The sequence below is a fragment of the Kitasatospora sp. NPDC054768 genome (assembly GCF_053612025.1).
Window position 1 is genome coordinate 1 of record NZ_JBSHBN010000022.1, and the last position, 57,049, is coordinate 57,049.

Consider the following 57,049-nt stretch of genomic DNA (forward strand, 5'->3'; position numbering starts at 1 on the left):
TTTGTCGGGGGCGGCGTTTGTGTGTTATATGCGACTGGGTCGTAGCGGCGCGGCCGCCCCGGGGGGGGGTCCCCGGGGGGGCCCGCCGACGCCCCGGGCGGTCCGGCCGGCACGGGGGGTCCCGGCGGCCCGGGCGCGCCCGCCGAGGGCAGCCTGCTGGACATGCTCAAGGTCGCCATCGCTATCCTGGACACGGCGGGCCGGGTGGTGCTCTGGAGCCCGGCCGCCGAGGAACTGCTCGGCTGGCCGAACGAGCTGCTGGTCGGCCGCCGGATCGACGAGCTGATCCCCGACCGGGAGCAGGTCGCCCGGATCCGGCGCGCGATCCAGGACACCCTGCGGCACGGCCGCTGGGCCGGCCCCGCCGAGCTGCGCGACCGGGACGGCTCCCCGGTCGCCGTGGACGCCCGGATCTCCCTCCTGGTGGACGGCGACGGCACCCCGTTCCTCCAGGTCAACATGGCCGAGGCGGCCGCCGTCCAGGCCGTCGAGCGGGACCTCGCGGTGCGCGACGCGCTGTTCGAGCAGTCCCCGCTGGGCATCGCCATCATGGACACCGACCTGCGCTACACCGCCGTCAACCAGACCCTCGCCGAGATGAACGGCGTCGCCCTGGACGACCACGTCGGCCGCACCACCGGCGAGACCCTGCCGGAGCGGGCCGCCGACGAGATCACCGCCATCCAGCGCCAGGTGCTGGCCACCGGCGAGCCGGTCATCGACGTCACCCTGGCCTCCCCGGTCACCACTCGGGCCGGCTACCGCTCGATCTCCTACAGCCGGATGACCGACCGTTCCGGCCGGGTGCTCGGCATCTCCGGCACCGTGATGGACGTGACCGAGCGCTACCGGGCGGTCGCCAAGGTCGAGCACGCCCGGCGCCGGCTCTCGCTGCTCAACGAGTTCGGCTCCCGGGTCGGCGACCTGCTGGACGCCTCCCGGATCGCCCAGGAGCTGGCCGGCTCGGTCGTCCCCCGGCTGGCCGACCACTCGGCGGTGATCCTGCTCCAGGCCGTCGCGCACGGCGACGACCTGCCCCGGCACGGCCACGACCGGCGCACCTCGCTGCTCCAGCTCGGCACCGCCTCCGTCCAGGACGGCCCCGAGGTGGACGTGATGCTGCGCCGCGGCGCCCGGATCACCTTCGCCGAGGACTCCGTCTGCGGCCGGGTGCTGCGCACCGGCGTGCCCGAGCCGCTGTCCGGCGCCGACCAGCTGGACGAGGTGACCTACCCCGGCGACCCGAAGATGCAGGCCGCCCGGGACCTCGGCGTGCACTCGATGCTGGTCGTGCCGCTGCGCGCCCGGGGCATCGTGATCGGCCTGCTGCTGGTCAGCCGGTCCGGCTACCGCGAGGGCTTCGACCGGGACGACCTGGCCTTCACCGTGGAGCTGGCCGACCGGGCCGGCAGCTCGCTGGACAACGCCCGCCTCTACGCCCGCGAACGCACCGCCGCGCTCACCCTCCAGCGGACCCTGCTTCCGCAGCAGGTCCCGCAGCCCACCGGCGTCGAGGTCGCCTACCGGTACGTGCCCGGCAGCAGCGGCACCGAGGTCGGCGGCGACTGGTTCGACGTCATCCCGCTGCCCGGCGACCGCACCGCGCTGGTGGTCGGCGACGTGATGGGCCACGGCCTGCGGGCCGCCGCCACCATGGGACGGCTGCGCACCGCCGTCCGGGTGCTGGCCGCCCTCGACCTGCCGCCGGACGTCCTGCTGCGGCACGTCCACGAGCTGGCCGACGACCTCGCCCAGGGCCCGGACGAGGCGCTGCTGGCCACCTGCGTCTACGCGGTCTTCGACCCGACGACGGCCCGGCTCACCGTCGCCAAGGCCGGGCACATCCCGCCGGTGCTGGTGGTGCCGGGCGAGGCCGCCCCGGAGCCGACCCGCAACGGCGGCCCGCTGCGCGGCGGCGCCGGCCGCATCCTCGACCTGCCCTCCGGCGCCCCGCTCGGGGTGGGCGGAGTTCCGTTCGAATCGGTCGAACTGAAGATCCCCGAGGGCAGCCTGCTGGCGCTGTGCACCGACGGCCTGGTCGAGTCCCGGGACAAGGACCTGGACGTCGGCCTCGGCCGGCTGATCACGGTGCTCCAGGAGCCGCACGCCTCCATCCAGGCCGCCTGCGAGGCGGTGCTGGACACCATGGAGCAGGGCCGGGAGCCGGACGACGTCGCGCTGCTGCTGGCCCGGCTCGGCCACGGCCAGGCCGGCACCCCGACGGCGGGCTGGACCCTGCCCGCCGAGCCCACCGCCGTCTCCCGGGCACGCCGGCTGGTCCGCGCCACGCTCGCCGAGTGGGGCGTCGAGGAGCTCACCGACATCGCCGAGCTGCTGGTCAGCGAGCTGGTGACGAACGCCGTCCGGTACGCCAGCGCCCCCATCGGGGTGCGGCTGACGCTCGGCGAGACGCTGCTGGTCGAGATCTCCGATCCGCTGCCCGACCCGCCCCAGGAGCGGCACGCCGCCGAGGCCGACGAGGGCGGGCGCGGTCTGGAGCTGGTCCACCGGCTGGCCCTGCACTGGGGCGCCCGGGCCGAGGGGATCGGCAAGGTGGTCTGGTTCGAGCAGGCGCTGCCGGGTAATGAGCCGGACGGATCGTGAGCGGAGCGAACAGCGAGGAGGGGGTGCCGCATATGCCATCGGGCGCTCAGGGGGAGCGCGCGCTCCGGAAGGGGGCGCGGGCGTGGCATTGTGGTTGCGCGGGCGGTAGGACAAAAACCTTCGCCCGATCTGATGTTGTGATGTTGAGGGCGTGTGAACGTACCCCTCGATGATGAATACTCGGTCTTCTCGACATCCGGACGGTCGCGGGTTGGAGGGGTCGGTCCGTTGAACAGCACTCCGGCGCGGAGCGTGTCGCCGAGGAGCAGCGGTCATGCCGCTGTACCCGGGCAGGCCGGCTCCTCGCACCTGCCCGTACCGGACGGCGCGCCCGTCGGCCGCGGCCACCACCCCGTCGCCGAGGACCGGCCCTGGGGCGCGGGCGACCCCGGCTCGATCTACGACTACATCCGGGTCGCCACCTTCGCGATCGGCCCCGACGGGCGGATCAGCCAGTGGAGCGAGCGCGCCGCCGAGTTCTTCGGGGTCCCGGCCGCCGAGGCCGTCGGCGCCGACCCGATCTCCACCTTCGTCCCCCGCGAGCTCTGGCAGCGCGGCCGGGCCCGGCTGGAGCGCACCCTGGCGGGCGAGGAATGGGTCGGCACCACCCCGTACCGGGACGCCGACGGCGGCGAGGGCCTCGCCGAGCTCTACCTGATGCCCGACAGCTCCCTGCCCACGGCGGGCGCCACCTGCCTGGCCGTCGACCTCGGACGGCTGCGCCGGATCGAGACCGACCTGGCCGCCTCCGAGGCCGTCTTCGGGCAGACCCCCACCGGCTTCGTGCTGTTCGACGACCGGCTGCGGCTGCAGCGGGTCAACGACGCCTTCGCCTCCGGCATGGGCCTGGTCCCCACCGACCTGGAGGGCCTCACCCCGCACGACCTCTTCCCGCCGTCCGAGGCCGACCGGCTCTCCGCCGCCCTGCGCAAGGTGCTGGCCACCGGCGAGCCCGTCTTCGACCTGCGCTTCCACGGCGCCGTCCCGACCCGCGAGGGCAACCGGCTCTGGGCCGTCTCGCTGTACCGCCTGAACGGTTCCGCCGGGCAGACCATGGGCGTCGCCGGGCAGGTCTCCGACGTCACCAGCCGGCACGTCGCCGAGCGCGAGGCCGACGGCGTGCGCCGCAACCTGGCCCTGCTCAACGAGGCCAGCGCGCACATCGGCTCCACGCTCGACCTGGAGACCACCGCCAAGGAACTGCTGGACGTCGTCGTCCCGCCGTTCTGCGACCTCGCCACCGTCGACCTCTACACCGCGCTGCTCTCCGGCGAGACCGTGCCCAGCGCCGGCCGGCTCGGCGACACCGTGCTCACCGACGGCAGCGGCGAACTGCGCCGGGTCGCCGTCTCCAGCGTGGTCGGCGGCGCCTCCTCGGTGCTCGGCTCGGTGACCGGCCTGCCGATCGCCGAGGCCGGCGGCACCCTCTGTTACCCCCGCCGCTCCCCGCACGCCCGGGCGCTGCGCACCGGCCGCAGCGTCGTCCCCGAGCCCGGGCGCGACCCGCTGCTGCGCTCCACCCTGATCGTCCCGCTGGTCGCCCGCGACCAGGTGCTCGGCCTCGTCCAGCTCTCCCGGGCGATCGGCAGCGAGCCCTTCGACGCCCGCGACGTCGCGATCGCCGAGGAACTCGTCGCCCGCGCCGCCGTCTGCATCGACAACGCCCGGCTCTACCGGCGCGAGCACGAGCGGGCGCTGATCCTCCAGCGCAGCCTGCTGCCCCCGGGCAACCCGGCCGCCAGCGGCCTGGAGATCGCCTGCCGCTACCTGCCCAGCAACAACAACACCGAGGTCGGCGGCGACTGGTTCGACGTCATCCCGCTGCCCGGCAACCGCACCGCGCTGGTCATCGGCGACGTGATGGGCCGCGGCCTGCGCGCCGCCGTCGCCATGGGCCAACTGCGCACCGCCGTCCGCACCCTGGCCATGCTCGACCTGGAACCGGGCGAGGTGCTCACCGCCCTGGACGAGATCGCCCGCGGCCTCGGCGACGACTCGGTGCCGGTCGGCCCGCCCACCCCGTACGGCCGGCTCACCTCGACCGCCGACGAGGAGGCCCGCGAGGTCTACCTGGCGACCTGCGTCTACGCGGTCTTCGACGCCGTCAGCCGGCGCTGCTGGATCGCCAACGCCGGCCACCTGCCGCCCGTCCTGCTCAGCCCCGGCGAGGGCGCCCGGATGCTCGACGTGCCGCCCGGCCTGCCGCTCGGCGTCGGTGGCGAGCCCTTCGAGGAGGTCGCGATCGACCTCCCGGACGGCGCCGTCTTCGGCCTCTACACCGACGGCCTGGTGGAGAGCCGCAAGCACCCGCTGGACGAGGGCCTGCGGGCCTTCCGCTCCGCGCTCTCCCACGAGGGCAAGGGGCTGGAGGACCTCTGCGACCACGTGCTCGGGGAGCTCAACCCGCACCACGGCGAGGACGACATCGCCCTGCTGATGGCCAAGGTGCACGCCTTCCCCGACGACGCCGTCGGCAACTGGTTCCTGCCGCCCGAGCCCACCTCGGTGGCCAAGGCCCGGGAGCTGGCGTGCAGCTGGCTGCTCGCCCGGGGGCTGGACGAGCTGGTCGACACCACCGAGCTGCTGGTCAGCGAGCTGGTCACCAACGCGCTCAAGCACGGGCGGGGCGAGATCCGGTTGCGGCTGCTGCGTGAGCGCAGCCTGGTCTGCGAGGTCTGGGACGACGGCTACGCGCAGCCCCGGCAGCGGCGCGCGCAGGAGACCGACGAGGGCGGGCGCGGCCTGCAACTGGTCAGCCTGCTGGCCGAGCGCTGGGGCAGCCGGCGCACGCCCAAGGGCAAGATCGTCTGGTTCGAGCTGGCCCTCTAGCCGCCCGCAACGGTGGGCCGGACGGGTGCAGTCGCCCGGCGGCCCGCCGTGTCGGCGCGGCCCGGGCGCCCGCGGCGGCGTTCGATAGCCGCCATGCGCGTCCGCCAGCTCACCGCCGCAGCCGCCGCGCTGCTGCTCTCCGCCGCTCTCGGCGGCTGCTCCGACGACCCGGGCCCCCGTGCCCCCGCCCCCGTGCCCGCCCCGGCCGACCCCACCGCCACCACCGGGGACGTCGGGCCCGCCGATCGCACCGCCGTCCAGGACGGCGGCACGCTGCGCTGGGCGGTGGACGGCGTCCCGGCCACGCTGAACGTCTACCAGGGCGCGGCGACCGCCGACTCGGCGCTGATCGCCCACGCGCTGTACCCCTCGCTGTTCCGGCCCGACGAGCACGGCCGGCTCGTCCCCGACCCCGACTACCTGGCGGGCGTCGACTCCACCCCGCCCGGGGAGCAGCCGCAGGTGGTGACCTACCGGCTCAACCCGAGCGCCGTCTGGAGCGACGGCACCCCGATCTCGGCCGCCGACCTCGACGCCCAGCGGACCGCGCTGTCCGGCCCGGACCCGGCCCGCCGGAGCGGGAAGGCGGCCGGGTACGACGCCATCGACTCGGTCGCCCAGGGCGCCGACCCGCACGAGGTGCGGGTGACCTTCCGGCGGCCGTACGCGGAGTGGCCTGCACTGTTCGGCCCGCTCTACCCGGCCGCCGAGACGGCCGGTCCGGCCGCTGCTCCCCGGACGCCGGCCGACGGCGGCCGGCCGGACGCCGGCCCGTACACCCTCTCCCGGTACGACGCCGAGGGCGGGACGGTCACCGTGGTGCGCAGCCCGCTCTGGTGGGGCGATCCGCCGAAGGCCGACCGGATCGACTTCCTCGCCGTGCGGCCCGAGCAGCGGCTGGACGCGCTGGACCAGGAGCGCCTGGACATCGCCCCGCTCACCGCGGCGGTGGACCGGGCGGCGCCGGCCGCCCCTCCCGAGCCGTCCGCCTCTGCCTCTGCCTCTGCCTCTGCCTCCGCCTCCGCGTCAGCCTCCGCCGCGCCGCCGCCCGCGGCCGCGCCCGAGGCGGCGGCACTGGCGCTGCGGCGGGCCGAATCGCTGCCCGACGTCACCGTCCACCGGGCCGCCGCGGCCTCGCTCACCCAGCTCACCCTCAACGCGGCGCGCGGCCCGCTGACCGACCCGCTGGTGCGCCGCGCCCTCACCCGGGCCGTCGACCGGCGGCGGATCGCCGACGCCGCGCTCACCCCGCTCGGCCTGCCCGCCGCCCCGCTGGGCAGCCACCTGTTCGCGGGCGACCAGCAGGGCTACCGGGACAACAGCGACGCGGCCGGTCCGGCGGACCCGGGCCGGCTGCTGGACGAGGCGGGCTGGATGCGGCCCGCCGGCGGGGCCACCCGGGCCAAAGACGGCAAGCCGCTCGCCCTCTCGCTGCTCGTCCCGGCCGGTTCGGCGACCGCCGAGCGCACCGCCGACGCGCTCATCGCAGGCCTCGGGGAGTCCGGGATCGCGGTGCAGCGGGTGCCCGCGCCCGCCGAGTCCTTCGTCGGGGAGCACCTGGCGGCCGGGGACTACGACCTCGCGCTCCTCTCCTGGCCGGCCGGCCCCAGCCCGGCGGTCGAACAGCGTTCCGTCTACGCCAAGCCCCGGCCGGACCTGGACGGCGTGCCCGAGCCGGGCGGCAACTTCGGCCGCAGCGGCACCGAGGAGATCGACCGGCTGTTCGACCGGGCGGCCGCCGAACCGGACCCGGAGGCCCGGCTGGGCCTGCTCCAGGAGGCGGACGTACGGATCTGGCAGCTCGGCCACTCGGTCCCGCTCTACCAGCGGCCGGAGCTGGTCGGGGTCCGGACCGGGGTGGCCGGCGCGGGCGCGTACGGCTACGGGTGGCCGCGCTTCCAGGACGTGGGCCTGCTCCGCTAGAGCTCCCGGGCGAAGCGGCGCACGGCGTCAGTTACGGCCTCCGGAGCGTCGAGGTTCGCGAGGTGCCGGGCCCGGGGAACCAGCTGGACCCGGGCCCGCCCGCGCGGGTGGGCGGCGGCGAGGGCCCGCTCGCCGGAGCGGAAGGCGGGGTCCTTCTCCCCGTTCAGGATCAGCACCGGCGCCTCGATCCGGCGCAGGGCACCCGGCTCGAAGCGGCCCAGCTCCTCGACGCCCGCCGCGACCGCCGCGCAGGCGGCCGTCGGGCTCCACGGCTCGCCGCGCCTGGCCCCGTGCCCCGGCAGGTCGACGGCCACCACCGGGAACTCCTCCCGCAGCGCGGACAGCTGGGGGCTCCACTGCCCGGCACTGAACCGGGTGCCGCGCGTCAGGACGATCGGGACACTCACCGGGCCGCCTCGACCGGCTCCAGCATGCGTTCGACCTCGGCGATCCGGGCCAGTCCGGGGCACTCCCGGCGGGCCCGGGCGAGCGCCTCGCGGGCCTCCTCCGGACGCCCGTCGGCGATGAGGGCTGCGGCGAGGGAGCAGCAGGCCAGGGACCGGTGGAAGCGGGAGCCGACCGCGTTCGACAGACGGCGGGCCGCTCGGACGGCGGCCCGCGGATCGTTCTGGAACCGGGCGAGCTCGGCCGCCGGGAGGAAGTCGCGGGCGAGCGTCCGGTCGTGGACGCCCAGTCGGACGAGATACGGCTCCAGCAGTGCTCCGGCCCGCGCGGGGGAGTGCTCCCCGGCGTCGGCGCGGCCGACGAGGGCCATGGCGGCGATGAAGGCCACACTTGAGTCGGCGGGCGTGTGGCCCCGCTCGAAGGCCTCGTCGGTGAGCCGCTCGGCCTCCTCGTAGCGGCCCTCGGCCAGCGCGATCCCGGCAGCGGTGAGGACCATGGGTGTGCCCTTGCCCAGCTCGCGGCGCGCCTCGGAGATCCGGCCCCGGACCAGGAACCGCTCGGCCTCGACGGCGCTCGGCGACTCGGCGTCGACCGTCACGGAGCCCGGCCGGAAGGGCATGACGAACACGGCCCAGAGGGAGTTGACCGGGCTCGTCGCGGTGGTCACCGCGGTCATGGCGAGGGAGAACAGCAGCCCGAGGCCGATGCCCCGGGGCAGTTCCGTGGCGGAGGCCGCCAGCCAGGCTCCGAGCCCCGCGTGGACTCCGAACCGTGCGACCGAGGCGAGCCACAGCCGCAGCCGGGGCGCGCGGACCGGCAGCAGGCCCCAGGGGAACAGGAATCCGCTCGTCGGCCGCAGCCCCAGTTCGACGGGCACCCCGGCGACCGAGCCGCTCCACAGGGCCCGGCCCCTGCCGTACGAGGCGCAGTACAGCCGCCCGCCGCAGAGCCGGTGGGTGAGCAGGAACCAGAGGTCGGACAGCGGCTCCTGGCCCACCAGGAAGCCGATCGCGCAGCCGAGAGCGGTTGGGCCCGGCAGGCCGTGGAGGATCGCCAGGTACAGGAGCACGGCGCCGACGGCGCGGAACAGCCAGGGCAGCGAGGCCCGGAGGTGTTGGATCACGGACGGAAGAGTGTCGGAGGCGGGCCGCGGGGTGAAGGGCATGTGACCCACCTGTGATCTTGATCCCGTGCGACCTGCCCGTTTCTGCTCACCTGGGCGCTTCCCCGTACGATAGGAGGAAGCCGAGGCATGTCGATATGCCCGGCGGGTGGACCGGTAGTAGCAGGCGGAACGGGTGGCGGCGACCGAAGAGGTCGCAAGTGCGCGTCTCGCGGCCGGGCGCCGTAACCCACGATTCCGGGAGAATCCGCTAGGCATGCCCACGCGCAACGACATCCGTAACGTCGCCATCGTCGCCCACGTCGACCACGGCAAGACCACGCTGGTCGACGCCATGCTCAAGCAGGCCGGCGCCTTCGCCGCCCACCAGCACCTCGATGACCGGATGATGGACTCCAACGACCTGGAGCGCGAGAAGGGCATCACCATTCTCGCGAAGAACACCGCGGTCAAGTACCACCCCAAGGATGGTGGCGCGCCGATCACCATCAACATCATCGACACCCCGGGCCACGCCGACTTCGGTGGCGAGGTCGAGCGCGGTCTGTCGATGGTGGACGCGGTCGTCCTGCTGGTCGACGCCTCCGAAGGCCCGCTGCCGCAGACCCGCTTCGTGCTCCGCAAGGCGCTCACGGCCCGCCTGCCCGTCATCCTCTGCATCAACAAGACCGACCGTCCGGACTCCCGGATCGACGAGGTCATCAACGAGACCTACGACCTGTTCCTGGACCTGGACGCGGACGAGGACCAGATCGAGTTCCCGATCGTCTACGCCTGCGCCCGTGACGGTGTCGCCTCGCTGACCAAGCCGGAGAACGGCACCGTCCCGGCCGACAGCACCAGCCTGGAGCCGTTCTTCTCCACCCTGCTGGAGCACGTCCCGGCCCCCAGCTACGACGAGGCCGCGCCGCTCCAGGCCCACGTCACCAACCTGGACGCCGACAACTTCCTCGGCCGCATCGCGCTGCTCCGCGTCGAGCAGGGCGAGCTGCGCAAGGGCCAGACCGTGGCCTGGATCAAGCGTGACGGCTCGATCCAGAACGTCCGCATCTCCGAGCTGCTGATGACCGAGGCGCTCACCCGCAAGCCCGCCGAGGTGGCGGGCCCCGGTGACATCTGCGCCGTCGCCGGCATCGGCGAGATCATGATCGGCGAGACCCTGGCCGACCCGGAGAACCCGATCGCGCTGCCGCTGATCACGGTGGACGAGCCGGCCATCTCGATGACCATCGGCACCAACACCTCCCCGCTGGTGGGCCGTGGTGGCAGCGGCAAGGGCGCGGACGCCAAGGCCGCCGGCAAGGTGGACCGCAAGGTCACCGCCCGCCAGGTGAAGGACCGCCTGGACCGCGAGCTGATCGGTAACGTCTCGCTGCGCGTCCTGGACACCGAGCGTCCGGACGCCTGGGAGGTGCAGGGCCGCGGTGAGCTGGCGCTGGCCATCCTGATCGAGACCATGCGTCGCGAGGGCTTCGAGCTGACCGTCGGCAAGCCGCAGGTGGTCACCAAGGAGGTCAACGGCAAGACCCACGAGCCGGTCGAGCGCCTCACGGTGGACGTGCCCGAGGAGCACATGGGCGCGGTCACGCAGCTCATGGGCATCCGCAAGGGCCGGATGGACAACATGTCCAACCACGGTTCGGGCTGGGTCCGGATGGAGTTCGTCGTGCCGTCCCGCGGCCTGATCGGCTTCCGCACCGAGTTCCTCACCAACACCCGCGGCACCGGCATCGCCCACTCGATCCACGAGGGTCACGAGCCGTGGTTCGGCAACCTGACCACCCGCAACAACGGCTCGCTGGTCGCCGACCGGGCCGGCGTGGTCACCGCCTTCGCGATGACCAACCTGCAGGAGCGCGGCGTGCTCTTCTGCGAGCCGGGCACCGAGGTGTACGAGGGCATGATCGTCGGTGAGAACTCGCGTGCCGACGACATGGACGTGAACATCACCAAGGAGAAGAAGCTCACCAACATGCGGTCGGCGAACGCCGATGTGGCCGAGTCGATCGTCCCGCCGCGCAAGCTCTCGCTGGAGCAGTCGCTGGAGTTCTGCCGCGAGGACGAGTGCATCGAGGTGACCCCGGAGACGGTTCGCATCCGTAAGGTCGTCCTTGACCAGAAGGACCGCGGACGCACTGCCTCGCGCGCCAAGAAGGCGTGATCCGGACGCACTGAACGGCCATTGGCCGGAATGATTCGCCCCCCTTTCCCATGGAGAGGGGGGCGAACTTTTTCAACTACTCCAAGTTGTCGGGGCCGCTATTCACGGAATAGCGCTCATCACAGCCGAGTGTCCGCTGAGCGGACGTGACAGTTCGTCATCCGTGACGACTGTCCGTTTGGTGCCTGTCTGGCTATGTCTCAAATGTCCGGTTTTCGAAACTTACCGACTGTTCATGTGACCTAATTGAGATCGTCACTGGTCACTTTCGTGTCCGTGCGTGACGGATAGTGGGTGCAGTCAGGCTCGGGTCAAGGGTGAACGCGCAGGGGTGCGCGCCGAAACCACGAGCGCGGACGGCACAGCGGGCCCGGTGATCACCGTTCCGCAGTGCCCTCCTCGTTGCAACGTCGAATTCAGGAGGCACACCGATGCGCGGTGCGAGCCAGGCCAAGTGGGTTGTCGCAGCTGTTGCTGTCGCCCTCGCTGCGACTGCGTGCAGCAGCAGCGACTCCTCCGGGGGTAGCTCCGACAGCGCTGCGGTCGACCCCGGGGCCAGCTTCAGCTACCAGAGCGCGGAGCCGCAGCGCCCGCTCCAGCCGGCGAACGCCATGGAGAACCAGGGCGGCCGTATCGTCAAGCAGCTCTTCAAGGGCCTCGTCGACTACGACCCCGCGACCGGTGCCCTGCGCAACCAGGTGGCCGACAAGATCGAGACCACCGACGCCAAGAACTACACCGTCACGCTGAAGTCCGGCTGGACCTTCCACGACGGCACCCCGGTCACCGCCAAGTCCTTCGTCGGCTCCTGGAACTGGTCGGCCAACCCGAAGAACAACCAGATCAACTCGGACTGGTTCTCGGACATCGTCGGCTACGACGCCGTGCACCCGGAGAAGGGTGACCCGACCGCCACCGAGATGTCCGGCCTGAAGGTCGTCGACGACACCCACTTCACGATCGAACTGACCAGCCCGGTCTCGTACTTCACGTACAAGCTCGGCTACTCGGCCTTCTTCCCGCTGCCCGAGGGCTTCTTCGCCGACCCGGCCGGCTACGGCCAGAAGCCGGTCGGCAACGGCCCCTACAAGTTCGTCTCGTGGGAGCACAACAAGGCCATCACGCTGGCCGCGTACGACAAGTACACGGGCATCGACAAGCCGAAGAACGGCGGTGTCGTCTTCCGCAACTACACCGCCGGTGAGGCCGCGTACAAGGACCTGATGTCCGACACGCTGGACGTGCTGGACCAGGTCGACCCGACCGACCTGCCGAAGTACAAGGACGACCTGGGCAAGCGCGCGGTCGACCAGCCGCAGGGCGCCATCCAGAACATCGGCTTCGCGCTGTACCAGGGCGGCTGGAGCGAGCAGGGCAAGGAGAAGGTCCGTCAGGGCCTCTCGATGGCGATCGACCGCGAGACCATCACCAAGACCGTGCTGAACGGCAACCGCCTGCCCGCCGACTCGTTCGTGGCGCCCGGCGTCATGGGCTACAAGGCCGGCACCTGCGGCGACGCCTGCAAGTACAACCCGGAGAAGGCCAAGCAGCTGATCACCGAGGGTGGCGGCGTCCCCGGTGGCAAGGTCCTCATCCAGTACAACTCCGACGGTGGCCACAAGGAGTGGGTGGACGCGGTCTGCAACTCCATCCGCCAGGCGACCGGCGTCGAGTGCCTCGGTGACCCGAAGCCGGACTTCAAGACCTCGCGCGACATCATCACCAACAAGCAGGTCCAGAGCATGATGCGGACCGGCTGGGTGCAGGACTACCCGCTGAACGCCAACTTCCTGCGTGACGTCTACGGCACCGGTGCCGCGGCCAACGACGGTGGCTACTCGAGCCCCGAGTTCGACAAGCTGTCGAAGGAGGCGGACGCCGCCACCACGGTCGAGAAGACCGCCGAGCTCTACCAGCAGGCCGAGGCCGTTCTGGCCAAGGACATGCCGGCCATCCCGCTCTGGTACTACAAGACCAGCTCCGGCTACTCCAAGAACGTCCAGAACGTGAAGTTCAACTCCTTCGGCGACCCGGTCTACACCGACGTCGAGGTCAAGAAGAAGAAGTAATCGGTCGGCACCGCCTGACCCGGTGACAACGGCCGGTGCCCGTCCATCCCCACGAGGGCGAGGACTGGCACCGGCCGTTGGCACGCCGACTTTTCTCTTGCCGAGTTGACGGGCTCGGCAGGGCCATACATGGAGGCACGATGGGGCGCTTTGTCGCAAGGCGACTGCTCCAGATGATCCCGGTGTTCCTCGGAACGACCGCACTCATCTTTTTCATGGTGCACTTGCTGCCTGGTGACCCGGTGGCAGCACTGTGGGGCGACAAGGCACCGGACCCGGTGCAGCTCGCCGCTCTCAAGCACCAGCAGGGCTTCGACAAGCCGCTGATCCAGCAGTACTTCGACTACATGGGCAAGCTGCTCACCGGTGACTTCGGCACCGGTCTGGACCAGCGCCCGGTCATCGACAAGATCACCGAGGCGCTGCCGGTCACGACCCGGCTGGCGCTGTTCGCGTTCGCCATCGAGATCGTGCTCGGCATCGGCATCGGCCTGTACGCCGGTCTGCGCCGCGGCAAGATGTTCGACAAGGGCGCCCTGCTCCTCACCCTGCTGCTGATCTCGATCCCGGTCCCGGTGCTGGGCTTCATCTTCCAGACGGTCTTCGGGCAGAACCTGAAGTGGGTCACCCCGACCGTCCAGGACAGCAACGACATCACCCAGCTGGTGCTGCCGGCCGTGGTGCTCGGCTCGCTCTCGCTGGCCTACGTCGCGCGCCTCACCCGTACTTCCATAGCCGAGAACATCAAGGCCGACTACGTGCGCACCGCGGTGGCCAAGGGCCTGCCGCGCCGCAAGGTGATCGGCACCCACCTGCTCCGCAACTCGATGATCCCGGTGGTCACCTTCCTCGGCACCGACCTCGGCGCCCTGATGGGCGGCGCGATCGTGACCGAGGGCATCTTCAACGTCCAGGGCGTGGGTCACGCGCTCTACCAAGCGATCAACATGAAGGAGGGCGCGACCGTCTCCGGCTTCGTGGCCTTCCTCGTGATCGTCTACCTGGCCGCCGGCCTGATCGTCGACCTGCTTTACGCGGTCCTGGACCCGAGGATCCGTTATGCCTGACCTGACCGAGAAGAAGACCGCCGGGGACATCCCGGCCCAGCGCGCGGCGGACGCCCCGGCGCCGAAGCAGGAGAAGGCCCGCAGCCTCGGCTCGGACGCCTGGCACGACCTGCGTCGCAAGCCGATCTTCGTGATCTCCGGGCTGCTGATCCTGCTGCTGATCGTCATCGCCATCGCCCCCGGGCTGTTCACCTCGGTGGACCCGCGGGCCGGCGACCTGCGCAACCACTACCTGTCGAAGCCGAACTACAGCCACTTCTTCCAGGCGGACTGGTTCGGCTACGACCTCCAGGGCCGCAGCATCTACGCCCGCGTCGTCTACGGCGCCCGCGCCTCGGTCGTGGTCGGCATCTGCGTCACCCTGGGCGTGACCATCCTCGGCGGCCTCGCCGGCATGGTGGCCGGCTACTTCGGCGGCTGGGTCGACACGATCATCTCCCGCATCACCGACATCTTCTTCGGCATCCCGCTGCTGCTCGGCTCGCTGGTGGTCCTGAACGCCTTCACCGACCGCACCGTCTGGAGCGTGGTGTTCGCGCTGGTCGCCCTGGGCTGGACCCAGATGACCCGTGTCATGCGCGGCTCGGTGATCACGGTCAAGCAGGCCGACTTCGTGACGGCGGCCAAGGCGCTCGGCGCCGGCACCGGCCGGATCATGTTCAAGCACATCCTGCCGAACGCGATCGCCCCGGTGATCGTCGTCGCCACCATCGCGCTCGGCGGCTACATCGCCACCGAGGCGACGCTGAGCTTCCTCGGCATCGGTCTTCAGGACCCGACCATCTCCTGGGGTATCGACATCAACTCGGCCCAGAAGGTGATCCGCACGGCACCGTTCGCCCTGTTCTTCCCCGCCGGAATGCTGAGCCTTACCGTGCTGGCGTTCATCATGCTCGGCGACGCGGTGCGCGACGCCCTCGACCCGAAGCTCCGCTGAGAGAAGAGGTGACGACCCGATGACCACCGTGATCGAGAACAACCAGAAGAATGACCGGCTCGAAGTCGGCACTCCTCTCCTGGAGGTGAAGGACCTCCACGTGGAGTTCCACACCCGGGACGGCGTGGCCAAGGCAGTGAACGGCGTCAACTACTCCGTCGCGGCCGGCGAGACCCTCGCCGTGCTCGGCGAGTCCGGCTCCGGCAAGTCCGTGACGGCGCAGACCATCATGGGCATCCTGGACATGCCCCCGGGCAAGGTGACCCAGGGCCAGATCCTGTACCGCGGCCAGGACATGCTCACGATGAGCGGCGAGGAGCGGCGCCGGATCCGCGGCCGGAAGATCGCGATGATCTTCCAGGACGCGCTCTCCGCGCTGAACCCGGTGCTCAGCGTCGGCTACCAGCTCGGCGAGATGTTCCGCGTGCACCAGGGGGCCTCCAGGAAGGAGGCCAAGGAGAAGGCCATCGAGCTGATGGAGCGGGTGCGCATCCCGGCCGCCCGCCAGCGGGTGAACGACTACCCGCACCAGTTCTCCGGCGGCATGCGCCAGCGCATCATGATCGCGATGGCGCTCTCCCTGGAGCCGGACCTGATCATCGCGGACGAGCCCACCACCGCCCTGGACGTCACCGTCCAGGCCCAGGTGATGGACCTGCTGGCCGAGCTCCAGGCCGAGTACAACATGGGCCTGATCCTGATCACCCACGACCTCGGCGTGGTCGCCGACGTCGCGGACAAGATCGCCGTGATGTACGCGGGCCGGATCGTCGAGACCGCCCCGGTGCACGACCTGTACGCGAACCCCGCGCACCCGTACACCAAGGGCCTGCTCCGCTCCATCCCGCGCCTGGACCAGAAGGGCCAGGAGCTGTACGCGATCAAGGGCCTGCCCCCGAACCTGCTCAAGGTTCCGGCCGGCTGCGCGTTCAACCCCCGCTGCGACGTCGCCACCGACCTGTGCCGCACCGAGACCCCGGCGCTGCACCACGTGACGGACAAGGACGGCAAGGAGCTCACCGGCCGCCGCAGCGCGTGCCACCTCTGGAAGGAGACCCTCCATGGCTGAGAACATCCTGGAGGTCAAGGACCTGGTCAAGCACTACCCGCTGACCCAGGGCATCCTCTTGAAGAAGCAGGTCGGCGCGGTCAAGGCGGTCGACGGCATCTCCTTCGAGCTGAAGAAGGGCGAGACGCTCGGGATCGTCGGCGAGTCCGGCTGTGGCAAGTCCACGCTGGCCAAGGTGCTGATGAACCTGGAGCGGCCCACCTCCGGCCAGGTGCTCTTCAAGGGCGAGGACATCTCCACGCTCCAGGGGGCGGCCCTCAAGGCCGTCCGCCGGAACATCCAGATGGTGTTCCAGGACCCGTACACCTCGCTCAACCCGCGCATGACGGTCGGCGACATCATCGGCGAGCCGTTCGAGATCCACCCCGAGGTGGCGCCCAAGGGCGACCGCCGCAAGGCCGTCCAGGACCTGCTGGACGTCGTGGGTCTGAACCCGGAGTACATCAACCGGTACCCGCACCAGTTCTCCGGCGGCCAGCGCCAGCGCATCGGCATCGCCCGCGGTCTCGCGCTCAAGCCCGAGATCATCATCTGCGACGAGCCGGTCTCCGCGCTGGACGTGTCCGTCCAGGCGCAGGTGATCAACCTGCTGGAGCAGCTGCAGGGCGAGTTCGGCCTCTCCTACATGTTCATCGCGCACGACCTCTCCATCGTCCGGCACATATCCGACCGCGTCGGCGTGATGTACCTGGGCAAGATGGTCGAGATCGGCTCGGACGAGGAGATCTACGAGAACGCCACCCACCCGTACACCCAGGCGCTGCTCTCCGCGGTGCCGGTGCCGGACCCGGCGGCGCGCGAGACCCGCGACCGGATCGTGCTCAGCGGGGACATCCCCTCGCCGGCCAACCCGCCGTCCGGCTGCCGCTTCCGCACCCGCTGCTGGAAGGCGGAGGAGCGGTGCTCCGAGGAGGTCCCGCTGCTCGCGGTCCCCTCGCTGCTGAAGGGCCCGGCCGCGCACGAGTCGGCCTGCCACTTCCCCGAGGTCCGGGAGCAGGCCGCGGCCTGATTCCCCCGCTGGTCCCAGGAAGGGCCCGTCGCGTTCGCGCCACGGGCCCTTCCGGCATTCTGTTGATCCGGCGCCGCGTTGATCCGGCGCCGCGTTGATCCGGTGCTGCGTCGATCCGGCGCCGCGTCAACTCGGCAGGGGGTCACGGCACCCGTGCGGGTGCACCTGACTCGCGCCGTCGCCGGGGCGCGCTTCTCATGGGGTGTGATGCGACACACACCTTGAGGAGGGACCTCCATGCCCGAAGCCGCCCGTGCTCGATGGGTCCTCGCCGTTGCGACGTCCGTGGTCCTGGTGGCCACCGGGTGCAGCAGCAACGGCGGAGGAGGCAGCGGCTCGTCGGACGCCAGCAAGACCTTCAGCTACCAGAGCAACGAGCCGCAGAACCCGTTGCAGCCCGCCAACGCGAACGAGGTCGGCGGTGGTCGCATCATCCAGAACCTCTTCAAGGGGCTGGTCGACTACGACCCCACCAATGCCAAGATCCGGATGCAGGTCGCCGACGCGATCGACACCAGTGACTCGCTGACCTTCACCGTCACCCTGAAAGACGGCTGGAAGTTCCACGACGGCACCCCGGTGCACGCCCAGAACTTCGTCGACGCCTGGAACTGGGGCGCCAACCCCGCCAACAACCAGATCAACAGCTCCTGGTTCTCCGACATCGAGGGCTACCAGGACGTCCACCCGGCCTCCGGCCAGCCCACCTCGGACAAGATGTCCGGACTGACCGTCACCGACGACCTGCACTTCACCGTCAAGCTGAACCACAAGGTCTCGTACTTCGAGTACAAGCTCGGCTACATCGCCTTCTCGCCGCTGCCCGAGGGCTTCTTCAAGGACCCGGCCGGGTACGGGCAGAAGCCGGTGGGCAACGGCCCGTACCAGTTCGTCAGCTGGGCGCACAACAGCCAGGTGGTCACCAAGAGCTTCCCGGACTACCAGGGCGTGGACAAGCCGAAGAACGGCGGCGTCGTCTTCAAGATGTACACCACGTCCGAGGCCGCCTACGCCGACCTCCAGTCCAACAACCTGGACGTGATGGACCAGGTGCCGCCGTCCGCGCTGGCCACGTACAAGAGCGACCTCGGCGACCGCGCGGTGGACGCGCCGCAGGGCGCCATCCAGAACATCGGCTTCACCCTCTACCAGGCCGACTGGGCCGCCCCGGAGAAGGCCCAGGTGCGCCAGGGCCTGTCGATGGCGATCGACCGCGCGACCATCACCAAGACGGTGCTGCAGGGTTCCCGCGCGCCGGCCAGCGCCTGGGTGGCGGAGGGCGTCGAGGGCTACAAGGCCGGCACCTGCGGGGACTTCTGCAACTTCGACCCCGCCAAGGCCAAGCAGCTGATCCAGCAGGGCGGCGGCGTCCCCGGCAACAAGGTGCTGATCACCTACAACGCGGACGGCGGCCACAAGGAGTGGGTCGACGCGGTCTGCAACTCGATCCGGCAGAACACCGGCGTCGACTGCCTCGGCGACCCGAAGCCCGACTTCAAGACCGCCCGCCAGGCCATCACCGCGCACCAGCTCAACGGCGCCTTCCGTACCGGCTGGGTGCAGGACTACCCGCTGAACGCCAACTTCCTGGCCGACGTGTACCGCACCGGTGCCGCGTCCAACGACACCGGGTACAGCAGCCCGCAGTTCGACCAGGCGGCGACCCAGGCCGACGAGGCCGCCAGCGTCGCCGACACGGTGACCGGCTACCAGCAGGCCGAGGCGGTGCTGCAGAGCGGCATGCCGGCCGTCCCGCTCTGGTACTACCGCACCAACTCGGGCTACTCGACCAACGTGCAGAACGTGAGTTTCGACTCCTTCGGCAACCCGGCCTGGACGCAGGTCGAGGTCAAGGGCTGATCCCCGGGCCCTGATCCCCGGACCCTGATCCCCGCGCACCGGCCCCGCCCTCCCCGCGCGGAGGGCGGGGCGCGGTCTCCCGGCCGACCGGCCCGGCCCGGTCGGCCACACAGGAAGGAGGCTCGGATGGGCAGTTACGTGCTGCGGCGGGTGCTGCAGATGATCCCGGTGTTCTTCGGCACCACGCTGCTGATCTTCGTGATGGTCTACACGCTGCCGGGCGACCCGGTGGTCGCGCTGTTCGGCGAGAAGGCCGCAGACCCGTCGGTGGTCGCGAGCATCAAGCACACGTACTACCTCGACCAGCCGCTCTGGAAGCAGTACCTGCACTACATGGGGAACCTCTTCCAGGGGGACTTCGGAACCAGCTTCACCGGCCGCCCGGTCTCCGACATCATGGCGGACGCCTTCCCGGTCACCATCCGGCTGGCGCTGATGGCCTTTCTCTTCGAGATGATCGTGGGCCTCGCCTTCGGCGTGCTCTCCGGGCTGAAGCGCGGCAGCATCGCGGACACCCTGGTGCTCATCCTGACCCTGGTGGTGATCTCGATCCCGGTCTTCGTGCTGGCCTACATCGCGCAGACCGTGTTCGCCACCAACCTGGGCTGGGTCACGCCGACGGTGCAGGACAGCTACGACCTCTCCCAGCTGATCCTGCCGGCGGTCGTCCTCGGCTCGCTCTCGCTCGCGTACGTCGCCCGGCTCACCCGGACCTCCATCGGCGAGAACCTGCGGGCCGACTACATCCGGACCGCGACCGCCAAGGGCCTGCCCCGGCGGACCATCATCTCCCGCCACCTGCTGCGCAACTCGCTCATCCCGGTGGTCACTTTCCTCGGCACCGACCTCGGCGCGCTGATGGGCGGGGCGATCGTCACCGAGGGCATCTTCAACGTGCAGGGCATCGGCAACGTCCTGTACCGGGCGATCAACCAGAAGGAAGGCCCCACCGTGGTCGGCATCGTGACCGTCCTGGTGATCATCTACCTGGTCGCCAGCCTGCTCGTCGACCTGCTCTACGCGGTCCTGGACCCGAGGATCCGCTATGTCTGACATCCACGACGAGGACTCCTACGAACCGCATCCCAAGCCTGGTGTCTCCCGTCTCGACTTCGCGGGGGAGCAGGGCATGGCGGTGGAGCAGGAGACCCTGGTCGAATCCGACGTGGAGAAGCGGGAGGAGGCCCGCAGCCTCTGGGGCGACGCCTGGCGGGACCTGCGCCGGCGGCCGATCTTCCTGCTCTCGGTCGTGCTGATCGTGCTGCTGGTGCTCATCGCGATCTTCCCCTGGGCCTTCACCGACGCCAACCCGCGCAGGGCCGACCTGGTGCACGACTACCTCCGGCGGCCGGACTGGACGGACTTCTTCGGCGCCGGCTGGTTCGGCTACGACGCCCAGGGCCGGTCCATCTACGCCCGGGTGGTCTACGGCGCCCGGGCCTCGATCACCGTCGGCATCTTCGTGACCGCCGCGGTCACCCTGCTCGGCGGGCTGACCGGCATGGTCGCCGGGTACTACGGCGGGGCCGTCGACGCGGTGGTCTCCCGGATCGTCGACATCTTCTTCGGCATCCCGCTGCTGCTCGGCGCCCTGGTGCTGCTGAACGCGTTCACCGTCCGCACGGTGTGGACCGTGGTGGTCGCCCTGGCCGTCCTCGGCTGGACCCAGATCGCCCGCGTCATGCGCGGTGCGGTGCTGACCGTCAAACAGTCCGACTTCGTGACGGCGGGCCGGGCCCTCGGGGCCGGGACCGGACGGCTGATGCTCCGGCACATCCTGCCGAACGCGGTCGCGCCGGTGATCGTGGTGGCGACCATCGCGCTCGGCGGCTACATCGCGACCGAGGCGACGCTGAGCTTCCTCGGCATCGGTCTTCAGGAGCCGACCATCTCCTGGGGCATCGACATCTCCTCCGCCCAGAAGGTGATCCGGACCGCGCCGTACGTGATGTTCTTCCCGGCCGCGGCGCTCTCCATCACCGTGCTGGCCTTCATCATGATGGGCGACGCGGTCCGCGACGCCCTCGATCCGAAGCTTCGCTGAGCGAGGGAGCGCATCGTGAGTACAGCGGTGGACACCACCGGGCGCGTGCAGGAGGCGCCGTACCAGGGGCCGCTGCTCGACGTGCGGGACCTGCACGTCGAGTTCGTCACCCGGGACGGCGTCGCCAGGGCCGTGAACGGCGTCAACTACTCCGTCGCGGCGGGGGAGACGCTGGCGGTGCTGGGGGAGTCCGGCTCGGGCAAGTCGGTGACGGCGCAGGCGATCATGGGCATCCTGGACATGCCGCCGGCCAGGATCCCGCGCGGCGAGATCCTCTACCGGGGCCAGGACATGCTCAGGATGAGCAAGGAGGAGCGGCGGCGGATCCGCGGCCAGAAGATCGCGATGATCTTCCAGGACGCGCTCTCGGCGCTGAATCCGGTGCTCAGCGTCGGCTACCAGCTGGGGGAGATGTTCCGGGCGCACCGGGGGGTCTCCCGCAAGGAGGCCCGGGAGCGGGCCGTGGAGCTGATGGACCGGGTGCGCATCCCGGCCGCCGGGCAGCGGGTGAACGACTATCCGCACCAGTTCTCCGGCGGCATGCGCCAGCGCATCATGATCGCGATGGCGCTGGCCCTGGAGCCGGACCTGATCATCGCGGACGAGCCGACCACCGCCCTGGACGTGACGGTGCAGGCCCAGGTGATGGACCTGCTGGCCGAGTTGCAGGCCGAGTACAACATGGGCCTGATCCTGATCACCCACGACCTGGGCGTGGTCGCCGACGTCGCGGACAAGATCGCGGTGATGTACGCGGGCCGGATCGTCGAGACCGCCCCGGTGCACGAGCTGTATGCCCGGCCCGCGCACCCGTACACCCGGGGACTGCTGGACTCCATCCCCCGGCTGGACCAGAAGGGCCAGGAGCTCTACGCGATCAAGGGCCTGCCGCCCAACCTCCTGCGCATCCCCGAGGGCTGCGCCTTCAACCCCCGTTGCCCGCGTGCCCAGGACCGCTGCCGGACCGAGGTACCGGAGCTGTTCCCGGTCACCGAGGAGGACGGGACGCCGCTGGAGGGGCGCGGCAGCGCCTGCTTCTTCTGGAAGGAGACCCTCCATGACCGTTAACGGGGCCAGCGCGCTGGGCGCGGCGATGCCGGAGGAGGTCGCCTTCGAGCAGGAGGTGCCGCGCGGCCGGCCGATCCTCGAAGTCCGGGACCTGGTCAAGCACTTCCCGCTCACCAAGGGCGTCCTGTTCAAGAAGCAGGTCGGCGCGGTGAAGGCGGTCGACGGGGTCACCTTCGACCTGATGCAGGGCGAGACGCTCGGGATCGTCGGCGAGTCCGGCTGTGGCAAGTCCACGCTGGCCAAGGTGCTGATGAACCTGGAGCCGGCCACCTCGGGATCGGTCCGCTACAAGGGGGAGGAGATCTCCCGGCTCTCCGGGGCCGGGCTGAAGGCCGTCCGCCGGAACATCCAGATGGTGTTCCAGGACCCGTACACCTCGCTCAACCCGCGCATGACGGTCGGCGACATCATCGGCGAGCCGTTCGAGATCCACCCCGAGGTGGCGCCCAAGGGTGACCGCCGCAAGGCCGTCCAGGACCTGCTGGACGTGGTCGGGCTCAACCCGGAGTACATCAACCGCTATCCGCACCAGTTCTCCGGCGGCCAGCGCCAGCGCATCGGCATCGCCCGGGGGCTGGCGCTCAAGCCGGAGATCATCATCTGCGACGAGCCGGTCTCCGCGCTGGACGTGTCCGTCCAGGCGCAGGTGATCAACCTGCTGGAGCAGCTGCAGGGCGAGTTCAACCTGTCGTACATGTTCATCGCGCACGACCTCTCCATCGTCCGGCACATCTCCGACCGGGTCGGGGTGATGTACCTGGGGAAGATGGTCGAGATCGGCAGCGACGCGGAGATCTACGACCACGCCACCCACCCGTACACCCAGGCGCTGCTCTCCGCGGTGCCGGTGCCGGACCCGAGGGCGCGGGAGATCCGGGACCGGATCGTGCTCACCGGCGACGTGCCCTCGCCGGCCAACCCGCCGTCCGGCTGCCGCTTCCGCACCCGCTGCTGGAAGGCGCAGCAGCGGTGCGAGGTCGAGGAGCCGCTGCTGGCCGCGCCGTCCTGGCTGGACGGGGCGGCGCGGCACGACTCGGCGTGTCACTTCGCGGCGGAGCGGGAGGCCGGGCAGCGCGCCGGCTGAGACCGGTCGATGACCAGGGCGCGTCCCCGCGGGCGGGGGCGCGCCCTTTCCCGTGACGGAAAAGAGATCTGCCGCAGGCTCGCCAAGTGCGGTCCGTTCCTTGATAGTTGCTCTGCGCCCAGCAGTGGGTGCCGCGGCGCCGGGGAGGCTGCTCTGATGGACGCGGTGGAGCTGATCGGCGGCGGTCGGGGGAGCGTGGAACCCGGGGCGCCGCTGCTGGAGGTCGACGACCTGCACGTGGAGTTCCGTACCCGGGACGGCGTCGCCAGGGCCGTGAACGGGGTGAGCTACTCCGTCGCGGCGGGGGAGACGCTGGCGGTGCTGGGGGAGTCCGGCTCGGGCAAGTCGGTGACGGCGCAGGCGATCATGGGCATCCTGGACATGCCGCCGGGGCGGATCACCGCGGGGCGGATCCTGTTCCGCGGCGAGGACCTGCTGACCATGGGTGCCAACGCCCGGCGGTCCGTCCGGGGCGGGCACATCGCGATGATCTTCCAGGACGCGCTCTCGGCGCTGAATCCGGTGCTCAGCGTCGGCTACCAGCTGGGCGAGATGTTCCGGGCGCACCGGGGGGCCTCCAGGAAGGAGGCCCGGGACCGGGCCATCGAGCTGATGGACCGGGTGCGCATCCCGGCCGCCGGGCAGCGGGTGAACGACTACCCGCACCAGTTCTCCGGCGGCATGCGCCAGCGCATCATGATCGCGATGGCGCTGGCCCTGGAGCCGGACCTGATCATCGCGGACGAGCCGACCACCGCCCTGGACGTGACGGTGCAGGCCCAGGTGATGGACCTGCTGGCCGAGTTGCAGGCCGAGTACAACATGGGCCTGATCCTGATCACCCACGACCTGGGCGTGGTCGCCGACGTCGCGGACAAGATCGCCGTGATGTACGCGGGCCGGATCGTCGAGACCGCCCCGGTGCACGAGCTGTACGCCCGGCCCGCGCACCCGTACACCCGGGGACTGCTGGACTCCATCCCCCGGCTGGACCAGAAGGGCCGGAACCTGCACGCCATCAAGGGCCTGCCGCCGAGCCTGCTGAGTCCCCCGGAGGGCTGCGCCTTCAACCCCCGCTGCCCGCGCGCCCAGGACCGCTGCCGGACCGAACTCCCCGCGCTGACACCGGTGACCGGCGAGCACGGGACGGAGCTGGCGGGCCGCCGCAGCGCCTGCCACTACTGGCGCGAGACGCTGCACGGCTGAGGCCGCGCCCGGCCCGGCCGGCGGCTACTTCGCGAAGCCGACGTTCTCCCAGACGATGTCGGACAGGCCCTGCGCGCCGATGTTGGCGAGGTCGGCGCGGGCCCCGTACAGCTGCGGGCGCTGGTAGAGCGGCAGGACGCCGGCCACCTTCCAGAGCTCCCCGTCGGCCTGGTTGATCGCCTCGGTGGCGGTGGCGGCGTCGGCCGCGGCCGCCGCCCGGTCGAGCGCGGCGTCCACCGCCGGGCTGCCCGCCCCGACGTGGTTGGTGCCGCCGCTCTGGACGAAGTTGGCGCGGTTTCCGCTGGCCGGGAAGGGGGTGCCGATCAGCGAGTAGGCGGCGATGTCGAAGTCGTTGCGGTTGACGTACTTGTCGAAGAACTCGTTGGCGGGGGCGGTCACGGTGGTGACCTTGATGCCGACGTCCTTGAGCATTCTGGTGGTGTTGGCGGCCTCGGCCTGGGCCGGGTTGACGCCGGCCGGGACGACCATCCGCAGGTTCAGCTCGCGGCCGTCCTTCCTCCGCACGTCGCCGTCCGGCTTCCAGCCGGCCGCGTCCAGCTTGCGGGCCGCCTCGGCGGGGTCGTAGCGGGCCAGGCCCAGGGAGTTGTCGCGGTAGCCGTTCTGGTTGGTGACCAGCAGGTGGTTGTTGAGCGGGACGGCGGGCCAGTCCAGGCCGCTGAGGTCGGAGCGGATCACCACGTCCCGGTTGATCGCCTGGAAGACGGCCTGGCGCACGGTCGCGTCGCCGAGCGCGGGGGTGCGGGCGTTCAGGGTGAGCTGGCGGAAGTCCGGTCCGCCGGCCCGGCGCACCGCGGCGCCCTTGGTGTTCCTGACCACCTGGTAGCCGGCCACGTCCGGGCCGATGTTGACGAGGTCGAGCTGTCCCTTGGCGAAGGCGGCGGGCATCGCGTCGGGCAGCATCGCGTGGAAGACGATCCGGTCCAGCACCGGCTTGTCGCCCCACCAGGAGGGGTCGGCGACCAGCGTGACGGTCTGGGCGGCGCGGTCCAGCTGCTCGACCTTGAACGGGCCGGCGGTGACCGGGAACGCGTCCAGGTAGGAGGAGTTGAACAGTTCCGGCGTGGAGATCCGGCCGGCGGGCAGCAGCGGGGCGTTGCCGGCGCTGTTGAACATCGACTGCCACTCGGAGAACGGGTGGTCGAAGGTCATCACGGCCTGGAAGTCGTCCTTGCCGCGCTCCACCGCGGAGACCAGCTCGAAGCCGGTGCTGCTGGAGGACTTGTAGGCCGGGTCCTTCCCGTTCAGGGCACGCCAGTTGGCCTCGATGTCGCGCCAGGTGATCGGGGTGCCGTCGGACCAGTGGGCCTTCGGGTTGAGCGTCCAGGTGACCACCTGCCGGCCGTCCCTGAGCTCGGCGTGCGCCTCCTGCAGGTAGGCCGGGTTGGGGGTCTGGGTGCCGGCCGCGTCCGAGCGGAAGAAGGTCGGCAGCAGCGGCTTGCTGACCATGACGGTCGAGGACTCGCTGCCGTCGGTGTGGATCGGCGACCACTGGCGGGAGAACTGGGCGATCGCCAGGTTCAGGGTGCCGCCCTGGCGCAGCTGGGCCCGGTCGTGCGGGTTGATGTCGACCGAGGTGAGCTTGGGCGACGCGAGGGCGGCCGTCGGGGCCTCGGCGGCGTCCTGACCGGAGGTGCAGGAGCAGAGGGCCAGCGAGAGGGTGAGACCGGCGAGCAGGGCCGTCCCGTGGTGCTGGAGGCGGCGGCGCATCGGCGTGCTCCCCGGGGTGGATGTGGCGGATGGTGTGGCGTCACATCTTGCTGACCGGGACGGGTGTTGTCGAGGGGCGGGCCCGGATGCGGGCCCGCCCCTCGTGCGGTGCGGGTACGGCGGACGCGCCGGCCCCCGACCGCGTCAGACCACGAACTTGAAGGTACGGTCCTTGTCGCCGGTCTTGTCGAGCACCGAGGTGATGCCGTCCGCGACGTCCTGCGGGGTGATCGCGGCGACCTGGCCGTTCTTCTTGACCTTCACCTTGTCGAACGCGGTGCCCAGCTGGGCGGCGAGCGCGTCGAGGTCCCACTTGGGCACGATCTTGCCGGAGGCGTCCGGGACGAGGGTGAGCGCCTTGGCGGCGGTCTTCGGGCCGAAGTCCCAGGACTTGGCGCCGGCCACGACGTGCACCTTGCCCGCGGCGATCTGCTTGCCGAGGGTGTCGGCGGCGCCCTGGAGGGCCTGGGTGGAGATCTTCGGCTGGGCGGCCGTGACGGCCAGGGCGATCGGCTGCTCGGGCTTGCCGTCGGCGCGGTCGCGGTAGGCCTGCGCGATCACGTCCAGGGCGCTCGCCGAGTCCACCGCCTGGCCGGCCCGGCCGGGGACGACGATCGGCTCGCCGTTGACGTCGCCGAACTTGACGTAGCCCTCCTGGAGGCCCTGGCCGGAGCCGGCCGCGAGGGTGTCGAGAGCGGCCTTGAGCTTGGCCTTGTCGACCTTGACCTCGGGAGCGACGGTCTTGGTGCCGCCCTTGAGCGACTTGAAGACGTCCAGCGGGTTGTAGCTGTGCTGGGCCAGGCCGTCCACGGTGGCGGTGGTGTCGAAGCTCAGGCCGGCGACCGCCGGGTCGAGGTCCACGGCCTGGTCGCCGATCTTCAGCTTGAGCGGCTGCTGGCCGGCCTTGCCGACCGACTCGTCCAGCTGGTGGATCGCCTGGTCGCGGCTGCTGCCGCCGATCTCGGCGCCGAGCACCACGGTGCCCTTGGGGACGTCGGACTGGTTGAGCATCAGGCCGGTGCCGTACGCGGCGGCGCCGAGGAACAGCACCGCGACGATGCCGTAGACGCCCAGCTTGACCAGCTTCTTGCCGGCCCCGCCGCGCTTGGCCTTGGCCGGGGCGGCGGGCTCGGCCTTCGCCTTGGCGGGGGCCGGAGCGGGGGCCGGGGTGGCCTTGGAGCCCCTGCCGCCCTTGCCGCCCTTGGCGTTCCTGGTCTCCTCGGAGCCCTCGGGCCGGGGGCCGGGCGCCGGGGCCGGCAGCGGGGTGACCGCGGTGGCCTCCGGGTCGCCGGGCTGCGCGGCGGTGCCGGGCGCGCCCGGGAAGAGGGCGCCGGGGCCCGCCGGAGCGGCGGGGACCTCCTGGCCGTGGCCGGGGGCGGCCGGGCGCTGGGCGGCGAACGGATCGGTGCCGGTCGGGGCCGAGGCGAACAGGCTCGGCTGCGGACGGCCGTCGGCGCCGTGCGGGGCGCCGTTCCGGGGCAGGCCGGGTATCGCGGCGGGCGGCGGGGTGTTGTCGCGGATCGGCGCGAAGCCGTCGACGGAGGTGTCCTCCGGGTTCGGCTCGGTGACCGGCCCGGACGGCGGGTGCGGCGCGGGCGCCTGGTGGCCGTTCGGCTGGAAGCCGTTCTGCGGGCCGGGCTGCTGCGGCCCGCCCGGCCGGTTCTTGCGCTGCTGACGGTTCTGCGGCTGCCCGTTCTGCTGCCCGTTCTGCTGTCCGCGGCTCTGCTGCCCGCCGTCGCGCCGGGGCAGGCCCTGCGCGCCGGCGTCGGGAACGGAGGTGCCGAACGGGTCGGTGACCGGCGCGAACGGGTCGGCGGCCTCGTACACGCCGGGCTCCTCCACCGGGGCCTCGGCGTGGAACGGCGCGACGGGCGCGGCTGCCGGGTTCGGCTGCTTGCCCTGGGCGGGCACCGGCCGGCCGCTCGGGGTGCCGTTCCGCGCGCCGTCGGCACGGGCGGGTCGGCCCGCGGCCGGACGGGCACCCTGCGGGCGCGGCTCGGCGCCGCCCGGGGCGACCGGGGCCTCCGTCGTGCCCACGGCACCGGCCGGAACGGTCGCCGGAGCCGTGGCCGGCGCGGACTCGGCGGTCGCGGCCTTCTTCTGGCGCGGGCGGAACCAGGCGCCGGTGGACTCCGACTCCGAGGTCGCCGGCGGGATCGGCGGGATCTGCCACTCCGGCGGCAGGTTCGGCGGGGCGGCCTGGCGGCCGCCGTCGTCCATCACACCGAGGACGGGCGAGGTCGGCGCGGAGCGGTGCCGCGGGCCGCCCGGTTCGGCGGCGGCGGCCGGGGCGTCATCGCCCGGGCCGTCCTCGTTCTTGACGGTGCTGCGGACGACGACCGGCGGGATCGGACGCGAGCCGGGGATGTTGATCCGGACCCGGGTGGTCAGGGTGGTCTCGGTCTTCGGACCGTCGTCCTCGCCGCCCGACGCGGCGCCCGGTCCGGCGTCGGCCCGGTCGCCGCCGGGGAGCCCCGGCGTGCCGTAGGGCGGTGTGCCCGACGGGTAGGCGTCCGGGCCCGTGCGCCGGGGCGTCGGGTGGGCGTTGTCAGATTCGCGGCTGCTCAATGCTGCTCTGCTCCGGGTTCGCGGGCGGGCCGTGCGGCGCGACCGCGGTTCGTGGTCGCCGGGCCTTGGCTGGGGCGGGCGGCGGTCGGGTACGGCGTTCTGCGGGACCACCATACTGGGAAGAACTGAGCGGCGAACGGCTTCGGACAGATCCTGATACGTCCGGTTCCTCCGGTATGAGAGTAAGGCCGTACGCTCCTGACTGCTCGTCGTACGCGGTACGGTACGCCGTGCACGACCCGGGTCAGCGCGGGGGGCCGGGCACCCCGGGGAACCAGCTGGTGCGGGTGGGCAGGGTGGCGCAGATCACGCCCAGCACCGACCCGGCGAACAGCCAGGCCAGCGAGGTGGCGTTGGACCACAGCACGTTGTCGCCCTCGGGCCGGGGCACGATCAGCAGCAGCATCGCCAGGAACCAGCCGGCCGCGGGCGCGCCCGCGCCGAGCCGGGTGCCGGTGACCCGCAGGCCGCCGTAGAAGGTGGCGCCGGTCGCGGCGAGCGCCAGCAGGACTCCCACCGGCGGCCACAGGGCCTGCACAAAGGATCCGCAGACCGACACCGCGGCACCCAGCAGGAAGAACAGGACGTAGGCCCCGATCCGGGCGGCGCGCGGGGGCTGGGGCTCCGCCAGCCGCTCCTCGCGGGTGCCGAGGACGGCGGCGGCGAGCGTGCGGCGCGGCGGTGTGGCGTCGGACTTGCTCATCGGGTGCCCTCCTCGGCGTGGGCGGCGTCGAGCGGAAGGCCGGCGAACAGGTCGTCCTCCGGCCCGCCCGGCCCGGCCTGGCCGTGCACCAACTGGTAGTACTCGGTGGCGAACAGCGGCTGGGCGAGGTCGTTGGAGAGCGCGAAGAAGGCGCCGTCCACGGTGATCTGGGTGGCGTGGGCGGTCAGTGCGGCGGCCTTGCGCCCCGCGTACGCCGCGCCGTCCAGGACGGTGGTGACCACCTCGTCGTCGACCACGCCGGGGACGTCGGAGGGCTGCGCCACGCCCGGGAAGGACGCCTTGGCGGCGGCCTCGGCGAGCCCGGCCTCGATCACCGAGCGGGGCATCCGGTTCCAGTACACCTTGGCGATCCGCCAGGCCGGGCCCAGCTCCGGCCGGTGCGCCGGGTCGGCGGCCAGCTCGTGGGCGCGCATCGCGACCCGGTGCGCCTGGATGTGGTCCGGGTGCCCGTAGCCGCCGTCCGGGTCGTACGTGACCAGCACCTGCGGGCGCGCCTCGCGGATCACCGCGACCAGGTGGCCGGCCGCCTCCTCGACGTCCGCCCGCCAGAAGCAGCCGGGCACGTCGTTCTCGGGCACGCCCATCATCCCGGAGTCGCGGTAGCGCCCCGGGCCGCCGAGGAAGCGGAAGTCGGTCACGCCGAGGGCGCGCATCGCCTCGGTGAGCTCGCCGATCCGGTGCGCGCCGAGGGTGTCGTCCCGATCGGCCGTCAGGTGGGCCAGCCGCGCGGGGATCACCTCGCCGCCCTCGCCGAGGGTGCAGGTCACCAGCGTGACCCGGGCGCCCTCGGCGGCGTACCGGGCCATGGTGGCGCCGTTGCCGATCGACTCGTCGTCGGGGTGCGCGTGCACCAGGAGGAGGCGGCGGCCGGTAGTCGCGGTCATGGGAGGAAGCCTAGGGCCTGTCGTCACGCTCCCGTCGTCCGCCCGGAGGGCGGGCGGGGCAGGCGCGCGTGCGACGACAGGCCCTCGCGGCCGCGGCGGCGGGGTCAGAGCCTCAGGCCGTTGATCATTCCGGCGAGGTTGCTGGTGACCTGGCTGATCGACGGGGCGATCGAGCTGGAGGCCAGGTAGAAGCCCAGCAGCGCGCAGACGATCGCGTGCGCCAGCTTCAGGCCGGACCGGCGGATCAGGATCACCACGATGACCAGCATCAGCACAGCGGCGGAGATGTTCATGGCCATGTCGGCTCACACCCCTTCTCGGGCACGCCGCCCGGGGGAGAGCGGCGAGGGACGGTGCGGGACTGGGGGCTGCGGGTGACCGCGGTCCGGGACGGGGCCGGGCGTTCACTCGCGCGACAAGTCATACCCGATGGGTGAGGGTGTCATTACCCTCGGTGAGTCCGCGCGCGCCGGGGCATCGTGGCATCCGAGGGGCGCGTGGGCCGGTCGGAGGCGGTTTGGACCTCTTTGGGGCGTACTTGTCGACGATGCTCCGAACGAGTGATCAACGCACGCCCGGGGGTGGTGGTCCGTCGTCATAAGGTCTGGTGCCATGACCTCCCACACCTCTGCCGACACCTTCCCGAGGCAGTACGCGCGGACCCTGCGCTACACCGTCGGCGCGCCCCGCTCCTTCTCCGTCGCGCCGGACGGCTCGCGGGTCGTCTTCCTCCGCTCGCGATCCGGCCGCGACCGGGCCAACCTGCTCTGGACCCTCGACACCGCCACCGGCGAGGAGCGGGTCGCCGCCGACCCGGCCGCGCTGCTCGGCGGCGGCGAGGAGGACCTCTCCCCGGCCGAGAGGGCCCGCCGCGAGCGCAGCCGCGAGGGCTCGGCCGGCATCGTCGGCTACGCCCTGGACGCGGCCGGGAAGCTGGCCGCCTTCGCCCTCTCCGGCCGCCTGTTCACCGCCGACCTGACCACCGGCGCCACCGCCGAACTGCCCGCCGAGGGGCCGCTGCTGGACCCGCGCCTCTCCCCGGACGGCGCCTACGTCGCGTACGCCAACACCGCCGGCGAGCTGCGGCTGACCCGCACCGACGGCGGCGGCGACCGGGTGCTCGCCGAGCCGGACGGCCCGAACGTCACCTGGGGCCAGGCCGAGTTCATCGCGCAGGAGGAGATGGACCGCGACCGCGGCTTCTGGTGGTCCCCGGCGGGCGACCGGCTGCTGGTCGAGCGCGCCGACGACAGCCCGGTGCGCCGCTGGTGGATCGCCGACCCGGCGAACCCGGACCGTGAGCCCGCCGAGGTCGCCTACCCGGCGGCCGGCGGCGCCAACGCCGAGGTCGGGCTCTGGCTGCTCGACCTGCACGGCGGGCGCACCGAGGTGGTCTGGGACCGCGAGGCCTACCCGTACCTGGGCCGGGTGCACTGGTCGAAGGGCGGCGTGCCGCTGCTCCTGGTCCAGACCCGTGACCAGCGCGGCCAGCGGATCCTCGGCCTGGACGCCGCCACCGGCGCCACCGAGGTGCTGCACGAGGAGAAGGACGGCGTCTGGCTGGAGCTGTTCCCGGGCGCGCCGGCCTGGACCCCGGACGGCAAGCTGGTCCGGATCTCCGACGAGGGCGGCGTGCGGGCGCTGGTGATCGGCGACCGCGCCGTGACCGGGGCCGACCTGCACGTCCGCTCGGTCGTCGCGGTCACCGAGCGGGAGGTGTTCTTCGGCGCCGCCGGCGGCGCCGAGGAGACCGACCCCGAGCCGGGCTGGATCGGCGTCGGCCGGATCAGCCACGACGGCACGCGACTGGGCTGGGAGTCCGCCAACGGGCGGCCGTTCACCTCCGTCACCAGCGCGGTGCACGGCGGCGGGATCACCGTCCGGGCCACCGCCGAGCCGGACCTGCCCGGCACCCTGGTCCAGGTCGCCCGGGACCTGCCCGAGGGCCTGGCGGTCGACGACGTCGCCACCATCGCCTCGTACGCCGAGACCCCGGTCATCACCGCCCGCCCGGTCTTCCGCTTCGCCGGCGAGCGCCGCATCCCGGCGGCCGTCTTCCTGCCCACCGGCTACGACCGGGAGCGGGACGGCCTGCTGCCCGTCCTGATGGACCCGTACGGCGGCCCGCACGGCCAGCGCGTCGTCCAGGCGCACAACCCGCACCTCAACTCGCAGTGGTTCGCCGACCAGGGCTTCGCGGTGGTCGTCGCCGACGGGCGCGGCACGCCCGGGCGCGGGCCGGCCTGGGAGAAGTCGATCGCCTTCGACTTCGCCGGGGCCACCCTGGACGACCAGGTGGAGGCGCTGCGGGCGCTCGCCGGGGAGTTCCCGCTGGACCTCGACCGGGTCGCCGTCCGCGGCTGGTCGTACGGCGGCTACCTCTCCGCGCTCGCCGTGCTGCGCCGCCCGGACGTCTTCCACGCGGCGGTGGCCGGGGCGCCGGTGACCGACTGGGAGCTGTACGACACCCACTACACCGAGCGCTACCTGGGCGACCCCGCCGAGCGGCCCGAGGTGTACGCCGCCAACTCGCTGAGCGGGTACGCGGCCGGCCTGGAGCGCCCGCTGATGATCATCCACGGGCTGGCGGACGACAACGTGGTGGCCGCGCACACCCTGCGGCTGTCCTCGGCGCTGCTCGCCGCCGGGCGCCCGCACACCGTGCTGCCGCTGTCCGGAGTCACCCACATGACCCCGCAGGAGGAGGTCGCGGAGAACCTGCTGCTGCTCCAGGTCGACTTCGTGAAGCGCTCGCTGGGGGTGTGACACCCGTCCGACCAGCGCTTTCGGCGGCCGGTGCCCCTGACCGGGGTACCGGCCGCCGGCATGACATCCGTCATGCCGAAGGCACGACGGCGGACACTGCCGCCGCCACCCGCCCGCGCGGGACTCTGAGGTGGTGCGAACAGCACCGACCGTGACGCCATGAGCGTGACACCATCAGGGAGAGGAGCCGGGCGATGGGTACCGAGGTGGCCGCCTTCCGCGGCGTGGGCAAGAGCTACGGGCGGGTGCGCGCCGTGGACGGACTGGACCTCGTGCTGAGGCCGGGAGAGACCGTCGCCCTGCTTGGGCCGAACGGCGCCGGGAAGTCCACCAGCCTGGACCTGCTGCTCGGCCTGCGCGAGCCCGACCGGGGCAGCGTGACCCTGTTCGGCGCCACCCCGCGGGCGGCGATCGAGGCCGGCCGGGTCGGCGCGATGCTGCAGAGCGGCGGGCTGATGACCGACGTCAAGGTGCGCGAGCTGGTGCGGCTCGCCTGCGACGTGCACCCGCGCGGCCGGTCGGTCACGGAGGTGCTGACCGACGCCGGGATCACCGAGCTGGCGGAGCGGCGGGTCGACAAGCTGTCCGGCGGCCAGGAGCAGCGGGTCCGCTTCGCCCTGGCCATCGCCGGCGACAACGACCTGATCGTGCTGGACGAGCCGACCACCGGCATGGACGTCAGCGTGCGGCAGTCGTTCTGGGCGAGCATGCGCGCGCAGGCCGACGCCGGGCGCACGGTGCTGTTCGCCACCCACTACCTGGAGGAGGCCGACTCGATCGCCGACCGCGTCCTGGTGCTGCACCGGGGCCGGCTGATCGCCGACGGCAGCTCGGCGGAGATCAAGGCGCGGGCCGGCGCCCGCCGGGTCGCCTTCGAACTCCACGACGCGGACGGCGGGTTCGAGGAGCCCGTGCTGCGCACCCTGCCGGGCGTGCGGTCGCTGGACGTCACCGCCAGGGTCGCGGGGGTGCGGACGGTACGGATCCGGACCGCGGACGCCGACGCCACCGTGGCCGGGATCTACCGGGCGGGGCTGTACCCGCGCGGGCTGGAGGTCGCCGGCGTGGGCCTGGAGCAGGCCTTCCTGACCATCACCGGCGAGCTGGACCGCGAGGCCGGCGCCGGGGACGCCGGCCGGGAGAACACCGAGAAGGAGACCGTGCGATGACCACCCTGATCCGGCTGGAGATCCTGCGGACCCTCCGCAACCGGCGCTACCTGCTCTTCACCGTCGCCTACCCGGCGCTGATGTACGTCTTCTTCATCAACGCCTACGGCTCCACCCAGCTCGCCGGGGGCCTGCCGGTGAAGACCTACTTCATGGTCTCGATGGCCACCTTCGGCGCGGTCGGCGCGGTGCTGACCGGCAGTGCGCAGCGGATCTCGCTGGAGCGCAAGAGCGGCTGGGTGCGTCAGCTGCGGCTGACCGCGCTGCCCGGCCGGGCGTACACCGTCGGCAAGATCGCGGCGACCGCCGTCACCACGCTGCCGGCGATCCTGGTGGTCTTCGCGGTCGGCGCGAGCCAGGGCGTCTCGCTGAGCGTGCCGCAGTGGCTCGGGCTGGCGGCCGCGCTCTGGCTGGGCAGCTTCGTGTTCGCCGCGCTCGGGGTGGCGCTCGGGTACGCGGCGGCGCCGGACGCGGTGCAGCCGATCGTGATGATCACCTACATGGCGATGGCCCTGCTCGGCGGCACCTGGTTCCCGGTGAGCGGCTCACTGGAGAGGTTCGCCCGCTTCAACCCGGTGTACCTGTACAACCAGCTGGCCGACTTCACCCGGCCCGGGCACTCCCTGGACACCGGCGCGGTCGCCGGGCTGGCCGCCTTCCTCGTGGTGTTCGGCGCCGCCGCGGCGGCCCTGTACCGCCGTGACAGCCGCCAGGCATGATGATCGACATGAGTGACGCGCGCCAGGCCCACCGCCCCGACGAACCGCCGGAGGTGGGCGTGGCGCGCGCGTCCTTCATGAACGTGCCCGGTTCCCCGGTGGAGAGCAGGCGCCAGCTGCTGGTCAAGGTCGCCTGGATGATGCTGTGGATGCTCTACCTGGCCTACCCGGCGGGCGACCTGCTGAACGGCGGCCACACCACGGCCGGGACGGTGCTCGGCTGGTGCTGCCTGGCCGGGTTCGTGGTCGCCTACGTGCTGCTGGTGGTCTTCCGCTCGCAGGCCGGGATGCGGCCGCGGGCCTGCCTGGTGATCGTCACGACGATGGTCGGGCTCGCCGTCGCCGCCCCGGTCGGCCTCGGAGCCGCGTTCCTGACGCTGTTCATCTACGCCTCGGTGTGCGTCGCGATCATCGTGCCGACCCACTACGCGCTGCGCGCCCTGGTCGCCATGGCCGTGCTCACCGCCGCCGTCGGGACGGGCATCGGGGCCGGCGTCGACAACGTGTCCACCTTCGCGCTCAGCGCCTTCCTCTCCGGCATCGCGATGACCGGTCTGCAGCGGCTGGTCGCCACCATGAAGGAACTGCGCGAGGCCCGGGCCGCGGTCGCCCACCTGGCGGCCTCCGAGGAGCGGCTGCGGCTGGCCCGCGACCTGCACGACCTGCTCGGGCACTCGCTGTCGCTGATCACCCTGAAGAGCGAGCTGGCCGGGCGGTTCATGGACGCCGGCAAGGACGAGGCGGCGCGGGCGCAGGTCGCCGACATCGAGCAGGTCGCCCGGCAGTCGCTGATCGACGTCCGGGAGGCGGTGACCGGCTTCCGTCGCCCGACCCTGCCGGTCGAACTGGCCGCCGCCCGTACCGCGCTGGCCGCCGCGCAGGTCCGGCTGGAGGCCGCGCCGGAGCTGGTGGACGCCTGGCCGTCGCTGGCCGACGAGGAGACCGGGGCGCTGGCCTGGGCGCTGCGCGAGGCCGTCACCAACGTGGTCCGGCACGGCGAGGGCGCCACCGTCTGCACGGTGACGGCGGACGAGAGCTGGGAGGCGAGCGGCGAGCGCTACGCCGTCCTGGAGATCACCGACAACGGGCGCGGGCCGGGCAAGTCCCAGCCGGGCAACGGCCTGTCCGGGCTGGAGGAGCGGCTGGCCCTGGTCGGCGGGCGCCTGGAGACCGGGCCGGGGGAGCGGGGGAGGGGCTTCCGGCTGAGGGCCTCGGTGCCGCTGCGGACGGTGTCCGCGGCCACGCCCTAGAGGCGCCCCGGCCACGCCCCGGCCACGCCCCGGACTAGGAGTCCCGTCCGGCCGACGGCAGTTCCAGCACGAAGCGGGCGCCGTGCGGGGCGTGGGCGACCCGCAGGGTGCCGCCGTGCCGGGTCGCGATGTCCGCCGAGATGGCCAGGCCCAGACCGCTGCCGCCGGCGTCCCGGCTGCGGGCCTCGTCGAGCCGGGTGAACGGCTCGAAGATCCGCTCGCGGTCCTCCGGCGGCACGCCCGGGCCGTCGTCCCGGACCTCCAGGACACAGCCGTGCACGGTGTGCCGCACGGACAGCACCACCTCGGCGGCCGCGTGCCGCTGGGCGTTGTCCAGCAGGTTGCGCACCAGCCGGTGCAGCCGGATGCGGCTGCCGCGCACCAGCACCGCTTCGGGCGCGTCCACCCGCAGGGCGAGCCGGGCGCCGACGACCGGGCGGTACTGGTCGGCGAGTTCGCGCAGCACGGCGGACAGGTCGACGTCGGTGAGCCGGCCGGCCGACGCCGGGTGCGAGTCCCGGGCCAGGAACAGCAGGTCCTCGGTGAGCTGCTGGAGCCGCTCGACCGAGGTGAGCGCCTCCCGGGTGGTGGCCGGCCAGTCGGTGCGCTCGGGGTGCGCCAGCGACACCTCCAGATTGGTGCGCAGCGCGGCGATCGGGCTGCGCAACTCGTGCGAGGCGTCCGCGACGAAGCGCTGCTGCTGCACGGCGGAGCGCTCCAGCCGGTCCAGGGTGGCGTTGGTGGTCCGGGCCATCCGGGTGAGCTCGTCGCCGGCGCGCGGCACCGGGACGCGGCGGTCCAGCCGGTGCTCGCCGATCTCGGCCAGCCCGGCGCGGATCGCCTCCACCGGGCGCAGCGCCCGGCTGGTCGCCGCCCAGGCCACCAGCGCGACCAGCAGCGCGGCGGCCGGCACGCCCAGCCGCAGCACCGGGTCGATGGTGTGCAGCGAGGCCTCGGCGGCGAACGGGGTGACCAGCACGTACACCGTGAACGGGCCGGCCATCGGCTTCGTCTGGTCGCCGTCCTTGCGCAGCAGGGGGCTCCAGCTGCCCATCGCGGTGAAGGTGCGTCCCGAGTAGCGGTTGGCCGCGGCCGTGCCCGCGGGGCCGATGGTGATCCGCTGGACGGACTGCCAGTCGTCCCGGGCCAGGTGCGGCACGGAGGCGGGCGGGGGCCCGACCAGGTGCTGGGTGGTCAGCGTGCCGCCCATGAACAGCACCTGGCCGTCGCCGCCCAGCACCACGTACGGCAGCCTCCAGTTGTCCACCAGCTGCTGGCCGAGCTTGTAGCCGTTGCTGAGATCGTGGGACTGCGACGTGGCCTCCGCCTGGGCGGCCTCCAGCTGGGCGTCGTACAGGTGGCCGCGCAGCCACCAGGCGCCGCCGCCGAGCAGCAGCAGCGCGGTCAGTCCGGCCGCCAGCGAGGTGCGCAGGCGGGTGGAGAGACGGCTCAGCACGGTGCGGTCTCCAGTCGGTAGCCGGCGCCGCGCACCGTGGTGATCGAGCGGACGCCGAACGGGGTGTCCACCTTGCGGCGCAGCATGCTGACGTACACCTCGACGATGGACTCCTCGCCGTCGAAGGCGATGTCCCACACCTCGTCGACGATCCGGCGCTTGGAGAGCACCTCGCCGGGATGCTCGGCCAGGCAGCGCAGGACGGCGAACTCCCGCTCGGTGAGGGTGATCTCGGCGCCGCCCCGGCCGCAGCGGCGGCCCGCCGGGTCCAGCCAGAGGTCGCCGACCCGCAGCAGCGGGCCGGGGGTCTGGCTGCGGCGGAGCAGGGCACGGAGCCGGGCCAGGAAGACCAGGTAGGAGAACGGCTTGGTGAGGTAGTCGTCGGCGCCGGTGTCCAGGCCCTCGGCCTCGTCGTACTCGCCGTCCTTGGCGGTCAGCATCAGGATCGGGGTGGTGACGCCGTCGACGCGCAGCGCCTCGCACACCTTGTAGCCGTTCAGGCCGGGCAGCATGATGTCGAGCACGATCGCCCGGTAGGCGTGCCGCTGGGCCAGCCGCAGGCCGGTGAGACCGTCCGGGGCGAGGTCGACGGTGTAGCCCTCCGCCTCCAGACCGCGCCGTACGGCCGCCGCGACCTGGGCGTCGTCCTCCACCACCAGAATCTCCATGCGGATCAGGATGCCATCGGCGCCGGATCCGTTCCTTAAGCCGCCTTCAGCTTTCTCAGCCTCGCTTCAGGGGAGCCGGAGCATGCTCTCGCCGGGTTCGCCGATCCGTCCGGGTCGGCGCTGCTCGGAGCGGGAGGGACCGGCGGATGAGTGTTCTGGAAGGCCCCGCGGTGCCCGTCCGGCACCGCAGGCCGCGCCGTGCGCTCCCGCCCGGCCTGGTGATGGCGGCCGGGACGGTGGTCTCCCGGGCCACCGGCTTCGTCCGCTCGGCGCTGCTGGTGGCGGTCCTCGGCTCGGGGCTGCTCGCGGACGGGTACAACGTGGCCAACACGGTGCCCAACATCCTGTTCGTGCTGCTGATCGGCGGTGCGCTGAACACCGCGCTGGTGCCCCACCTGGTGCGCGCCGCCAAGGAGTCGGCGGACGGCGGGGCGGCGCACGTCGACCGGCTGGTGACGGTGCTGGTGGTCGCCCTGCTGGTGCTGACGGCGGTCGTGGTGCCCGGCGCGCCGTACGTGGTGCGGGCCTACACCTCGTACGACGGTGCCCAGTTGGACCGGACGGTGCTGCTGGCGTACCTGTGCCTGCCGCAGGTGTTCTTCTACGGGCTGTTCACGGTGCTCGGTCAACTCCTCAACGCCCGGCGGCGGTTCGCGCCGATGGCGTGGGCGCCGGTGCTCAACAACCTGGTGGTGATCGGGGTGTTCGGTGCCTTCGTCGGCCACCGCTCCTTCGACGAGCGGGACCTGACCGTGCTCGGGGCCGGGACGACGGCCGGCGTGGTGGCCCAGGGCCTGGTGCTGCTGCCCTGCCTGCGGGCGGCCGGGGTACGGCTGCGGCCGCGCTGGGACTGGCGGCGTGCGGGGCTCGGCGAGCCGCTGCGCGCCGCCGGGTGGACGCTGCTGCTGGTGCTCGCCGACCAGGCGGGCTACTGGGTGGTCACCAGGCTGTCGACCTCGGTCGGCGCGCAGGCCGCCGCGGCCGGACTGCCGGGCGTCGGGTACACCGCCTACAGCAGCGCGTACCTGCTGTGGATCGTGCCGCACGGGGTGGTCACGGTGTCGTTGGTGACGGCGGCGGTGCCCGCGCTCAGCGCGTCCGCCGACTCCCCGCGGGCCGTGCGGGCGCTGCTCGCCCGGACCGTGCGCACCATCGCGGTGGTCACCGTCCCCGCGGCCTGCGGGTTGGCGGTCCTCGCGCCGCAGCTGTGCGCGCTCGCCTTCGGGCACGGGAGCACCGACCCCGCCGACGTCCGGGCCATCGCCGGAATGCTCACCGCCTTCGCGCCCGGCCTGGTCCTCTACTCGGCCTCGTACGCGCTGACCCGCGCCTTCTACGCGCTGGGCGACAGCCGCACGCCCTTCCTGCTCAACCTGCTGCCGGTCGCCGCCACGGCCCTGGGGGCGGTGCTCTGCCACCGGCTGCTGCCGCTGCGCTGGGCCGTCACCGGGATGGCCGGCTGCTACGGGGGCTCGTTCCTGCTGACCGTCCTGGGCGCCTCCCTGCTGCTGCGACGACGCCTCGGCCCGGTGCGGGTCCTGGGCGACCACGCCAGGCTGCTGCTCGCCGCCCTCCCGGCCGCCACCGCGGCCTGGTGGACCGCGCGGTACGGCCTGGCGCCGGCCGCCGCCACCCTCGCCGTCGGCTACCTCCTGCTCGCCCGCCTTCTGCGGGTCGCCGAACTGTCGGCCCTCACCACACGATTGCGCAGACGCCCATGACTCTCCTTCCCACCGATGTCGCCCGCGTCCTCGACGTCCTCCTCCCCGAGGGCCACCCCCTGCGCGCCCAGGTCCCGCACCTGCGCGTGGAGTCCCGCTGCCGGTGCGGCTGCAGCACGGCCCTCTTCGCCGGCGTCGCGGACGGCGCCCGCTCGGACGTGGTGGCCGAGGCGGCGATCGGCTCCGACGGCGAGATCCTGCTCTTCGCCGAGGACGGCCGGCTCTCCTGGCTGGAGGTCTGCTCCTGGAGCGATCCCAAGCTCACCCTCGCCGACGCGGCCCGCTTCCTGCGCGGGGAACCCGGGCGGCCGGGGTGAGCGTCCTTTCGTGCCCACCGTTCTCGTGCTCGGCTTCGACCCGCACACCGTCCCCGGCGCGGCACGGGCCCTTCGGCCGGTCGCCCTGCCCGCCGGACTGCCGGGTCCGCCCGCCGGCGTGCCTCAGCCGAGGTCGGCCAGGTCGCGGCGGTAGGCGAGGGCGGGGCGGTCGCCGAGGAGGAACTCGTGCCGGAACGCGAAGCCGTTCCGGGCGAGGACGGCCTGCGAGGCGGGGTTGTCGCGGGTGGTGACGGCGGTGAGGAAGCGCAGTCCGTACCCGGTGGCGGCGAGCCGGCACGCCTCGGCGACGGCGGCGGTGGCGACGCCGCGGCCGGCGGCGGACTCGGCCACCCGGTAGCCGATCTCGGCGCCGCCGTCGGCGAGGTCGACGAGGTTGACGCGGCCGACCAGCTCGCCGGCCGCGTCGCGGACGACGTGGAACCGGCAGGTGCCCGCGGCCTGTTCGGCGAGGAGGGCGGCGTGGCGGTCCGCGAACCCGGTGAAGTAGTCGTCACCGCGGTCCGGGACGCTGCGGGCGAAGTGGGCGCGGTTGGCGCGTTCGAAGTCGAGCAGGTCCTCGGCGTGGTCGGGGCGCAGCGGTTCCAGGGTGATCATCCCGACAGTCTGGCCCGGAGGGCCCCGGTGAACCACTCGAATACGTCCCGCAGGTTCTCCGGCACCGGCCAGCCGTTGACGGTCGCCATCAGCTGCCAGTAGCGCTCGGCCCTGGGATCGTCGGCCGTCCCGAGGCGGTCGAGCAGCCACCGCCGCAGCGCGGTGTCGTCCGGGCGGCCGAAGGCCTCGGCGTAGGCGGCGGCGAGGGCGGCGACGACGGGGTCGGCCTCGGGGGAGGCGGGGGCGACGCCGGCCGCCAGTGCGGTCCGGACCAGGGAGGTCACCGTCCCGGTGAGCTCGACGTGCAGGCCGGTGCGGTCCCCGTCGGCGCGCTCGGCGGCCTGGTGCTCGGCCATCCGGCGCACCGCCGCGCGGAAGCCCGGGTCCTGGACGAGTTCGCCCAGTTCCACCCAGGCCTCGACCTGCTCCGCCCTTGGCTCGTCGGGCAGTTCGGGCATGGCCGAGCGCATCATGGCGACGAACTCCGGGTTGGCGTCCAGGCCGCCGAAGACCTCGTCGACGAAGTCGTGGATCAGGCGCCGGCGTTCGGCGTCGGAGAGTGCGGCGAGCTTGTGCATGAGTCTCATCTCCTCGGGTGTGGAACCGCGTTGGGCGACGGCGAGCAGCACCGCCCGGCGCAGCCGGAGGGTGCGGATCTGCACCTCCAGCGCCCCGGCGTGCGCGGCGGCGACCTCCCGCAGCGGGGCCTCCCGCTCCAGCACCCGGCGGATCGCGGGCAGGTCGAGCCCGAGTTCGCGCAGGGTGCGGACGAGGTCCAGCCGGGCGAGCGCGTGGACGTCGTACCGCCGGTAGCCGGCCGCGGTGCGGTCGGTGGGCGGCACCAGGCCGGTGTCGGCGTAGAACCGGATGGCCTTGACGGTGAGTCCGGTGCGCCGGGCGAGCTCGCCGATCGAGTAGAGCGTGTCGCTGCCGTCCATGGACCTCACTCTGGACCCTCCCCTTACCGGAGACACAAGCCCGTCGCCGTCGCCGGGCACGCCCTGAGGTCGTGGCCATGAACGACACTGACAACGGGGCCTCGATCCGCGTGCTGCTGGCCGAGGAGGCATGGACACATGCATAACATGCTGTGACCAGCGGAAACGGTCAGTTGGAGCACCACCATGCAAGACAGCGACACCTACATATGCGTCCTGTGCGGTAAGCCGGAGGCGCAGAGCATCGACCTGTACTGCCGTAAGTCGAAGCTGGTTCGGGGGTCGGCAGGAGTTGAGCACGGACGCCCAGGAGGAGCAGGGGCACCGCCGCGCGCACCGCGAGGGCTACGCCGTGCGGAAGGTCTGGAAGGACATTGCGAGCGGCTTCAAGGACGTGGAACGGGCGGACTTCGACCGGGCCTTGAAGGCACTCGCGGGCGGGGTTGTACCCGCGCTGTGGGCGTACGCGGTCGACCGGTTCAGCCGTAAGGGAGCCGAGGACCTGTTGAAGGTCATCGGCAAGGTCCGGGTGATCTTCGATATGGACGGGCTCGACTCCAACGAGCCGCGGGATAGGCGTTGGATCATCAACCGGGCGGAAGAGGCGCGGGAGTACAGCGAGACCCTGTCGCGCCGGGTCAGGGACACCAAGGAGGAACAGCGGGACGGCGGTCTGTGGGTTGCGGGCCGGGCCCCATGGGCTACCAGGTTTCGCGGGACCGCTTCCTCAGCCCGGATCAGACACCGGCGGCCAAAGGAATGCCGTCGCGCGCGGACCAACAGTCCCGGCCGACGCCGCGGGAATTCGTTGCGCCTTCCATCACAGTAGGGGCGGGATTACCGCGCACCCCACCGACGGGAACCGGCGGTCTGAGTGCCTGCCCCTACAGCAACCCTGCCCGTGCACCACGCACCCTCTCGGGGGTGGCCGCCGGAGTCGTGCGGCAGGGTGCGGGGGCTGCACCGCCTATGAGTAACCCCGTCCGCCAGGACGGGCCGAAAGGGGTCGTAAGCGCGTGCAGTCCCCACCGTGTCCGGACCGGCCGTGAGTCGGCGAGGACGACCACCAGCCCACAACCCCAATGGCAGGGGCACGCGGTCGAGGCCCTACGGGGTACCGGCCGCGGACTTCCCGAGTTCGAGTCTCGGGATGGGCACAGAGCCGGGCTGCAACCTACGCCGGATGACTCGTTCCATGAAATGGGTCATCTTCGGAAGGTTGCAACTGGCCGACTCGTACGACCACCGAGGGGGCGCCGTGCGCTGTATCGACTGCACCGAACCTCCGACTCGCCGAGGACGCTGCGAGGCCCACCACGCGGCCTACGAAGCCCGTCCGAGTGTCCGGGCCCGCCGTCGGCTGCTCGCCCTGGTGGCGCGGCGCCACAGTGGGGCGGAGCGACTTCGACGGCAGGTCGACCGAGCGGGCTCCGGGGTGTGCGGCGGAGACTTCCCCGCGGCGCTGGTCGACGTTGACCACCGGGCGCCGCTCGCCCTCGGAGGCGAGGACACCGACGACAACGTGCGGTCGCTGTGTCGCACCTGTCACCGAGGGAAGACCGCAAGGGACTTCGGGGCGTTCGCCGTGAGCCCCTGAGTTGCTACTTCCGTGCCAGCAAGGCCGCGAGGGTTCCGCCGCCTGCTGTGACTGCCGTGATGAGCCACGCGGGGATGCGCTGGATGGTCAAGTGGAGCCCACCCCAACGGAGTTCGAATTGTGGAGGTCGCTTCGTGCTGCCTGCCTGTCGGTCCATGCCTTCAATCATGGTGCCCCCAAAGACTCCGCGCGGTTCCTTGCGGACTCACGTTGGGCTCCCCAGGCGGCCGACGTCGTACGCCAGCGCGCTGAGCCCCCAGAATTCACCCGTTCAGCGGTCGCGTGCTTCGCCGTGACGTGCGCCGAAGCGTGGCAACAGAGCGCGGGACACCATTTCATCCGTTTCATCCCATTCTGATTACCTGCCAGTCACACACTTCGCCGCGCACGGTCCGAACGGGCGCTTGGCTGAACCCCCGGGCTTCCTTGTCGGTGGCGGCACGCGAGGGCATGACTTGCCGCGGTTCCGGGGCCTAGGCGTCAAGGCCATCCCGCACAGCAACGCCCCACCGCCACGACGGCTCGGCGCGTTCCGGGGCCTACGCGCCAAGATCATCCCAGGATTGAGGGGGCGCCCCGTGCCCCGTCGACCCCGCCCCCCGTGCTCCGTCCCGGGGTGCCCCGAGCTGACTGCCCGTGGTGGTCGCTGCCCGCAGCACCAGCGCGAGGCCGAGCAGCAGCGAGGCAGTGCGGCGGAGCGCGGCTACGACTCCTGGAAGTGGGCTCGGGTTCGGCGCGCCTACATCTACGCGCACCCCTGGTGCCTGCTGTGCGGGCGGCCGGCTGTGATCGCCGACCACCACCCGGAATCGCGCCGCTCGCTGCTCGCCCGAGGCGTCGAAGGCCCTGACGCTCCGCATCGGCTTCGGCCGCTGTGTACGCAGTGTCACAACCGAGCGACGGCCGTTCACCAGCCGGGCGGTTGGGCTGCTGAGCGAGCCAAGCCCAATTGCAGGGCTCTGACCTGCGGTTTTACCCAGGGGGTGACTCCCTCTCCTCCTGACCCTGACCGGCAGGGAGGGAAAACTCTCGCGTGGCCGTTCAAGGCATTTGTGCGGAACAAATCAGCCCCGCCCTGTCCTCACTCGCAGAGAGCAGGGCGGGCCCATTTGCTTTTGGTCAGCGAGTAGGGGCGCCGCGCTCCCACAGTTCTTCTGCGTGCTCGGCAAACCGATCGAACATTCCGCCGTCCTGCGATCGGCGGAGGTGCATCATCGGGGAGTCATGCCCAACCACCCGTGCCAGATGTGGGGTTACCAGGGCGTCGTGATCGAAACGGAAGACCGAGAGGCTTACGTGGTTGGGTCCGTCATCGGGTGTGCTGAATCGGGCTTCGACACCTTCGACGCCGGAGAGCTTTTCCAGGTGCTCCAGGGTGATTCGAATCCGGGTCGAGACGGTCAGCGCCACGCCTTCGATGCGCTCCCGCTGCCGTGTGGTCTCAGACTCGGGGTCACCCAGCAGGAACCGGACGCGACACCCGGCCTCGGCCTTGCGTCGCAGTGTCTGGTGTAGCGCTGGCTGCTCCAGCCACACGAAGTAGTTCGTGTATCCGGCCAGGAAGACGTCATCTACAGCATTGCCAATCAGCTGACCCCAAACCGGCGTTGGGCAGGTTGATCGGTACGGATAGGCGGCGAACACCTCTCGGTCGTGGCCGGTCTTGATGTTCGCCCGGACGGTGTTGGGCCAGATCACTTGCTCATCAACCCCCAGGGCTGCGCACACATCGTTGCGGTTCTTCTGGTGCGGTACTAACGCGGCGTTCGATAGCCAGCGTTCCACGGTCTTAGGTGTGACGCCTACGCGGGTCGCCAGTTGGCTCGGAGTGAGCTTCGCGTTCGCCATACCTTGTCGGAGAGCGATGTTCAAGAGTCATCCCCCGGACGTTTGGGCCTTCTGGGACGCTAGCGCGTACACCGCCCTCATGTCTCGGGTATGGGGGTGCTTTGGCCCGTCCGAGAGCCCAGGATCGGTGGTGCATCGAGGAAGTCCACCCGCCCAAGTGGAGAACGGCCACGCCGAAGACGTGCGACAGGGGCAAGGCCGAGGAGCGCGACTCCCGGCGGGTCCTGTGGGCCGTCAGGTGTACAACCTTCGCTCCGGCGGCGGGAATCGACGCGCTGGTCGAAGCGGCCGTGTGACCGCTCGCCGGCTTTGAGCTGCCGTCCTGGCCACAACGCCAACCCCTGTGGCCGGGGCGGGCTCAGGACTCCCACTTCGGGGCTGCTGATACCTACCCGGCCCCGAAGCGGGGCACTACCCGCTACGCCCCGTGGTGTAGCGGTGGCACTACCAACGGGCATGGCGCCCGCCGTGCTCGCTGACAAGAGGAGAAACGCACATGAGCAAGCCCGTGGAGTTCGACCCGGCGTCGCACCCCGGCCTGGACTGGTCGGTGGCGTCGTACTCCCACCTGGACGACAAGGTGGAGTGCTTCGCGGTCGCCGACACCGGTAACGGCCTGGTGGCGCTCGCCAACATCAACAACGACGGCGCCGTGATCACCGGCACCCCCGGTGAGCTGCGCAAGCTGCGCAACGCCTTCGTGTCCGGCCAGTACGACCACCTGATCGGCGCCTGACGCACCAGCAAGTGAGTGGGAGGCGACCGCCCCAACTCAACTGGGGCGGTCGCCCCTTCCCACCCTACGAGAAGGGAGCGCCACCATGCAGACTGCACTTTCAAGGCTGGTCACCGACCCGGACGCCTTCCGCACCGCGTGGCCCTCGGTGCCCGCAGTGTACGACCGTGACACGGCGGACCTGCAACAGCTCGCGACCAGGCAGGCAGCCCGCGAGATCCTGGCCGATCCGGATATCCGACCGGGAGGGTTCGGCATGGTCCGCGACGGTGTGCTGACCGCCGAGCGGCCGTCCGCCGACCACCCGACGGACACCCTGGTTCTCAACGGCCTGCACCGGTCCTACCCGCCGATCATGAAGTTCTGCAAGGAACTGTCGTCCATGCTCGGCCACCCCGTGACGGGGAACTTCTACCTCACCCCGGCCGGGAAGGCGCAGGGGTTCGGGTGGCACTGGGACTGCCATCACGTCTTCATCGCACAGGCCGAGGGTGCGAAGGAGTGGCGGCTGTTCGCCCCGACGTTCGTGAACCCGCTGGAGCATCACAACTGGTCGAAGATCGGGTTCGACCCGGAGGACAAGCTCCGGTTCGCGGCGACCGCTCCGGACTTCTCGGTCACGCTGCGGGCCGGGCAGGTGCTGTTCATCCCGCGCGGGTGGGTGCACGCTGGGCAGAGCGCCGAGGAGCACAGCCTGCACATCACCTTCGGCGTTCAACTCCTCACGAAACACTGGGCGTTGCGCAAACTCTGGGAGCTGTGCGAGGACAGCGAGGAACTGCGGGATGCGCTGCCGCCGAACCTCGGTGGGCAGGATTTCGCCGCGCTGGCCGGCAACCTGGTGAAACTGTTCGGTGACTCGCTGGCGGAACTGCCGACCAGCAAGACCGCGCTGCGGCTCCGCTCGGCACAGCGACTCTCCGTGCTCGGTCAGGAACCCAAGTAGAACGGTGGACCATCGGAGCATGGCGGGACGGAGAGCCGTCGGAAGGCACCGTAGGCGGTGCCAGTGGTCCGGTTGTCAGCACTACGCGAATCTGCGGGACGTGGAGACCGGACAGGACTTCTGCCTGTGCTGCGCCCTCGCCATGCTCTACGCCGCGCAGGACCCGATCACCCATTTCCGGGAGTTCGACGACTCGACCGCGTACGCCGATGCGTTGCGCGACCGGGCGCCGCTCGGGCTTTTGGGTTGGCCGGGCTCCACTCGACCGGACGGGCCGCTAACCTCGGATTGACGCCGAGCGAGAGGGCCAGCCGTGCTCGAACCCGACGACGAAACCGTGACCGAGTGGTACGACGCTCGCGCCAACCGCGAGCGGCCGCCGGGCACACGGGATGCGCTGACCCTTGACCCGACTGTCCGGCGCGGCGGCCTGTTCGAGGACGCTCCGCGCATGGTTGTGGAGTGGGACGGTGCGGCGTGGCAGCCGGTGGGCGTCGCCAGCACTTATGCGGATGCCTATCCAGTGATCGTGCGGCGGGAGGTCGGGTTCGCGGACCCGCAAGAGGACACACCGGTTTCGCTGCTTCGGAAGGGCAGTGGCCGACACCGTAAGCCGCTCGACCAGTAAGTTCGGCGGCCGGGACGTGAACGATCGCTGTCCGGACGTTCCGACGTTTACCCGCGCCTCACCGCCCCGCTCCGCTGGTGAACTCCGGTAGCGCGGGGCCTACTCGTCCCCGCGTACTTCCTGGTGGGTGACGAAGCTGCCCATGCCGGTACGGGTGACCACCAGGTGGGCATCCCGCAGTGAGGCAATCGCCTTCCGCACGGTCTTTCGGTCCACGCCGAATTCCGCAGACAACTCCACCTCGGACAGCTTGTCGTCGGGTCGGAGCTCGCCGGCGGCAATTCTGGCGGTGACGATCTCTGCGATCTGTTCCCACTTCGGGCGGGACGGGCTGAACTCAAACACCCCCTGACGGTAGTCGCGAGGGCCAGCCGGGCATAGCCCGGGATGGCCATGGACAGGTATGGACAGGTTGAGTACCGTCGATCACGAAAGAACCCCCGACCGCCGCTTAGGACCGGCTGTCGGGGGCAACGCCGAACAGCTTTCGAGGAGCTGCACGACACGTCAGACCTTACATTCCGGAGCTGGTTCACCGCCGCCGCCGGCTGCCTGTCCGGGGCAACGATCCTGGCACTCTGGCTCACCGGCGAGGCCGCGCCGCGGGGCCGCCACCGGGCAGGTGCCCCCTGTCCCGTCCTGGTGTACACCCGTCGAACCCCCGCCTTCCCCCACCGTGAACCAAGCGCCCCCATGCCGACCCCGGAGCCCGCGAACCAGCCCAAGTCGGACCGCCTGCACATGGGCCCGTTGGTCCGCCCACACATCGACCACGAAGCACGGCGGGCTGGTCTGGACGAAATGCAGCGCCAGTACGACCGACGCGAAGCTCTGCGCGCGGTTGCCGAGGGGCTGCCCGACCCCGGATACACCTACCCGGGCGCGCACACCCTCGCAAGGGCGGTGGCGTGATGACCCCGGCAACCACCGCGAAGCCCACGTGCGGCGCCCTCCTCCGCGCCCGGACTTCCCCTGCGTGCTCGACCCGTTCCACCGGAACAACCACGCGAACGCCCTCGGTGAAGACTGGCCGCGCGTCGGCCCGATCTACTGCACCCGGTGCAAGCGGGAAGCCACCAGCCCAGCCCTGGTGAGCTACCGCGAAGTCGCGAGCGGCCCCGGGTACTCCGCGTGGGCGTGCTCGCCGAGCCGCCCCGAGTAAGACCCCCACAGCGCCCCGTCCGGATCCTCTCCGGGCGGGGCTTCGTCCTGTCTAGGCTGGTCATATGGACGACGACGCGTCAGAGACGCCCGTACAATGTGTAAGAGTCCTCCTCGCCGAGGACCAGGGGATGGTCCGGGAGGCGCTGGCCGCGCTGCTCGGGCTGGAGGGGGACATCGACGTCGTCGCGCAGGTCGGCCGCGGGGACGAGGTGGTGGCGGCGGTGCTCGCGAACGACGTGCAGGTCGCCGTGCTGGACATCGAGATGCCGGGGATGACGGGCATCGAGGCGGCCGCCGAGCTGCGCGGCCGGGCGCCCGGGACGAAGGTGGTCATCGCGACGACCTTCGGCCGGCCCGGCTACCTGCGCCGGGCGATGGAGTCGGGCGCGGACGCCTTCCTGGTGAAGGACGCGCCGGCCGCCGAGCTGGCGGAGGCGATCCGCCGGGTGCTGCGCGGCGAGCGGGTGATCGATCCGGTGCTGGCCGCCGCCGCGCTGGCGGAGGGCGCCAACCCGCTGACCCCGCGCGAGCGGGACGTGCTGGGCGCGGCCGCCGACGGCGCGGTGAACGCGGACATCGCCCGGCGGCTGCACCTGTCCGAGGGGACGGTGCGCAACTACCTGTCGATGGCGATCCAGAAGACCGGGGCCCGCAACCGTACCGAGGCGGTGCGGATCGCCCGCGAGAAGGGCTGGCTGTAGGCGGGCGGGTCAGTTGAGCCGGTGCCGGGCCGCCCGGGCCTCCTGGCGGACCTTGGCGGCGGTGTCCGGGTCGAAGGTGTCCAGGATCTGCGCGTAGGCGTCCATCTCCGCCGATCCGCCGAGGAAGTCCCCGGTGCGGACGAGGAGTTCGGCCCGTTCCAGGCGCAGCTGGGCCGGGTGCCGGGGCAGCAGCAGGGAGAGTTCGGTGGCCCACAGCTGGGTGCGGGCGTGCTCGGGGCGGTCGGCGGCCCAGACCCGGATGTTGCCGAGCACCCGCAGCACGATCTCCAGCGGCTGGGCCGGGGTGAGCAGGGCGGGGGTGAACTCCTGCCCGGCGGCGGCGACCAGCCGTTCGACGTCCTCCGGGTCGAGCAGCCGCCCGCCGTGGAACGGGTCGGCCAGGACGTAGTCCTCGCCGCCCGCCGGGCCGCCCACCGCGACGATGAAGTGGCCGGGCAGCGCGATGCCGTGGACGGTCAGTCCGGCGCGCCGCCCGACCGCCGTCCACACCAGGGAGAGCGTGATCGGCAGTCCGCGCCGCCGCCGCAGCACCTCGGGCAGCAGCGAGGACTCCAGGCGCCGGTAGTCCGACTGCCGTCCGTGGAATCGCTCCCGTCCGCCGAGCACCGCGGCGAGCAGGGCGGCCGTCTCCTCCGGCCCGGTGGGCGCCCGTTCGGCGACGGCCTGCCGGACGGCTGCCGCGTGCCGCTCCAGCGCGGCCTCGCAGGCGGCGAGCAGTGCGTCCACGCCGGGCGGCTCGCCGGGGTCGCCGGGGTCGGGCACCATGCCGTGCTCGGCGGCGGCGAGCAGGCACAGCAGCACCGGGTCGGGCTGCTCGGCGCGGGCGGCGGTCCGGAAGCGGTCTCTGCTCTGCTCGGTCACGGTGACGGCGACGGCTTTCGTACGGCGGACGGACAAGGTGGCGGACGGACGGACGGACGGACGGTCGGGTGGTCGGTCGGACGGTACGGCCTGGCGGCTACCCCTGGGGAAGAAGGGCGTAGTGGTAAGTGTGACTGGTCGTGAAGCCGAGTCCGTCATAGAGCGCGATCGCCCCCGCGTTCTCCGCCTCGACCTGGAGGTACCCGCCGCTCGCCCCCTCCTCGGCCGCGCGCGAGGCGAGCACCGCCATGACCGCCGTCGCCAGCCCGGCCCGCCGGGCGTACGGCTGGACCTCGATCGCGCCGAAGCAGGCCCAGTCCCCTTCGACGACGCAGCGTCCGATCGCCGGCGGGGGTTGCCCGGGGGCGCCCGGCACGGTGGCGAACCAGACGGAGGGCCCGCCGTGCAGCACCTGCCGGGCGGCCTCCTCGACGGCCGGGTCGCCGCTCACCCGCCGGTACGCCGACAGCCACCGGTCGTCCGCGGTCCGCGCCAGCCGGACCCTCTCGTGCCCGGTGCCGACCCGGGCGAGCACGGCCAGCGGGGCGGTGCGGACCAGGGTGGGCGCGTACCCGGCGCCGAGCCGGTCGAGTTCGGCGACCAGCGCGGTCGGCGAGCCGGGGGAGATCACCTCGACGTACGCGGGCAGCCCGCGCGCCGCGTACCAGGCGCGGACGGCCGCCAGCGCCCGAGGCAGCGGCAGCCCTGGGTCCCCGAGCGCCTGGACGGAGTTGGCCCGCCGGGTGAACCCGGCGGCGGCGCGCAGCGTCCACTCGCCGAGCGGCTCCTGCTCGACGGCCGGCCAGCCGCGGCCCGCGATCCGCTGCAGTTCGACCGGCGCGGTGACCGGCAACGGGGCCCGCCGAACCGGAAACGGCGGCACGACCTTGCCTGCGACCAGCAGCTTCTCCGGCAAGTGCACCGGATCGCCGGAACGCGGGGCGATCGTCAGCCCATGATCGTCCCACGATGTGAGCACGCCGATCGAATCCCGGAACACCGGCCGGTCGTCCACGAACTCCGCGAGGCGTCGGACCGACACGCGTCGTCCCACGTCAGAGCGATCTATCCGGACCTCCGGACGGTCGCCGACCGGGTTGACCGTCGCCATCTGGCCACCTCCTGTGCATTTGCGGTCTCCGACCCGCGATACTAGGGGCGGGCATCGACGACGCCGCGCTCACCGCGCACGGCAGCAGAACAGAACGGGCCACCAGGCCCTTCCGAGGAGGAACGACAGCGTGACCTACGTCATCGCGCAGCCTTGTGTCGACGTGAAGGACAAGGCGTGCATCGAAGAGTGCCCGGTTGACTGCATCTACGAGGGCGAGCGATCGCTCTACATCCACCCGGATGAGTGTGTCGACTGTGGCGCGTGCGAGCCGGTCTGCCCGGTCGAGGCGATCTTCTACGAGGACGACACTCCGGAGGAGTGGAAGGACTACTACAAGGCGAACGTCGAGTTCTTCGACGACCTGGGTTCGCCCGGTGGCGCCTCGAAGCTCGGCCTGATCGAGCGTGACCACCCGTTCATCGCCGCTCTGCCGCCGCAGAACGCCGACCACTGACGATCGGTGGCAGAACAGCTGTGAGCACCAACAGCACGCGCGCGCCGTTCCCGGGCCACCCGGGGGCGGCGCGTCGCGTTTCGGACAAGCTCCCGGTCTTTCCCTGGGACAAGCTGGAACCGTACAAGGCGACCGCCCTGGCCCACCCGGGCGGGCTCTGCGACTTCTCCGTCGGCACCCCGGTGGACCCGGTCCCCGAGGTCGTCCAGAAGGCGCTGGCCGCGCACACCGACACCCCCGGCTACCCGACCGTCTGGGGCCCGCTGGAGCTGCGCGAGGCGATCGCCGGCTGGCTGCACCGCCGGCTCGGCGCGCGGCTCGGCCCGCAGGCCGTGCTGCCGACCGTCGGCTCCAAGGAGCTGGTGGCCTGGCTGCCGACCCAGCTCGGCCTCGGCCCCGGAGACCAGGTCGCCTACCCGCGCCTGGCCTACCCGACCTACGAGGTGGGCGCCCGGCTGTGCGGCGCCGAGCCGGTCGAGTACGACTCGGTGGACGAGCTGGACGGCTCCCGGGTGCGCCTGCTCTGGGTGAACTCGCCGTCCAACCCGACCGGCCGGGTGCTGGGCGCGGACGAGCTGCGCCGCGCCGTCGAGTGGGCCCGGGAGCACGGGGCACTGCTGGTCAGCGACGAGTGCTACCTGGAGCTGGGCTGGGAGGCCGACCCGGTCTCGGTCCTGCACCCGGACGTCTGCGGCGACGGCCACGAGGGCCTGCTGGCCGTGCACTCGCTCTCCAAGCGCTCCAACCTGGCCGGCTACCGCGCCTCCTTCGTGGCGGGCGACCCGGTGGTGGTCAAGGAGCTGTTGGAGGTGCGCAAGCACGGCGGCCTGATCGTGCCCGCGCCGGTCCAGGCGGCGACGGTCGCCGCGCTCGCGGACGACGCGCACGTGACCGAGCAGCGCGAGCGGTACGCGGCCCGGCGTTCGGCCCTGCGGGCGGCGCTGGAGGCGTACGGCTTCCGGATCGAGCACTCCGAGGCGAGCCTCTACCTGTGGGCGACCCAGGACCGCCCGTGCTGGGAGACGGTGGCCGAACTGGCCGGGCTGGGCATCCTGGTGGCGCCCGGCGACTTCTACGGGCCGGCCGGCGACCGCTTCGTGCGGGTCGCGTTCACGGCGACCGACGAGCGGGTCGCCGCGGCCGTGGAGCGGCTGGGCGCGGCGGGCTGAGCGCACCCGGACGACCGTACGGCGAAGGGGGCCGGTGTCACGGACACCGGCCCCCTTCGGGGTTCTCCGCGGAGGCGGGGGTTACAGCGGCAGGCCGTTGAGGCCGCCGCCGTTGAGGCTGCCCAGCAGGCCGCCGAGCGGGCCGAGCGCGCCGGTCAGGCCGGACAGCGGGCTGTTCGAGCCGAGGTCGGCACCGCCGAGGCGGTTGGCCGACCCGTGCTCGGCCAGGCCGAGCACGTCGGTGGCGGGCAGGTCGGCCGGCAGGGTCTGCTCGACGGAGCCGAGCGGCAGCGCGCGCTGCACCGCGCCGACGGGCAGGGCGTCGGCGACGGCGGTGCCGCCGGGGACGGCGCCGGTGAGGGTGCCGGCGGCCGGCAGGGTCTGGGTGACCGGGCCCGACGTGAGCCCGTCGAGCGGGCCGGTGCCGGCGGTGGCGCTGCGGGTGGCCGTGCTCTTGCCGGTGACGGCCTCGCCGAGCTTGCCGGCCAGGGCCGAGGTGACCTTCGGGGTGACCGAGGAGAGCTGGCCGGCCGTCGCGGCGGTCTGGTCGACCGGGGCGGTCAGCGAGCCGGCCTTCTCGTTGGCCTCGGGCAGCTGCTGGGCGACGATGTTGCCGGCGGCGTCGGCGGAGGCCGGTACGCCCGCGGCGACGGTGGCCGCACCGGTGGTGCCGGCGGCCTGGCCGAGCTGGTGGGTGGTGTGCTGGAGGGTGGAACCGGTGTCGGTGTTGGTCAGCTGGCCCAGCGGTGCCGCGAGGTCGCTCTTGGGCAGCAGGGCGTCTCCGCCCAGGGCGGACGCGGAGCCGGCGGCGAGCAGCGGGGTCGCTCCGGCGGCCACGACGAGCGCGGCCTGGGCGATCCGGCGCGTGAGGGGGTGAGACATGGGGCTCCTCGAAGGGGTCTGGGTCCGTCCCGTCCGCCCCGGGGGCCGGGTGTGGCCGATCGGGCGGACGACGTTGTTACCGCTTGAGAAGCCAGAAGGTTTCGGCCGGTGCAAGGAAGCTTCCTGGCCGATCATCGGATCGTACGACCACGACAGGGGTGTCCGCCGGGCCCGGCCGGACGTCGCCGAACCGGCCCCGGCCAAGGGCAGTGACGGTTCTCCATCCCGGTTCGCCGGAACGGGGGGTCGGTCCACCGGGGTTGACCGGAATCACCCGACCGGCGGCAACCCGAACACCAGTGCGTCAGCCCTTGTCGGCCGGGGCCAGAGTGACCTGGACGAGCTTGGTCGAGGTGCCCGAGGTCTGGCTCTGCCAGCCGTCCTCGGACTTGGACTTGCGCCAGATCTTCCCGTCGTAGGCGACCGTCGCGATGCCCAGCTGCTGGGCCTGGGCGACCGCCCAGTGGGCGACCTCCCAGCCGCTCGCCCGCTCGGCGACCACCCCGCCGTCCGCCCCCGCGTCCGAGGAGGAGGTCAGCGCGGCGGTGGCCGGGTCCGGGGTCAGCGAGACGGCGTTCTCGGCGCCCTTGATGGTCGAGGTGTAGCCGGTGGCCGGCGTCACCGTGCGGCCGAACTCCCGGCGCACCCGGTCGGACAGCACCTGGGCCCGGTCCGGCGCCGCGGCCGGGGTCGCGGTGGCGCCCGGCGTCGCGCCCGGGGAGGCGGAGGCGGAGGCGGAGTCCGCCGGATCCGGCTTGGCGTAGTCGTGCACCACGCAGGAGAACGAGGCGGGCTCCCGGCCGGCCAGCGCCGAGGTGAGCAGGGTCGCCTTGGTCTCGTGCTTGGCGTAGGCCTGCGGGTAGCCGCTCTTCTGCACCGTCTGCGCGGCGTCGGTCAGCGGCATCCGGGTGTAGCCGGGGACCTTGACCAGGCCGTCCAGGAACTTGTTGGTCGCGTACACCGGGTCCGAGATCTGCGCCGGGGTGCCCCAGCCCATCGACGGCCGCTGCTGGAAGAGGCCGATCGAGTCCCGGTCGCCGCCCGCCAGGTTGCGCAGCTTGGACTCCTGCATGGCCGTCGCCAGCGAGATCGTGGTGGCCCGGTCCGGCAGCCCGCGCGAGCGCGCCACCGCGGCGATCGTCGCGGCGTTGGCGGCCTGCGGCAGCTCCAGCGTGCCGCTGCCCGCCGCGGTCTTCACCGTGCACTCCTCGGACGCGCCCGGCTTGAAGCCGAACCACCAGATCCCGACCACGGCCAGACCGGCGACCAGGGCCAGGCCGAGCAGCCCGACGATCACCATCAGCAGGGCGCGCAGCGGCCCGCGGCGGTGAGTGGGCTCCTCTTCGTCGCCCAGCTCCTCGCTGCTCCTTCTCCTGGCCACCGTCGCCCCTCTCGCGCCTGCTCCTTGATCCGACACCGTACCCACTCGGACGGATGTGCGGCGCCTCCCGGTTGCCGTTGCCCGCCCACTCGCCGTCCGGGCGCCGCCCCCGGGGCGGCGGGGGCCGGTCCGTGTCACCGGGCGGCCGCACCGGCCCGCACCGGGCCGCGGACTAGGCTGGCGCCCATGAGCAGCCCGAACCCGACGCCCCTGGACCTCACTCTCGACGGCGGCGCGCTGACCGCCCGCCTCGTCGACTTCCCCTCGGTGAGCGGCGACGAGCAGGCGCTCGCCGACGCCGTGGAGGCCGCGCTGCGCGGCTACCCGCACCTCACCGTGGACCGCCACGGCAACAACGTGGTCGCCCGGACGAACCTGGGCCGGGCCGAGCGCGTCGTCCTGGCCGGCCACCTGGACACCGTGCCGATCGCCGACAACCTCCCCTCGTACGTCGAGGGCGACCTGCTCTACGGCTGCGGCACCTCGGACATGAAGTCCGGCGTGGCCGTCCAACTGCGCCTGGCCGCCACGCTCGCCGAGCCCAACCGCGACCTCACCTTCGTCTTCTACGACTGCGAGGAGGTGGAGGCCCACCGCAACGGCCTGGGCCACCTCGCCAAGGACCACCCGCAGTGGCTGGCCGGCGACTTCGCGGTGCTGATGGAGCCCAGCGGCGGCATGGTCGAGGGCGGCTGCCAGGGCACCCTGCGGGCGCAGGTGCGGCTCACCGGCGTGCGCGCCCACGCGGCCCGCAGCTGGCTCGGCGACAACGCCATCCACCACGCCGCCGAGGTGCTCACCCGGCTCGCGGACTACCGGCCGCGCCGGGTGGAGATCGACGGCCTGGAGTACCGCGAGGGCCTGAACGCGGTCCGGATCGACGGCGGCGTGGCCGGCAACGTGATCCCGGACGAGTGCGTCGTCACGGTCAACTTCCGCTACGCGCCGGACCGCAGCGAGGCCGACGCGGAGAAGCACGTGCGCGAGGTCTTCGACGGCTTCGAGCTGACCGTCACCGACTTCGCCGCGGGCGCCCTGCCCGGACTCGCCCAGCCGGCCGCCCAGGCCTTCCTGGCGGCCACCGGCGGCCAGGCCCGGGCCAAGTTCGGCTGGACCGACGTCGCCCGCTTCAGCGCGCTCGGCGTCCCGGCCGTCAACTACGGCCCCGGGGACCCGAACCTGGCGCACAAGCGCGAGGAGCACTGCTCGCTGAGCGCCATCGCCGAGGTCGAGGAGCGGCTGCGCGCCTGGCTGACCAGCTGAGCCGCGCGCGGCGCCGCTCGTACGATCAGCGGCCGAACGCCACCTTCCGGTTGCTCAACCGACCTTCCCCCGTTGCCTGAAAACGGGGGAAGATCGGCGTAGGGTTTCGTCATGACAGGCACAGGAGACGAGAAGCACTACGGTCACGGTCCCGAGCAGGTCGGGGTGCCGCGGAAGAAGAAGGCCTGGCCCGAGAAGCAGAAGGGCCCGGTGCTGGTGCGCCGGGACCAGGTCGGCACGAGCACCACGGACCAGCGCCTGCTGGACACCACCGGCCCCACCGACTGGCTGCACACCGACCCG

The 57,049-nt window shown here is 72.2% G+C and carries 49 protein-coding genes (1 of these 49 cut by a window edge); 32 read left to right on the forward strand and 17 right to left on the reverse strand.

Annotated elements, in window-relative coordinates:
- The first annotated feature begins 162 nt into the window (after positions 1-162).
- From ACWGKU_RS09425 to ACWGKU_RS09435, 3 genes are all read left to right on the forward strand, one after another.
- Complete coding sequence (locus ACWGKU_RS09425) at positions 163-2,604, forward strand: SpoIIE family protein phosphatase (protein ID WP_380551677.1); 2,442 nt, start codon at positions 163-165, stop codon at positions 2,602-2,604.
- Positions 2,605-2,832: 228 nt separating this feature from the next.
- The gene (locus ACWGKU_RS09430) at positions 2,833-5,433 is read left to right on the forward strand and encodes a SpoIIE family protein phosphatase (protein WP_401043477.1); all 2,601 of its coding nucleotides are present in this window, start codon (positions 2,833-2,835) and stop codon (positions 5,431-5,433) included.
- A 93-nt stretch (positions 5,434-5,526) separates the two neighbouring features.
- The gene (locus ACWGKU_RS09435; protein ID WP_452177985.1) at positions 5,527-7,356 is read left to right on the forward strand and encodes an ABC transporter family substrate-binding protein; all 1,830 of its coding nucleotides are present in this window, start codon (positions 5,527-5,529) and stop codon (positions 7,354-7,356) included.
- On the opposite strand, the gene ACWGKU_RS09440 is transcribed toward ACWGKU_RS09435, so the two are convergent.
- Both ACWGKU_RS09440 and ACWGKU_RS09445 read right to left on the reverse strand, forming a co-directional pair.
- Entirely contained in the window at positions 7,353-7,763 is a 411-nt protein-coding gene (locus ACWGKU_RS09440; RefSeq protein WP_452177986.1) for an alpha/beta fold hydrolase, read from the reverse strand. The two genes, ACWGKU_RS09435 and ACWGKU_RS09440, sit on opposite strands and share 4 nt — an antisense overlap.
- Complete coding sequence (locus tag ACWGKU_RS09445; protein WP_452177987.1) at positions 7,760-8,884, reverse strand: hypothetical protein; 1,125 nt, start codon at positions 8,882-8,884, stop codon at positions 7,760-7,762. The genes ACWGKU_RS09440 and ACWGKU_RS09445 overlap by 4 nt, the downstream gene beginning before the upstream one ends.
- 256 nt (positions 8,885-9,140) lie before the next feature.
- On the opposite strand from ACWGKU_RS09445, the gene typA reads away from it, so the two are divergent.
- The 12 genes from typA to ACWGKU_RS09505 all read left to right on the forward strand — a co-directional run bounded on the left by typA (position 9,141) and on the right by ACWGKU_RS09505 (position 24,458).
- A complete protein-coding gene (typA, locus tag ACWGKU_RS09450) occupies positions 9,141-11,045 on the forward strand; it encodes a translational GTPase TypA (protein WP_359899557.1) in 1,905 nt (634 codons plus the stop codon).
- A gap of 431 nt (positions 11,046-11,476) precedes the next feature.
- Positions 11,477-13,114, forward strand: coding sequence for a peptide ABC transporter substrate-binding protein (locus ACWGKU_RS09455; RefSeq protein WP_401043469.1), 1,638 nt, complete (start codon positions 11,477-11,479; stop codon positions 13,112-13,114).
- 140 nt (positions 13,115-13,254) lie between these two features.
- Positions 13,255-14,181, forward strand: coding sequence for an ABC transporter permease (locus ACWGKU_RS09460; protein WP_452177988.1), 927 nt, complete (start codon positions 13,255-13,257; stop codon positions 14,179-14,181).
- Positions 14,174-15,118 carry an ABC transporter permease gene (locus tag ACWGKU_RS09465; protein ID WP_401043467.1) on the forward strand — a complete coding sequence of 315 codons (945 nt, stop codon included), beginning with the start codon at positions 14,174-14,176 and terminating at the stop codon, positions 15,116-15,118. Before ACWGKU_RS09460 ends, ACWGKU_RS09465 begins: the two co-directional genes overlap by 8 nt.
- 19 nt (positions 15,119-15,137) lie before the next feature.
- A complete protein-coding gene (locus ACWGKU_RS09470) occupies positions 15,138-16,187 on the forward strand; it encodes an ABC transporter ATP-binding protein (RefSeq protein ID WP_380551698.1) in 1,050 nt (349 codons plus the stop codon).
- Positions 16,180-17,196, forward strand: a complete 1,017-nt coding sequence (locus ACWGKU_RS09475) for an ABC transporter ATP-binding protein (RefSeq protein WP_401043465.1) — start codon at positions 16,180-16,182, stop codon at positions 17,194-17,196. The genes ACWGKU_RS09470 and ACWGKU_RS09475 overlap by 8 nt, the downstream gene beginning before the upstream one ends.
- Before the next feature lie 237 nt (positions 17,197-17,433).
- Positions 17,434-19,056 (forward strand): peptide ABC transporter substrate-binding protein, encoded by a 1,623-nt coding sequence (locus ACWGKU_RS09480; protein ID WP_401043462.1) that lies wholly within the window; start codon positions 17,434-17,436, stop codon positions 19,054-19,056.
- 126 nt (positions 19,057-19,182) lie between these two features.
- Positions 19,183-20,109 carry an ABC transporter permease gene (locus tag ACWGKU_RS09485; protein WP_380633855.1) on the forward strand — a complete coding sequence of 309 codons (927 nt, stop codon included), beginning with the start codon at positions 19,183-19,185 and terminating at the stop codon, positions 20,107-20,109.
- Positions 20,110-20,185: 76 nt separating this feature from the next.
- Positions 20,186-21,100 carry an ABC transporter permease gene (locus tag ACWGKU_RS09490; RefSeq protein WP_401054963.1) on the forward strand — a complete coding sequence of 305 codons (915 nt, stop codon included), beginning with the start codon at positions 20,186-20,188 and terminating at the stop codon, positions 21,098-21,100.
- Positions 21,101-21,115: 15 nt separating this feature from the next.
- On the forward strand, positions 21,116-22,168 hold the full coding sequence (locus tag ACWGKU_RS09495) for an ABC transporter ATP-binding protein (protein ID WP_452177990.1): 1,053 nt from the start codon (positions 21,116-21,118) through the stop codon (positions 22,166-22,168).
- A gap of 25 nt (positions 22,169-22,193) precedes the next feature.
- Positions 22,194-23,252: an ABC transporter ATP-binding protein gene (locus ACWGKU_RS09500; RefSeq protein ID WP_452178010.1), complete on the forward strand. Its 1,059-nt coding sequence runs from the start codon at positions 22,194-22,196 to the stop codon at positions 23,250-23,252.
- 156 nt (positions 23,253-23,408) lie between these two features.
- Complete coding sequence (locus ACWGKU_RS09505) at positions 23,409-24,458, forward strand: ABC transporter ATP-binding protein (RefSeq protein WP_452177991.1); 1,050 nt, start codon at positions 23,409-23,411, stop codon at positions 24,456-24,458.
- 24 nt (positions 24,459-24,482) lie between these two features.
- On the opposite strand, the gene ACWGKU_RS09510 is transcribed toward ACWGKU_RS09505, so the two are convergent.
- The 5 genes from ACWGKU_RS09510 to ACWGKU_RS09530 form a co-directional block, all read right to left on the reverse strand.
- A complete protein-coding gene (locus tag ACWGKU_RS09510) occupies positions 24,483-26,186 on the reverse strand; it encodes an ABC transporter family substrate-binding protein (protein ID WP_452177992.1) in 1,704 nt (567 codons plus the stop codon).
- A 144-nt stretch (positions 26,187-26,330) separates the two neighbouring features.
- Entirely contained in the window at positions 26,331-28,754 is a 2,424-nt protein-coding gene (locus ACWGKU_RS09515; protein WP_452177993.1) for a hypothetical protein, read from the reverse strand.
- Between the two features lie 244 nt (positions 28,755-28,998).
- Positions 28,999-29,457 carry a DUF6113 family protein gene (locus ACWGKU_RS09520; protein ID WP_359899579.1) on the reverse strand — a complete coding sequence of 153 codons (459 nt, stop codon included), beginning with the start codon at positions 29,455-29,457 and terminating at the stop codon, positions 28,999-29,001.
- Positions 29,454-30,362, reverse strand: a complete 909-nt coding sequence (gene mshB, locus ACWGKU_RS09525) for an N-acetyl-1-D-myo-inositol-2-amino-2-deoxy-alpha-D-glucopyranoside deacetylase (protein ID WP_401049737.1) — start codon at positions 30,360-30,362, stop codon at positions 29,454-29,456. The genes ACWGKU_RS09520 and mshB overlap by 4 nt, the downstream gene beginning before the upstream one ends.
- 104 nt (positions 30,363-30,466) lie before the next feature.
- Positions 30,467-30,661 (reverse strand): DUF2304 family protein, encoded by a 195-nt coding sequence (locus ACWGKU_RS09530; RefSeq protein ID WP_049658010.1) that lies wholly within the window; start codon positions 30,659-30,661, stop codon positions 30,467-30,469.
- A 313-nt stretch (positions 30,662-30,974) separates the two neighbouring features.
- Here ACWGKU_RS09530 and ACWGKU_RS09535 point away from each other — a divergent pair, with 313 nt between their 5' ends.
- From ACWGKU_RS09535 to ACWGKU_RS09550, 4 genes are all read left to right on the forward strand, one after another.
- Positions 30,975-33,128, forward strand: a complete 2,154-nt coding sequence (locus ACWGKU_RS09535) for a S9 family peptidase (protein WP_401049739.1) — start codon at positions 30,975-30,977, stop codon at positions 33,126-33,128.
- Between the two features lie 194 nt (positions 33,129-33,322).
- Complete coding sequence (locus ACWGKU_RS09540) at positions 33,323-34,297, forward strand: ABC transporter ATP-binding protein (RefSeq protein ID WP_401049742.1); 975 nt, start codon at positions 33,323-33,325, stop codon at positions 34,295-34,297.
- Complete coding sequence (locus ACWGKU_RS09545) at positions 34,294-35,016, forward strand: ABC transporter permease (RefSeq protein ID WP_452177994.1); 723 nt, start codon at positions 34,294-34,296, stop codon at positions 35,014-35,016. Before ACWGKU_RS09540 ends, ACWGKU_RS09545 begins: the two co-directional genes overlap by 4 nt.
- 8 nt (positions 35,017-35,024) lie before the next feature.
- Complete coding sequence (locus ACWGKU_RS09550) at positions 35,025-36,266, forward strand: sensor histidine kinase (RefSeq protein WP_452177995.1); 1,242 nt, start codon at positions 35,025-35,027, stop codon at positions 36,264-36,266.
- A 34-nt stretch (positions 36,267-36,300) separates the two neighbouring features.
- Here ACWGKU_RS09550 and ACWGKU_RS09555 read toward each other — a convergent pair whose 3' ends face one another.
- Both ACWGKU_RS09555 and ACWGKU_RS09560 read right to left on the reverse strand, forming a co-directional pair.
- On the reverse strand, positions 36,301-37,722 hold the full coding sequence (locus ACWGKU_RS09555) for a sensor histidine kinase (RefSeq protein WP_452177996.1): 1,422 nt from the start codon (positions 37,720-37,722) through the stop codon (positions 36,301-36,303).
- A complete protein-coding gene (locus ACWGKU_RS09560; protein WP_380539886.1) occupies positions 37,716-38,390 on the reverse strand; it encodes a response regulator transcription factor in 675 nt (224 codons plus the stop codon). Before ACWGKU_RS09560 ends, ACWGKU_RS09555 begins: the two co-directional genes overlap by 7 nt.
- Positions 38,391-38,536: 146 nt before the next feature.
- Between ACWGKU_RS09560 and murJ the strand changes: the two genes are divergently transcribed.
- On the forward strand, positions 38,537-40,111 hold the full coding sequence (murJ, locus tag ACWGKU_RS09565) for a murein biosynthesis integral membrane protein MurJ (RefSeq protein WP_452177997.1): 1,575 nt from the start codon (positions 38,537-38,539) through the stop codon (positions 40,109-40,111).
- Positions 40,108-40,428 carry a hypothetical protein gene (locus tag ACWGKU_RS09570; protein WP_387694237.1) on the forward strand — a complete coding sequence of 107 codons (321 nt, stop codon included), beginning with the start codon at positions 40,108-40,110 and terminating at the stop codon, positions 40,426-40,428. The genes murJ and ACWGKU_RS09570 overlap by 4 nt, the downstream gene beginning before the upstream one ends.
- 123 nt (positions 40,429-40,551) lie before the next feature.
- Here ACWGKU_RS09570 and ACWGKU_RS09575 read toward each other — a convergent pair whose 3' ends face one another.
- Both ACWGKU_RS09575 and ACWGKU_RS09580 read right to left on the reverse strand, forming a co-directional pair.
- Positions 40,552-41,043: a GNAT family N-acetyltransferase gene (locus ACWGKU_RS09575; RefSeq protein ID WP_380539892.1), complete on the reverse strand. Its 492-nt coding sequence runs from the start codon at positions 41,041-41,043 to the stop codon at positions 40,552-40,554.
- Positions 41,040-41,981 carry a MerR family transcriptional regulator gene (locus ACWGKU_RS09580; RefSeq protein WP_452177999.1) on the reverse strand — a complete coding sequence of 314 codons (942 nt, stop codon included), beginning with the start codon at positions 41,979-41,981 and terminating at the stop codon, positions 41,040-41,042. Before ACWGKU_RS09580 ends, ACWGKU_RS09575 begins: the two co-directional genes overlap by 4 nt.
- Before the next feature lie 292 nt (positions 41,982-42,273).
- Here ACWGKU_RS09580 and ACWGKU_RS09585 point away from each other — a divergent pair, with 292 nt between their 5' ends.
- Both ACWGKU_RS09585 and ACWGKU_RS09590 read left to right on the forward strand, forming a co-directional pair.
- Positions 42,274-42,810, forward strand: a complete 537-nt coding sequence (locus ACWGKU_RS09585) for a recombinase family protein (protein ID WP_452178000.1) — start codon at positions 42,274-42,276, stop codon at positions 42,808-42,810.
- Positions 42,811-43,176: 366 nt separating this feature from the next.
- Complete coding sequence (locus ACWGKU_RS09590) at positions 43,177-43,578, forward strand: HNH endonuclease (RefSeq protein ID WP_452178011.1); 402 nt, start codon at positions 43,177-43,179, stop codon at positions 43,576-43,578.
- Between the two features lie 1,119 nt (positions 43,579-44,697).
- On the opposite strand, the gene ACWGKU_RS09595 is transcribed toward ACWGKU_RS09590, so the two are convergent.
- Entirely contained in the window at positions 44,698-45,450 is a 753-nt protein-coding gene (locus ACWGKU_RS09595) for a DUF5919 domain-containing protein (protein ID WP_452178001.1), read from the reverse strand.
- A 472-nt stretch (positions 45,451-45,922) separates the two neighbouring features.
- Here ACWGKU_RS09595 and ACWGKU_RS09600 point away from each other — a divergent pair, with 472 nt between their 5' ends.
- From ACWGKU_RS09600 to ACWGKU_RS09615, 4 genes are all read left to right on the forward strand, one after another.
- Complete coding sequence (locus ACWGKU_RS09600) at positions 45,923-46,162, forward strand: hypothetical protein (protein WP_452178002.1); 240 nt, start codon at positions 45,923-45,925, stop codon at positions 46,160-46,162.
- An 85-nt stretch (positions 46,163-46,247) separates the two neighbouring features.
- Positions 46,248-47,108, forward strand: coding sequence for a JmjC domain-containing protein (locus ACWGKU_RS09605; RefSeq protein ID WP_452178003.1), 861 nt, complete (start codon positions 46,248-46,250; stop codon positions 47,106-47,108).
- Between the two features lie 100 nt (positions 47,109-47,208).
- Positions 47,209-47,400 carry a hypothetical protein gene (locus ACWGKU_RS09610; protein ID WP_401055506.1) on the forward strand — a complete coding sequence of 64 codons (192 nt, stop codon included), beginning with the start codon at positions 47,209-47,211 and terminating at the stop codon, positions 47,398-47,400.
- A 21-nt stretch (positions 47,401-47,421) separates the two neighbouring features.
- Entirely contained in the window at positions 47,422-47,736 is a 315-nt protein-coding gene (locus ACWGKU_RS09615; RefSeq protein ID WP_401055507.1) for a DUF6087 family protein, read from the forward strand.
- Between the two features lie 99 nt (positions 47,737-47,835).
- Here ACWGKU_RS09615 and ACWGKU_RS09620 read toward each other — a convergent pair whose 3' ends face one another.
- Positions 47,836-48,081: a GntR family transcriptional regulator gene (locus tag ACWGKU_RS09620; RefSeq protein WP_452178004.1), complete on the reverse strand. Its 246-nt coding sequence runs from the start codon at positions 48,079-48,081 to the stop codon at positions 47,836-47,838.
- A gap of 881 nt (positions 48,082-48,962) precedes the next feature.
- Here ACWGKU_RS09620 and ACWGKU_RS09625 point away from each other — a divergent pair.
- The gene (locus ACWGKU_RS09625; protein WP_452178005.1) at positions 48,963-49,601 is read left to right on the forward strand and encodes a response regulator; all 639 of its coding nucleotides are present in this window, start codon (positions 48,963-48,965) and stop codon (positions 49,599-49,601) included.
- 9 nt (positions 49,602-49,610) lie between these two features.
- Here the strand turns inward: ACWGKU_RS09625 and ACWGKU_RS09630 are convergent, their stop codons facing one another.
- Together ACWGKU_RS09630 and ACWGKU_RS09635 are read right to left on the reverse strand one after the other, a co-directional pair.
- Positions 49,611-50,483: a transglutaminase family protein gene (locus tag ACWGKU_RS09630; protein ID WP_452178012.1), complete on the reverse strand. Its 873-nt coding sequence runs from the start codon at positions 50,481-50,483 to the stop codon at positions 49,611-49,613.
- A 97-nt stretch (positions 50,484-50,580) separates the two neighbouring features.
- Positions 50,581-51,594 (reverse strand): GNAT family N-acetyltransferase, encoded by a 1,014-nt coding sequence (locus ACWGKU_RS09635; protein WP_452178006.1) that lies wholly within the window; start codon positions 51,592-51,594, stop codon positions 50,581-50,583.
- A gap of 130 nt (positions 51,595-51,724) precedes the next feature.
- On the opposite strand from ACWGKU_RS09635, the gene fdxA reads away from it, so the two are divergent.
- Positions 51,725-52,051 carry a ferredoxin gene (fdxA, locus tag ACWGKU_RS09640; RefSeq protein ID WP_030061559.1) on the forward strand — a complete coding sequence of 109 codons (327 nt, stop codon included), beginning with the start codon at positions 51,725-51,727 and terminating at the stop codon, positions 52,049-52,051.
- Positions 52,052-52,071: 20 nt separating this feature from the next.
- Positions 52,072-53,220: a succinyldiaminopimelate transaminase gene (dapC, locus tag ACWGKU_RS09645; protein WP_401053067.1), complete on the forward strand. Its 1,149-nt coding sequence runs from the start codon at positions 52,072-52,074 to the stop codon at positions 53,218-53,220.
- An 81-nt stretch (positions 53,221-53,301) separates the two neighbouring features.
- Here dapC and ACWGKU_RS09650 read toward each other — a convergent pair whose 3' ends face one another.
- The gene (locus ACWGKU_RS09650; RefSeq protein WP_452178007.1) at positions 53,302-54,102 is read right to left on the reverse strand and encodes a hypothetical protein; all 801 of its coding nucleotides are present in this window, start codon (positions 54,100-54,102) and stop codon (positions 53,302-53,304) included.
- A gap of 304 nt (positions 54,103-54,406) precedes the next feature.
- Positions 54,407-55,402: a hypothetical protein gene (locus tag ACWGKU_RS09655; RefSeq protein WP_452178013.1), complete on the reverse strand. Its 996-nt coding sequence runs from the start codon at positions 55,400-55,402 to the stop codon at positions 54,407-54,409.
- A 267-nt stretch (positions 55,403-55,669) separates the two neighbouring features.
- On the opposite strand from ACWGKU_RS09655, the gene dapE reads away from it, so the two are divergent.
- Both dapE and ACWGKU_RS09665 read left to right on the forward strand, forming a co-directional pair.
- Positions 55,670-56,746 (forward strand): succinyl-diaminopimelate desuccinylase, encoded by a 1,077-nt coding sequence (dapE, locus tag ACWGKU_RS09660; RefSeq protein WP_380539910.1) that lies wholly within the window; start codon positions 55,670-55,672, stop codon positions 56,744-56,746.
- Between the two features lie 111 nt (positions 56,747-56,857).
- Positions 56,858-57,049: the beginning of an LOG family protein gene (locus ACWGKU_RS09665; RefSeq protein ID WP_359903553.1), read on the forward strand. 618 nt of this gene lie beyond the right edge of the window; only the first 192 of its 810 coding nucleotides appear in the window; its start codon is at positions 56,858-56,860; the stop codon falls past the right edge of the window.

Excerpts from the sequence above, each read along its gene's own strand:
- ACWGKU_RS09425 (WP_380551677.1), top strand. The coding sequence starts at position 163 with ATGCTCAAGGTCGCCATCGCTATCCTGGACACGGCGGGCCGGGTGGTG.
- ACWGKU_RS09435 (WP_452177985.1), top strand. The coding sequence starts at position 5,527 with ATGCGCGTCCGCCAGCTCACCGCCGCAGCCGCCGCGCTGCTGCTCTCC.
- typA (WP_359899557.1), top strand. The coding sequence starts at position 9,141 with ATGCCCACGCGCAACGACATCCGTAACGTCGCCATCGTCGCCCACGTC.
- ACWGKU_RS09455 (WP_401043469.1), top strand. The coding sequence starts at position 11,477 with ATGCGCGGTGCGAGCCAGGCCAAGTGGGTTGTCGCAGCTGTTGCTGTC.
- ACWGKU_RS09460 (WP_452177988.1), top strand. The coding sequence starts at position 13,255 with ATGGGGCGCTTTGTCGCAAGGCGACTGCTCCAGATGATCCCGGTGTTC.
- ACWGKU_RS09465 (WP_401043467.1), top strand. The coding sequence starts at position 14,174 with ATGCCTGACCTGACCGAGAAGAAGACCGCCGGGGACATCCCGGCCCAG.
- ACWGKU_RS09470 (WP_380551698.1), top strand. The coding sequence starts at position 15,138 with ATGACCACCGTGATCGAGAACAACCAGAAGAATGACCGGCTCGAAGTC.
- ACWGKU_RS09475 (WP_401043465.1), top strand. The coding sequence starts at position 16,180 with ATGGCTGAGAACATCCTGGAGGTCAAGGACCTGGTCAAGCACTACCCG.
- ACWGKU_RS09480 (WP_401043462.1), top strand. The coding sequence starts at position 17,434 with ATGCCCGAAGCCGCCCGTGCTCGATGGGTCCTCGCCGTTGCGACGTCC.
- ACWGKU_RS09485 (WP_380633855.1), top strand. The coding sequence starts at position 19,183 with ATGGGCAGTTACGTGCTGCGGCGGGTGCTGCAGATGATCCCGGTGTTC.
- ACWGKU_RS09490 (WP_401054963.1), top strand. The coding sequence starts at position 20,186 with ATGGCGGTGGAGCAGGAGACCCTGGTCGAATCCGACGTGGAGAAGCGG.
- ACWGKU_RS09500 (WP_452178010.1), top strand. The coding sequence starts at position 22,194 with ATGCCGGAGGAGGTCGCCTTCGAGCAGGAGGTGCCGCGCGGCCGGCCG.
- ACWGKU_RS09505 (WP_452177991.1), top strand. The coding sequence starts at position 23,409 with ATGGACGCGGTGGAGCTGATCGGCGGCGGTCGGGGGAGCGTGGAACCC.
- ACWGKU_RS09510 (WP_452177992.1), bottom strand. The coding sequence starts at position 26,186 with ATGCGCCGCCGCCTCCAGCACCACGGGACGGCCCTGCTCGCCGGTCTC.
- ACWGKU_RS09520 (WP_359899579.1), bottom strand. The coding sequence starts at position 29,457 with ATGAGCAAGTCCGACGCCACACCGCCGCGCCGCACGCTCGCCGCCGCC.
- mshB (WP_401049737.1), bottom strand. The coding sequence starts at position 30,362 with ATGACCGCGACTACCGGCCGCCGCCTCCTCCTGGTGCACGCGCACCCC.
- ACWGKU_RS09530 (WP_049658010.1), bottom strand. The coding sequence starts at position 30,661 with ATGGCCATGAACATCTCCGCCGCTGTGCTGATGCTGGTCATCGTGGTG.
- ACWGKU_RS09535 (WP_401049739.1), top strand. The coding sequence starts at position 30,975 with ATGACCTCCCACACCTCTGCCGACACCTTCCCGAGGCAGTACGCGCGG.
- ACWGKU_RS09540 (WP_401049742.1), top strand. The coding sequence starts at position 33,323 with ATGGGTACCGAGGTGGCCGCCTTCCGCGGCGTGGGCAAGAGCTACGGG.
- ACWGKU_RS09545 (WP_452177994.1), top strand. The coding sequence starts at position 34,294 with ATGACCACCCTGATCCGGCTGGAGATCCTGCGGACCCTCCGCAACCGG.
- ACWGKU_RS09550 (WP_452177995.1), top strand. The coding sequence starts at position 35,025 with ATGAGTGACGCGCGCCAGGCCCACCGCCCCGACGAACCGCCGGAGGTG.
- ACWGKU_RS09560 (WP_380539886.1), bottom strand. The coding sequence starts at position 38,390 with ATGGAGATTCTGGTGGTGGAGGACGACGCCCAGGTCGCGGCGGCCGTA.
- murJ (WP_452177997.1), top strand. The coding sequence starts at position 38,537 with ATGAGTGTTCTGGAAGGCCCCGCGGTGCCCGTCCGGCACCGCAGGCCG.
- ACWGKU_RS09570 (WP_387694237.1), top strand. The coding sequence starts at position 40,108 with ATGACTCTCCTTCCCACCGATGTCGCCCGCGTCCTCGACGTCCTCCTC.
- ACWGKU_RS09575 (WP_380539892.1), bottom strand. The coding sequence starts at position 41,043 with ATGATCACCCTGGAACCGCTGCGCCCCGACCACGCCGAGGACCTGCTC.
- ACWGKU_RS09580 (WP_452177999.1), bottom strand. The coding sequence starts at position 41,981 with ATGGACGGCAGCGACACGCTCTACTCGATCGGCGAGCTCGCCCGGCGC.
- ACWGKU_RS09590 (WP_452178011.1), top strand. The coding sequence starts at position 43,177 with ATGAAATGGGTCATCTTCGGAAGGTTGCAACTGGCCGACTCGTACGAC.
- ACWGKU_RS09600 (WP_452178002.1), top strand. The coding sequence starts at position 45,923 with ATGAGCAAGCCCGTGGAGTTCGACCCGGCGTCGCACCCCGGCCTGGAC.
- ACWGKU_RS09605 (WP_452178003.1), top strand. The coding sequence starts at position 46,248 with ATGCAGACTGCACTTTCAAGGCTGGTCACCGACCCGGACGCCTTCCGC.
- ACWGKU_RS09625 (WP_452178005.1), top strand. The coding sequence starts at position 48,963 with ATGGACGACGACGCGTCAGAGACGCCCGTACAATGTGTAAGAGTCCTC.
- ACWGKU_RS09635 (WP_452178006.1), bottom strand. The coding sequence starts at position 51,594 with ATGGCGACGGTCAACCCGGTCGGCGACCGTCCGGAGGTCCGGATAGAT.
- ACWGKU_RS09650 (WP_452178007.1), bottom strand. The coding sequence starts at position 54,102 with ATGTCTCACCCCCTCACGCGCCGGATCGCCCAGGCCGCGCTCGTCGTG.
- ACWGKU_RS09655 (WP_452178013.1), bottom strand. The coding sequence starts at position 55,402 with ATGGTGATCGTCGGGCTGCTCGGCCTGGCCCTGGTCGCCGGTCTGGCC.
- dapE (WP_380539910.1), top strand. The coding sequence starts at position 55,670 with ATGAGCAGCCCGAACCCGACGCCCCTGGACCTCACTCTCGACGGCGGC.